The sequence below is a fragment of the Maribacter flavus genome, from assembly GCF_008386635.1.
GTDB lineage: Bacteria > Bacteroidota > Bacteroidia > Flavobacteriales > Flavobacteriaceae > Maribacter > Maribacter flavus.
This window is the reverse complement of record NZ_VUOE01000002.1, coordinates 881,848-939,518: the sequence shown is the minus strand read 5'-3', so window position 1 is coordinate 939,518 and position 57,671 is coordinate 881,848. Positions and strand designations below refer to the sequence as shown.

Sequence of the window (57,671 nt, the reverse complement as noted above, 5' to 3'; positions counted from 1 at the left end):
TGGGAATAAAAAAAGGCACTTAATAAGTGCCTTTTCATATGATAATCTTGCAATTATTTAGTTAACTGCATCGCTTAGGTCAGAACCTGCCTTAAACTTAACAACGTTTTTAGCTGCGATTTGGATAGTTTTACCAGTAGATGGATTTCTACCTTCTCTTGCATTTCTTTTAGATACGGACCAAGACCCGAAACCAACTAGAGAAACTCTATTGCCCTTTTTTAGAGCACCTTCAACATTTCCTAAGAAAGACTCCAATGACTTTTTAGCCGCTGCTTTAGTGATGCCCGCGTCTGCTGCCATTGCATCGATCAATTCTGTTTTGTTCATAATCTGATTAAATTAATTGTTGTTAAATAATTTTAAACCTATAACAAATTTATATGGATTTACGACCAACACAAGTAAAATGGGGGCAAATCCCTTGTTTTGTTGATAACTCAAGAGGTTTGTTGATAAAGTAAGGCTTTTTTTACCTCTTCGGCTATCCCAATAATGACGGGGCTTCAGCCAATTTTGGCATTTTTTGATAGATTAAGGCCGTTCAACAGATCTGCTACCGTCATTTTTCGTTTCCCCTGTAGTTGTACTTCCCATAATTTCAGGAACCCATTTTTAACCGCAACCTTTAGCTCTTTTTTGTCGAACAGTAAACTCCCAAAATCCAAGGAATGGTCTGTTTTCTCCTTGGTGGCCTTGTAGATTTTAATATCCAGTTGTTCCCCATCATTTGTTAGGGTGCTCCAAGCGGCGGGGTAGGGGCTCAATCCCCGAATCTTATTATAAATTTCATCCATGGGACGGCTCCAGTCGATTTTGCATGTATCCCTTTGAATTTTATGGGCCACTTTCAATTCGGCCGGATTTTCCTGTACAATAGCATCCATATTTCCTTGTGAAATCCTTTCCAAAGTTTCCATAACGGCATCGGCGCCCAATACCATCAAACGGTCATGTAAGGAACCAGCGTCCTCGTCCTTGTGAATTTCGGTTTCCTTTTGGAGGATGATAGCCCCTGTGTCTATTTTATCATCGATAAAAAACGTGGTGACCCCCGTTTTTGTTTCGCCATTGATAATGGCCCAGTTGATGGGGGCCGCGCCCCTATATTGGGGCAGCAGGGAGGCATGGAGGTTAAAAGTGCCAAATTCCGGCATTTGCCAAACAGCCTTTGGCAACATTCTAAAGGCGACGACCACTTGAAGGTTCGCGTTCAATGCCTTTAATTCTCCCAAAAAATCCTCGCTCTTGAGATTGGTCGGTTGTAAAATGGGCAGGCCCTTGTCCTGGGCGTATTTTTTTACTGCGGACTCGTTTAGTTTTCTTCCCCTTCCAGCAGGTCTGTCAGGGGCCGTAACCACACCTACTACTTTGTAACCGCCTTGAAAGATGGCATCCAAAATCCCCACGGCAAAATCTGGGGTTCCCATAAATACTATTCGTAATGCTTGCATTAGATGATTTTATATTCGTTTTTGGAGGTAAGCTCCACAATCCCGTCTTCCAAAAGTTCTTGTAATACCAGTAGGAGCAATTCTTGTTGGCAATGAAGCAAAGTTAGCAATGTTCTTGAGGAGGCATCCTGATTTTTCAGTAATCCTATCGCTCTGTTCTTGAGTTCCAGAAGTTGAGTACCCTTAGAAGGAGCTCCTAGACATACGTCGCAGATTCCACAGGAATCGGGGTTCTTTTCCCCAAAATAGGTTAGCAATTGCTTACTTCGGCATATATGGTCCGTTCCAATATAATTAAGCATGGCCGTAACCTGGGCCTGTTTCAATTGGTTCTGTTCGTTGATAGTTTTCGCAAATCGATTTATGGTCTGCTCATCTTCCCTTGGTACCAAAAAGGTAATTTCAAGGTCACTATGGGAAGCATTGTATTCGATTATTTCATCCCGCGCCAAAATTTCGAGGTATTCCAGCACTTTCTTTTCGGGGTAACTTAATTTTTTGGCCAGGATAAAGGTATTGATGACCGTATGGTTTTCAAAAATTCCTCCATAGGTTCGCAAAATCAATTTTGTAAAGTCGTCCAAAAAAGCGTTTCTACCTAAATAGCCTAAAAGCGATTCTTTGGTGCATATAAAGAGTACACTGGACATACGGTTGAAAGATTCAGATAGTGCGATGACGGAGTTTCTATCCAGAATCTTCAATACATTGTATGTTATCAATGTATTTAACTGATAGGCATCACAGAATTCATTGAAATGTATCCGAAATGTTTCGTTACTCCCTTCCCCAAAGGCGATTTGAAAATAGTTGTTCAGTTTTCTATAGATGTATTTTACCGTGGAGACATCGGGCAATACATCTAAAAATTGTTTTTTGGCAAGTTCCTGGTCGGTTTTATTTGTGATGAGGATTGCAGCGGCCTTATCCCCATTACGTCCAGCCCTGCCTGCTTCCTGAAAATAATTTTCGATACAGTCCGGAACTTGATAATGAATGACAAGGGAAACATCGGCCTTATCGATACCCATGCCAAAAGCATTGGTGGCTACCATTACCTTTATCTCGTTCTGGAGCCATTTGTCCAATTTGTCCCTTTTGTCCTTTTCGGGAATTCCCCCGTGATAGAACGTCGACGAAATCCCATTTTGTAAAAGATAGTTACTGATATCCTCGGTAACCCTTCTCGAGCGTGTGTAAATTATTCCGCTACTTTTTAGTCGCTTGCAATAATACAAAAGTTGAAACCGCTTGTCTTCTTGGGTATCTACCCTAAAGGAAATATTATCCCGTACGAACGATTGCTTTTGAATCAGTGGATTCAACAATTCCAATTGCTTAACAATATCCGCTTCTACCCTTTGTGTGGCCGTAGCGGTCAAGGCCATCATAGGGACTTCTGGATGAAGCTCCCTTAGGATTTTACATTGTAGGTACGCCGGACGAAAATCGTGGCCCCATTGCGAAATACAGTGGGCCTCATCGACCACCAAAAAATTGACGTTCATCTGACGGATGCGGTCCTGTACCATTTCCTGCTCCAAACGCTCAGGAGACATGTATAGAAATTTGTAGTCTCCATAGACACAATTGTCCAGAAGATCATTGATCTCCTCAAAACGCATCTTGCCGGTCATGCCAATGGCTTTTATACCCATGCTTTTTAATTGCAAAACCTGGTTTTGAATTAAGGAGATTAAAGGTGAAATTACGATACAGATACCCTCGGTGGCCATGCTGGGAACTTGAAAGCAAACCGACTTCCCGCCACCTGTGGGCAATAATGCCATAACATCCCTACCATTGAGGGCCGCTTTAATAATTTCTTCCTGAGAGCCCTTAAAATTTGGGTAGCCCCAATATTCTTTGAGTACTTTATGTGGATCTAAGCTCACTTATATGATTATCCTTTTCACTATAAAATCCAAACGCTCCGCTACAGTTCCAAATGGTACTTCCTCGATGTCGTAACCTAAAGACCGGTAGGTCTCTTCCAGATGAATATGGAGGTCTACGGCCTGGGAATAGCTTTCCAATCGCTCATTGTCCTGTACATAGATTTCTTCCCAAGGAGGGAGAATGAACACTTGGTCATATCTATATTGCTTACAAATCTCCTTGAACTCCACATCGTATGCTTGTCCAAAATAGTCCATATAGGCCAAAACATCGGGGGTACCCCGGTCGTAAAAAAGTACATCATTTTTTAGGTTTCCGGCCTCTTGGAACTGTGCCAATCTACCTTTTAAAAGTGTATGGTTAAATGCCAAAGAATCGTCCACAAAGTCAATAGGGTTGCTCAAAACCGAATCTGACCTTTGCGATTTTTTGGCCTCCAGGGTCATGGTACGAATGATTTCATGAAAGCAGTAATATCCTCTATCTTCCAAAGATTTAATTACCGAAGTCTTTCCGGTGCCGGGGGCACCGGTTATCACAATCCTCTTAAAGTCCAAATACTGTAGATTTACCCTGTAAATTTACGCAAACGCTAGGTTTTAAAAAACTAATCATTTACCCGTATCTTTGTAAAAAATAATGTAATGGCAGAAAATAATTCTGATGCGTTTTATAGTAAATTAAGGGAACAGTTATCGGCGACTAGCACATGGCCCTCAAATTACTTGTACAAATTCATTGTTTTATCTGATCAGGAAAAAATCAATAGCATACACAAGATTTTTGACAATATGGGTGCCGTCATCGAATCAAAAAAATCCAAAAACGGAAAGTACACCAGTATTTCGATTACCGTCAACCTCAAGAATCCGGACCAGGTCATTGAGAAATATAGGGAAGTAGGGGCTATAGAGGGAGTGATTTCCCTCTAAAATCAATGGTTCCAAATTCCTAGGGGTATTTAAGGAGATACAAGTGTGAGGGATTATTCTTTGAATTTCGGGCAAACTTCAATAAGTTAAATTCCGATTATGTGGTAAAATAGTATTTCCGCCATAATTTTATTACTTTGCAGACGTTAAAAAGAAGACTTCTTCGAAACATTTTTTAAGATAAATTTTCCAATTTGGATTTAGTAAACAACCTCGAATACAATACAGAGCGTCCCCAATTGATCATCCCTGAATACGGTAGGCATTTTCAAAAAATGGTGGACTATGCCGTTTCTATAAAAGATGATGCAGAACGTAACCGTGTGGCAAAGTCCATTATCAGCGTTATGGGCAACTTGCAGCCACACTTGCGCGACGTGCCTGATTTTCAGCACAAATTGTGGGATCAGCTATTTATCATGTCCGACTTTAAACTCGACGTGGAATCACCTTTCCCAATAACTTCTAAGGAGATGTTACAAAAGCGTCCAGAACCTTTGGAATATCCCCAGAACTATCCTAAATACAGATTTTACGGGAACAACATCAAGCGAATGATCGATGTTGCCGTACAATGGGAAAAAGGTGACAAGCGCTCCGGCCTGGAGTATGCCATTGCCAATCATATGAAGAAATGCTATCTTAACTGGAACAAGGAAGTTGTGGACGATACCGCAATTTTCAACCATTTGTACGAGCTGAGCAATGGTGAAATAGATTTGGCCGCCAAAGGCGAAAATCTTACCGATAGCGGACAATTCCTTAAAAACAAGGTTGCCAAAACCCCAAGGCCAAGTTCCGGTAAAAAGAATAGAAACAATAATCGCGGTAAAAAACGCTACTAAACTTCCATTTCCTAGATGGGAACATTTAAGATTGAAGGCGGACATTCACTTTCCGGTGAAATAACGCCACAAGGTGCAAAGAACGAGGCATTGCAAATTCTGTGTGCCGTACTTTTGACATCGGAAAAAGTTACAATAAACAACATCCCGGACATCGTTGATGTGAACAAACTGATATCCCTTTTGGAAGATCTTGGTGTAAAGATTCAGAAAAGAGGAAAGGGTTCCTACACGTTCAAGGCCGATGATATCAATTTAGATTATCTACAATCCGATCAGTTCAAACAGGACGGGCGAGGACTTAGGGGTTCCATTATGTTGGTTGGACCATTATTGGCCCGGTTCGGAAAAGGATATATTCCAAAACCTGGAGGGGATAAAATAGGTCGTAGGCGTTTGGATACCCATTTTGAAGGCTTCATAAAGCTCGGTGCCAAGTTTAGATATAACAAGGAGGAATATTTCTATGGGGTTGAGGCAAAAGAGTTGAAAGGTACCTATATGTTGCTTGATGAAGCTTCGGTTACCGGCACCGCCAACATCCTAATGGCAGCGGTATTGGCGAAAGGTCAAACCACCATATACAATGCGGCATGCGAGCCTTATTTACAACAGTTGTGTAAAATGCTCATTCGGATGGGTGCCAAGATTTCGGGAGTCGGGTCCAACTTGTTGGTCATTGATGGTGTGGAATCCTTGGGGGGAACGGAACATACCATGTTGCCCGATATGATCGAGATCGGAAGCTGGATCGGCTTGGCAGCCATGACTCGAAGTGAATTGACCATAAAAAATGTAAGTTGGGACGATTTGGGACAAATACCCACGGTTTTCAGAAAACTGGGGATACAATTGGAACGGAGAGGAGATGATATCTTTATTCCGAAACATACCAACGGATATGAAATTCAAAATTACATTGATGGGTCGATATTGACCATTGCCGATGCGCCTTGGCCCGGGTTGACTCCAGACCTTCTTAGTATTATTTTGGTAGTAGCCACTCAGGCGAAAGGGGAAGTCATCATTCACCAAAAAATGTTCGAAAGCCGACTGTTCTTTGTGGACAAACTATTGGATATGGGTGCCAAGATAATTCTTTGCGACCCGCATCGTGCTGCCGTCATGGGCCATAATTTCAAGTCGACCCTAAAAGCGACCACGATGACCTCACCAGATATACGTGCTGGTGTATCCTTACTGATCGCTGCCTTATCCGCAAAGGGTACCTCTATTATCCACAATATTGAACAGATCGATAGGGGCTATGAGAATATCGATGTACGATTGAAAGCTATCGGGGCAAAAATAGACAGGATTTAATTGGAGATAACTATTTTTCAATTACAGTTCCATCCGGATATTTCGCGAACCTACCTTTTTCGGCATCATGAACATTATCGGGATAGGGCCATGGCCATCCACCAAATTGGGTCAATCTAAACTGTGAGAAAGCTTTTTGAAGTTCTTCCTGTGTGGTCATTACAAAGGGACCTTGTTGAGCAACGGGCTCGTTGATAGGGGCCCCCTGCAGCACCAATAGCTTGGCAACTTTTGAACCTGCTTTTAGGTTGATATCCGCTTCAGGATTCACATCCATACCAAAGTTTTTGGGGATTGTTTCGGTCTCGATGCTAATTTCGTCCCCTTCATAAAAATAAATACTTCGGTTAATGCCTTTCTCTGCCTTTGGAAGACGGATTTCTCCGTTGGCTTCAATAACGATACTCCAAATAGCTACTTTATTTTCAGGCTCCGATGCCCAAGAATCCGGCGGTGGTGCAAGTGCCGTGATATCATTAAAGTTCCCGGCAATTACGGTAACCGTAGCTTTTTCCGTTATTATTATAGGGATATCCTCATGCCAGAGCATCTTAAAATAGGGATCGGCAAACTTGGACTTTTTTGGTAGGTTCAACCAAATTTGAAATAGTTCCAAGGTGTTTTCCTTATCGGTATGTAATAGCGGAAACATTTCGCAATGTTGCACACCGCTTCCTGCGGTCATCCATTGAGTGTCGCCCAAGCCAAATCTTCCTGCTGCACCTAAGGAGTCGGAATGATCGCAAAAACCTTGGTTAACAACTGTTACCGTCTCGAATCCAACATGTGGATGTGCGGGGAATCCGGGAATGGTTTGACCATGATACATACGCCAGTCCTGGTGGGGATCAAAATCCCCGCCCAAAGGTCTTCCTTTCAGTAATTCTGGATTCGGACCTAAATCTGGGGTACCTTCAGGAAAATGATCTAAGTGGTGTACACAGAACAAAAATGGGTCCTGGGTCTGCCATTGAAAACCGAGAGGAAACTTTCGTATTATTGTATTGCTCATTAAAAGGATTTTTAGTTCAAGATAGCTACGTAAAATTACGCTACCAGATTATCTTCACAAAATTCGCTCCATCACTAGGTAGGATACTCCTTCCTTTGAAAAGCTATTTTTTGTTTTTATCAGTCCAAAATTTTCATAGAAGTCGGTTTTGTCCAGTCGGGCATTGCACCAAATTTTTTGTACCTTTTTTAGAAGACAAATGGCGATTATATGGTCGATAAGCGCCGAAGCATATCCTTTTTTTTGGTATCCATGTAATGTTGCAAGCTTTCTAAATTGGGCCGAATCATCCGCTATAAAAAGGGAAATACAGCTCACCAATTTATCTTCAACGAAAATTCCGTAATGCGCTCCGGAGGTATCTTTCTCCAGCTTTACGAATTCGATTGGATGCTTGGGCCACATAACCTGATGCCTGATCGTCCAAGTGTGTTCGGGCGATATCCTTTTTATTTCCAATCCAAAACAGTTTTGGTCATTAAAAAGATGAGCATGACTTTTTAATGAACGGCCGTATTGATTTCCACCCAATTATTTTCAGGATCTTGCACATAAATTTGTCGGACTCCATCGGCCCTCAGGGTAACGGCGTTTGGTTTACCTGGCCAGTCCGAGTATGGAACGTTCTTTTCTTCCAAATGGGCAATAAATTCATCCAGTTTCTGTGTGGCCAAACAAAGATGGACACTTTTGTTGTGCTTCATAGGTACGCTGTCCTTTCCGATCAAATGCAATTGCGAGTTCCCATGGATTACGAACCAACGAAATCCGGAGGTGGCTGAAGGATGGGGAATTTCCTTAAGTTTTAGAATGTTCTTATAGAATTTCCCCGTTTTTTCCAAGTCCTTCACAATGAGCGAATAATGGTCGTACTTAAAATCGAAGTTCGTTTCTGATTCTTCCTGGGCTTTTAGCGAATATTGAAGAAAAAAGAAACAAAGAACCATCAATGTTGGTCTTTTAACTTCATTCCAAGGCATCCAGTTTTTTCTGGATTTCGTCCGCTTTTGCATATTTTTCATCACTTGCTTTTCTGTTAATGGTCGATAGTTCAAAAGCCTCTTTCATGAGCTTTTGATATTCTGCAGTCAATTTTTCCTTTTCTGTTTTTCTTTTAAATAATCCGAACATAGCAATCTTATTTTTTTCTTAATTTTTTCCAATAGGTGGTGGCCCATCGATCATGGGCTCGTACACCTCATTTCCTTTTCTGGTCTTGAACTCTTCCTTCACGGCCTCCACCATTTTTGGGTTTTCAAAAAGGTCCAACATGGTCATACCCATCGCTTTGGCCGCATGCACCATTCCTTTATGGCCAATGGACATACCGCCGCACGCCACAACGGCCCAAGAATGCCAGGGCGTATCTTTTGGCGCTACGGTAACTCCCAAATTAATGTTGGGTACATTCCAACTTACGTCGCCCACATCTGTGGAACCGCCACCGGGATTCTCTTCCGTTTCCTTAAGCGGGTACACCTTACTGTCCATTCCAACTTCGGGTTTTCCCGTCGCTTTTTGGATGGCCCTTCCAAAAGCTTCCTCTTCTTCCGTATAGGTGATAGGGCCCAATAGCTCCAGATTGGACTGCATGATTTCTCCACCCGTCCTGTTGACCAAGGTTTCATAAATACCTGAGACCAATGAAATTTTATAATCTACATCCGCCATGATGGCAGCACCTTCCGCCATGGCCTTTACGCGTTCATAGGTAGGCAACATTTTGGACCTCTTTGGGTCGCGAACCCTTACCCAAAGCTTCGCATAATCCGGAACCACATTTACCACCTGTCCGCCATCCTGTATGTGATAGTGAATACGTGAAGTGGGCAAAATATGCTCCCTGTAGTAGTTGATACCGGTGGTATACAGCTCTAGGGCATCGGAGGCACTTTTACCGTTCCAGGGATCTGCGGATGCATGCGCAGTCTGTCCATAGAACTCAACGATGAAATCGATTAGGGAAAGTCCTGTTTGAACATCGGCCTCAATACCTGCGGAAGGATGCCAGCTTACATTAACGTCCACATCGTCCCAAAGTCCGGCCTCAACCATCCACACTTTGGCAAAATACTTTTCTTCTGCTGGTGTGCCCAAAAACTTGACGGTCCCCTGTATTTTTCCAGCTTCCATTAATTCCTTTATGGCAATGGCGGCCCCTAAACTTGCCGTGCCGAACATATTGTGGCCGCAACCGTGGCCCGCCGCTCCTTCTTTTAAAGGCGATTTTTCCGGGCTCGCCTTTTGCGAGATTCCGGGTAGGGCATCAAATTCACCCAAAATACTAATAACCGGTTTGCCGGAACCGTATGTGGCCGTAAAGGCAGTGGGGATATTGGCAACGCCCCGGGTTACAGTCAGTCCATTTTTTTCGGCATAGTCAGCAAGGATTCGGGAAGATTCCGTCTCCTCAAAGGCTGTTTCTGCCAACGCCCAAATGGAGTCGCTGATTTTGATAAGTTGCTCCTTATGATTTTCAACGGAAGCAATGACCGCTTTTTTGTCCTTGCTCATTTTTTGGCCCTGAACAACGTTAATCAGACCGAAGCAGCATGCTAGTACTAGGAATTTTTTCATTTTTATCGGTTTACTTGGTATGGATTATTTAGTGTTTCTAAATATAAATTGAAAGAATGATTTCATTGTAGCGTAAATATAAGGTTTTAAAAGGTCTGAAGGAAGCGCCTACACCATAGGCTTGTTCAAATTTTTATGTTCTTAGAACAGATAATCCAAGACTTCTAAGTTCTTGGCGTTTTTTACATACTTCCTGAAATACTTAACAGTAAAGTTTTTCGTTATAAATCAACCAATTATATCCTTAAATCCGATAGCATGAAGAACATTTTAAACATATTCCTAATTGCCGGAATCATTCTAATGAACGTTTCCTGTAGTTCTACCAATAGATTGACCATGGGAGTGACGCAGGCTCCAAGGATTGCCATTCCGGCCCATGTGACCAAGATTGGTATCCTCAACAGGAGTATTCCATCGGAAGAAAACAATAAACTGGATAAACTGGATAAGGTCTTGTCCCTTGAAGGAAAGGATTTGGACAAAGAAGGCGCAGAATATGCCATTCAGGGGCTACTGGATGCATTGAAGAGGGACAGCAGATTTGAAGTGGTCAGGATAATCGAAGATGTTGATGGATCGCGCAAAGGTTTGGGTGTTTTTCCAGCTGCCTTGCCTACGGATTTTGTAGCGCAAATTTGTCAGGAGAACGAGGTGGACATTTTATTTTCCTTGGAGTTTTATGATACGGATACAACGCCCAGTTATGAACTAACCAACGTAAGTGTACCTAACAACGTAGGTATTAACATAGGGATTCCAGGTCATAGGTTAACCTTAAATACATTAATTGAAAATGGCTGGAGGGTTTACGATCCCGTTACAAAAACAATTTTGGACGAATATATTTTTAATGACTTCCTTACATCGGTGGGAGAGGGCGTCAATCCGGCAAAGGCGTTTGAAGCCATAGCGGGAAGAAAGGAAGGCGTTTTGCAAATAAGTAACACCATTGGCATGGATTACGCGCTCTTGACAAGGCCTATTAACGTGCGAGTAGCACGGGATTATTTTGTACGCGGCACCAACAATTTTAAAATCGCGATGCGAAGGGCCAGAACTGGCAATTGGGATGGAGCGGCCGATTTATGGGCTACGGAACTTGATAACAGAAAATCCAAAATTGCCGGAAGGGCCCATTACAATATGGCCATCATCAATGAAATCAATGGTGATTTGGAAAGGGCCTTGGAGTTTGCATCCGCTGCGTATTCCGATTATGATACTAGACTGGCCCTGCAATATGTCAATATCCTGAGAAGAAGATTGGCGGAACAACAGGAGTTGGAAGCCACATTTGAGCAGCTTTCAAGATAATCAATTGTTAAGTGCCTCTTTATAGGTTTCCAAGCAGCGCTCCCTGGCCATTTTATGATCTACCATTTTATCTGGATAATTCAGTTCCTGTAATTCCGGTACCCATTTGTTGATATACTCTTTTTGCTTGTCGAATTTATCCACTTGGGTCATTGGATTGAATATCCTAAAATACGGGGCCGCGTCAACACCGCTACCGGCCGCCCACTGCCAGTTGCCTACGTTGGCACTCATGTCATAATCCAAGAGCTTTTCGGCAAAATAGGCCTCTCCCCAGCGCCAATCGATCAATAAATGTTTGCACAGGAAACTAGCGACGAGCATTCGCACCCGATTATGCATATAGCCGGTCGAATTTAGTTCACGCATTCCGGCATCTACAAGGGCATAACCCGTTTGTCCCTTTTTCCATTTCTCGAATTCTTCCTCCTTGTTGCGCCATTCGATTCGGTCATATTTTGGTTTAAAGGCCTTGTCTTTGGTATGAGGAAAATGCCAAAGGATTTGCATAAAAAATTCGCGCCAAATCAATTCGCTCCAAAAAACCTCATTATCCTCGTTGATGGCCTTTTTCATCATTTTCCGTATTGATGCCGTTCCAAACCTTAAATGCGGTCCTAATCTAGAAGTACCATTTTCTTTTGCCGGATAGTTTCGGGTATCCTCGTAATTATTGATTAGGGTAGGGGTGACAGTAAAATCCGGCACCTCTATGTCCGATTTTTTAAACCCTAAATCGCTCAACGTAAGGTTGGGAAGCCTCGTGTTTTCGATTAGATTATCCAAATAACTATTCGTATAATGGATTTGCAGATGTTTATCCTTGTCAAAGGTTTCCTTCCATTTGTTCTTATAGGGCGTATACACCACGTAAGGATCGCCATCGTCCTTCATAACTTCGGAGGTCTCAAAAATAACTTGGTCCTTAAAGGTCTTGAAGGCTATATCCTGGCTCGCCAAAAGCTCCTCGATTTCCCCATCACGGTCCCTCGCATACGGCTCATAGTCCCTATTCGTGTACACGCTTCCAATATTGTACATCTCTATCAATTCCTCGAAAATCGATTTTGGCGTTCCGGAATATATGGCCAATGAGCTGTTCCAGTCATCTTGTAGTTCTTTCCTCATTTTCTGCAAGGTTTCAAAAATGAAGGTTACCCTAGCATCGTCTTCGGGCAGTTTGGAAAGAATATGGGTATCGAAAATGAAAATGGGCAGTACTTTGTGGTCCGACTTCAATGCAGCCAAAAAGCCTACATTATCATCCAGCCGTAAATCCCTTCGGAACCAAAAAATAGTGACGTTCTTTTTGGACATTTAACTAAGGTTTAGGGTAGAGATTCCTCCATCAACTCCAATGACCTGTCCCGTCATCCAAGAGCTTTTATCGCTTAGGAGAAAGGAAACTATATTCCCTATGTCTTCTGGTTTTCCAACTCTTTTCAATGGATGTCTTTCCCCCATGGATTCCCTTTTTTTGTCGTTGTTGAGCAGTCTGCTGGCCAGAGGAGTATCTATCAATGAAGGTGCCACGACGTTCACCCTTACTTTTGGCGCATATTCAGCGGCCAAGGATTTGGCAAAGCCTTCTATGGCACCTTTTGCCGCCGCAACGCTGGTGTGGAAAGGCATTCCATTGGAGACAGCTACCGTACTGAAAAATACCATGCTTGAATCATCCTTCATCTTGGGTATAATGTCCTTTACAACCCGAATCAAACCAAAGAAATTGATTTCCATATCGTTTTCAAAGGTTTCCAAACTTATCATCTTAAAAGGTTTCAGGTTGATACTTCCAGGGCAATACACAAAACCATCCAAATTGGGAATATCGTCCATATTTAATACATCTTCCGTGGCATCGAACTGAATATGGTTAATATTTTTATGGGATTCCGGGAGTTCCGTTCTAGATGCTACCAAAAGATTATGAGTTTCCTTTAATTGGTCTACTACATCCAAACCAATTCCATGAGATCCACCTATCAATAATATTGTTTTCATCTGTTTATTTTTATTGTTTTTCGTAGGTCAGGTGTAATTTGCCAATAACCATCTCGTTATGTATCAAGACTTGTTATGGCTCATTTCATATGTTTAAAATTAGGTCAATAACTTGATTCTTAAACATTTCCTTTTCTAGAGTTATGTAATTCACTATAACAAATCCCTTGATATGGGTTTCATTTATATAGATTTAAATTCAACGGTGTTTTGTTTATCTAGCATACTACCAAAAAGTGAGGTCAATTTTTGCTCTCGATGCATAAATATTTGCTTTAATTGCTTTTTTACCAGAAATGGGTGCGACATCCGGCCCAAAATCCCAAAGGGCAATTTATAATCAATGATATCTTCCATTAAAACACCACCGGGTATTTCGCTGATGAAGTGTTTGTGATGCCACAATTTGTAGGGTCCAAAACGTTGCTCGTCCACAAAATAGCTTCCGGCCTGCACATGGGTTATCTCCGTTACCCACTTGGTGGAGTACCCTGGAAAAGGTTTCACGATATACTGGATAATTTGGCCGGGAAACATTTTCCTATCAGCACCATCCAGAATATCAAAACCCATATGTTCTGGTGTAATTACCTTTAGGTTCGCAGGATTCGATAGAAACTGCCAAGCCTCTGATTGACTTATGGGCAAATATTGTTTTGACTTAAGCTGATAAAGTTTCATACAATCCTTTTAACAAATATACCTAATTTTTGTTTAACAAATATTGATTTAAGTTAAACAAAATATAAAGTCTTAGCATTTATCTATGCAAGAGGATATGAATTTTCACCGATGAATCTGAATCTTTGATAGTTTAAATACGAGGACGCAAGCTGCTTACCAAAAGGATTTTGTATTTTCCCTTTGCAATGTGAGTTTTCCCATGAAATATTTTACAGTTTTGTTGGTATTATTTACGTCCGTGCTTACGGCGCAACAAACGATTTCTGAAGTTGGCGGTTTGAATGCCGAAATCAACGAATCATCCGGACTACTTTTTTTAAATGACCGATTGATAACCCATAACGATTCTGGGAACGAGCCAATTCTGTATGAGATGGATACCACTTCCTTGGCCATAACCAGACGCATAACAATTACCAATGCCCAAAATACGGACTGGGAGGCTTTGACACAGGATGCCAATTATATTTATATCGGGGATTTTGGGAACAATGTTGGAACGAGAACGGATTTGGTGATTTACCGAATTGCGAAGTCGGACTATCTAGTGTCCGACCAGGTACAGGCCGAAAGAATCGAATTCACCTATGAGGACCAAACGGATTTTACCAATAACGGAAGTTCCGATTGGGATGCGGAAGCTTTCATCGCTTTGGATGATGCGTTGGTTGTCTTTACGAAGCAATGGCAAAGTCTGGGATCTGTCGCATATTCCATTCCAAAGACCATCGGTAGCCATGTCGCTACGAACATCGGTTCATTAAACGAGGTGGGCTTGGTAACGGACGCCGTTTATGATAGTGCAAGAACCGAATTGTATTTACTGGGATATTCAACCATTCTAATGCCGTTTTTAATCAAATTCGAGAATTCCATCGGTACGAACATCTTCAATGGAAGTTTTAGCAGCTACGATTTAGGACTGTCCTTTGTACAAACCGAAGGTATCGCCCAAATAAGTGCCAACCAATTCCTCTTTACTTCTGAATTTTTTTCACGACAAACACCTTCCATCACCAGTGCCGCAAGACTGTTTAAAATTACATTTGTCGATTCCGAAGTTCCCGAAGAACCGGAAACCCCTGAGGAACCGGAAACCCCCGAAGAACCTGAAACCCCCGAAGAACCCATAGAAAGTGACGAGGACGAAACGATACTTATATATAAGGATCTAAATATGGGTTCGTTCGTTTATGAAATTCAAACCTCCAATACGGTTTTTGGAAGTGCCATTTTTGATGCAGGCGGGAGGCTCGTTTGGAACTCGGGGAATGAAGTAGATACATCGGGTTCAATATCCAACACAATTAACGGACCCGGGATTTTCTATTTTGCAGCCTATCTAAATACGGGTACCCTTTCCGTACCTTTTGCCATTTACTAGCACTTCTATCCCCCTTATTTAATACTTTCTTAACAAATGGGATTTTGGTTTATACCTAGTTTTGTTAAAACTAAATAAATCAATTAACTATGAACAAAGTAATACTCTTTTTATTGGCCATTGTGGCATCATTATCCCTTGAGGCCCAAATCAATACTCCGGCCCCAAGTCCCGCTTCCAAATTGGTTCAAATGGTTGGATTGACGGAGGTAGTGGTGGATTATTCCAGGCCTTCCATGCGTGGAAGAAAAGTTTTTGGCGATTTGGTACCTTATGGCAAATTGTGGAGAACGGGTGCCAATGCCTACACAACAATTTCGTTTGATACGGACGTAACCATTGCAGGTAGCGAGGTAAAAGCGGGAACCTATTCCATCTTTACAAAGCCAGGTCAAAAGGAGTGGGAAGTGTTTTTCTACACGGATACCAATGGAGGTGGCGTACCCAGTAATTGGGAAGAGAGCAAAATTGTTGCCACGGCGACCGTACCTGTGTATCCTATTGAAATGCCCATTGAAACTTTTACCATCACCATAGATGACCTTACTACAACAGGTGCCAATTTGGGTATTATGTGGGAGCAGGTCTATGTAGGCGTTCCTATAGAGGTTCCAACCGATGCTACCGTAATGAAAAATATTGATAGAATCATGTCCGGACCAGGAGCTGGGGATTACTATGCTGCTGCGGTTTATTATTTAAGTGAGGGCAAGGACATAAATAAGGCCAAGGAATGGATGGATACCGCCATGAACATGACGGAGAATCCTGCATATTGGCAATTAAGACAGCAATCCTTGATCTTGGCGAAGGCCGGGGATAAAAAAGGAGCCATAGAAGCTGCAAAAAAATCATTGGCAAAAGCGAAAGAGGCCGGTAATGCCGATTATGTAAAAATGAACGAGGATTCCTTAAAGGAATGGGGAGCCTAAGAATATTTTTGTCTTTGTAAAAGGCCCGTAATTCATGTAGCTTGCGGGCTTTTTTATTGGTAACGAAAGAGACTTTATTCCAATAGATTCGCTTAATTTGAAAATTCCATCCGTATGGACATCCAGTGGGCTTACTTCTTGGCAGCTTAATCTAGCACATGGACCCCATCCCCAATTTCCAACGGATAGGTTTCACATTCAATGTTGGTTTCTTTACGATAGGCACTTTTTATTTCGGACAGACAGGATTCAACTTTGTCCGTTTTAAGTAGGTTTATGGTGCACCCGCCAAATCCACCTCCCATCATTCTGGAACCCACTACGCCGTCCAGTTTCTCACCTGTTCTTACTAGAAAATCAAGTTCGGGAGTCGTTATTTCAAATTCCTGAGACATGGCCCAATGGCCTTGTAAAAGTAGACTACCTACTTCTTGGGTGTCACCGGCTTTTAGGGCAGCTATCATATTTAAAACCCTTTCGTTTTCCTCTAGAATATATTTTGCCCTTTTGTAATCCGTAGGGCTTACCTCCATTTTTATTTTTTCCAAATGTTCTAGGGTAACATCCCTTAAAGAAGCTGCGGGATGAATATTTTCATTGACCTTGGAAACGACCGTTTCACAAGAAATTCTCCGTTTGTTGTATTCGGAGTCTACAGCAAGGTTGTGTTTTATATTCGAATTGATAAGTACCCAGCTGTAACCGCTTAAATTAATCGGTACAAACTCATGGGTCAAATCCCTGCAATCCAAAAACAGCGCATTGTTCCTTTTTCCAAAAAGAACAGCATATTGGTCCATCAATCCGCAGTTAAGTCCAATCCTATGTTCCGCGGCCTGTGCTATGAGGGCATTCTCTTCCCTGTTAATGGAAAGGCCTAAAATTTCCGAAACGCCAAAAATGAAACCACAACAAAGGGCGGCGGAGGAAGATAGTCCGGCTCCTATTGGAATATCTCCTCCAAATACACAATCGAAACCTTTTAATGAATATCCTTTAGATACCATGATTTCCAAAATGGCCTTGAAGTAATTTCCCCAAAAGGCCTGGTAAGGTTTAGGGTTTCCCTTTAGGTCGAATTCGACTTTTTCGGCATCCGTCAGAAAAGTTTCTATGTGAATGGACGAACTTCCATTTTTTTGAATGGCAAAATAAATTCCTTTTTCAATGGAAGCGGGTAGTACAACCCCCATATTATAATCTGTATGTTCCCCAATCAAATTGATTCTTCCAGGAGCCTTTACCAGGATCGGTTCCCTTTGATATTTTGAAATAAACGAACGCTTGATATCGTGGGCAATCATGGAAATTAGGATAGTTGATTGGTTTTATGCTTCTGTTGGAGGCTTGCTCAACATTCTGTCAAAGGCTTCGAAAATAATGGCTGTAATTATGACCAGGGCAGCCCCAATAAAGTTTAACCATAGGTACCCTAGCTTTTCTTCTCCAGAAGGATAAATATGGATTAGGTTGTAATATATGATGCAGATAATTATCTGGGTAATGATGGCGGCAAAAAACACCGCATTTCCCTTTACGAACTTGAAGAAAAAAGCCAAGAGAAATATGCCAAGTACATTTCCGTAAAAAATACTACCTATAATGTTCACTAGTTGAATTAGATTATCAAAAAGATTGGCAATACAGGCAATCAAAATGGCGATGACACCCCAGGCAAGAGTAAAACCTTTGGAAGCAAGTACGTAGTGTTTTTCCGTAAAGCTTCCTTTTTTATTCCGTTTATACAAATCTAGAGCCGTAATGGTTCCCAAGGCGTTCAGTTCCGATGCCGTAGAGGACATGGCGGCCGAGAGAATTACCGCCAATAAAAGACCGATCAATCCCTTTGGCAGGTTGTTCAGAATAAAGTGAATGAAGACATAATCCTTATCATTGGTTTCGATGGAATCATCTGCTTGTGAAATCAGGGCTTTTGCGGCAATCCTGTTTGTGCTATCTTTTTGATTGATCCGAATGATTTGTTGTTTCGCTTCCTGAACTGCCGTGTATTCCTTAATATCGAGGGCGGTCGAAAACTGATTTTGGGCGATACGTTTTTCAGCTTCCAAGGCAACCTGTCCTTCCTGAAGGATTTTATAATCCTCGGCATAGTCAGACTCCATCACGGCCGTTGTCGCCGCCGGATTAAAATTCAAGGGCGAAGGATTGTATTGATAAAAGACAAAGACCATCACCCCGACCAATAGAATGAAAAATTGCATGGGGATTTTAAATATGGCATTGAAGACCAATCCCAGTTGACTCTCCCTGATGGATTTTCCGGATAAATAGCGTTGTACCTGGCTCTGATCTGTACCAAAATAGGCGAGGGCCAAAAAGAGACCGCCCGTAATTCCGCTCCAAAAGGTATACCTACTCTTAGTATTCAGACTAAAATCAAGGATATCCAATTTATTGCTCGCGCCGGCTATTTTTAGGGCCTTGGAAAAAGTAATGTCCGAAGGAAGAAATCCTAATATAAAGAAAAAAGCCACGAACATACCCGTCATGATGATGAACATTTGCTGCTTTTGGGTAACACTGACCGCTTTGGTCCCACCCGAAACCGTGTAAATGATTACCAGGGTACCTATGATAATATTGAGGGTACCCAAGTCCCAGCCCAAAACGGCCGAAAGGATAATCGAAGGTGCAAAAATGGTGATTCCCGCGGCAAGGCCCCGCTGAATCAAAAATAGGATGGCCGCCAAGGAACGGGTTTTTAAATCGAACCGTCCTTCCAAAAATTCATAGGCAGTATATACCTTCATGCGATGATAAATGGGAACGAACACCAAACAGATAATGATCATGGCCAATGGAAGGCCAAAATAAAACTGTACGAAACCCATACCATCGTGAAAGGCCTGACCGGGCGTGGACAGAAACGTTATGGCACTTGCCTGTGTGGCCATAACCGAGAGTCCAATGGTCCACCATTGCGCCTCGTTTCCACCTTTTACATAATCGTCAACGTTCGCACTTCCCTTGGTTTTCCAGACCCCATAGGTTACAATGAATAATAGGGTACCAGCAAGAATCGTCCAGTCCAGTGCGCCCATTTTAATTGTATGAAGTCATTATAAGATAAAAAACGAGAATGTAAACAAGATTAAGAATCAGAACCAGGGAATACTCACGTTTCCAACTTTTATGTTCCTCTTTTTCCTGACTCATCCTTTGATCTGTTCCTTTTTTGACAGGTTATCCTTACCCACGGATAGCATGTTCGAAAATAATTTGTATGCTCCTGGAACACCCGCGGGAAGTTCCCTGAAAAAGCTTAATCCTGTGTAAATATAGTGACCTTCTCCGTAAGGTGCTATCAATAAACTTCCTTTTGTGGCTTTTTCCCCTTCATCCTTCATTTCAAGGATGGGTGTAAATTCCTTGCTCCAGCTATCCGGAAAATAAAGACCGCGTTCCTGAACCCATCCATTAAAATCATTGGAGGAGATTTTATTGGGATAATTTACCAATTGATGGTCTTGGGCGATTATTTTAACCTCGGAATTTTCATTGGTCACCCGGTCCCTTGAAATCTGAAGATCATACGGGGCGATGTTTTCAAACTGGTCCGCCCATCTGCCCGCCGTGTTGTACTGGACGATTACGGTACCGCCATTCTTTGCGTATTCCAGAATATATCGTTGCTTAAAGCTCAATTCATCGACTACATTATAGGCCCTGATGCCCAGAACTACGGCGTCGTATTTATCCAAGGAGTTCTCGTCTATGTCCGTAGGATTTATAATATGCACTGTATACCCAATTTGTTCCAAACTGGTGGGGACATCATCCCCGGCGCCCATGATATAACCAATATGCTGACCAGCTTTTTGAATATCCAGTCTAACGACTTTTGCCTCGGAGGGCATCAACACGGTCTGAGTGGGTATATGATCGTAGGCGATGGTTACCAGTTCCTTTGAAATGTTTTCTCCATCTATGGATACTATGGAAGTTAAATACGATTCATTTTCGGTAGCGGGAGGCGTTAGTGTGAATACCAGCGTCTGCTCGTCGCCCTTCTTCTCAATGGAAAATGGTTGGGTAGCCGAATCGAGAATCCAGCCGTCGCCAATTTCCAAACGTACTTTACCCGATACATGGTCCTTATGGGCCTTTACGGTAACCGGAATCTGTTTTGGCGTTCCGTCCGAAAATATAAGAACTTTGTCCTTCAACATGGACGTTGCCTTTGGCACGATTTCAAAAGGCTGATATATTTCCCCTTTGTCCGGTCTTCCGTATTTATAGGATACATTTTTTGTTATCGGGATATTGACACCGTCAAAAAGTAGATTAAAAGTCGCTTTGAAGGCCCTAGGGGTTTCAGGTTTTCCTATTAATTCCGAATCGGTCACTGTATAGGTTCCCAATGTTCCCTTTACCATAAGCCAATAGGGACTTGTATAGTTCGTAGTGTTGGGAATGGTGATCTTCAGTTGTTTTTTGAACAACTCGTTGTACTTCAAATCCGTCGATTCAATTAAAAGTTTTTCTCCATTTACCGATACCGATTCCAGAACGATGTCGGCATTACTTCTGTTAACCGCCTCCAAATTGAGTTCTATGGATTCCCCCGGGTTGGAAAAGGCCTGGGTGGTAAATGCTTCCAAATGAAGGCCCGCCACATCCTCGATGATTGCCTTAAGTTCTTTTGATTTTAGTTCCCTCCAATGGTCATCGTTTATTTTTTGAAGCAGCTGATAGGCTTTTACCAAATCCGATAAATGAACGGAAGGATCCTTAAAATTAAATTGGGACTCAACCTTGTCCAAAATGGCTCCTATTTCCGTGCCACCGGCCATCCGGGTCCACGTGGTATTGATACCTTCAAACAAATCCGACTTATTCTGAGGTAAGTCGCCTTTTAGGAGTTCAAGATATTCTTCTTCGGTGCCACGGGAGCTCAATCTTCCAAAACCTTGGCAAAGGTGTTGGCTACTGGCCAAGGAAGCAATTTCATTATTGGACATGCCCAATATAGGATAATAGGTTCCTATATCCACATTCAATAGTTTGGTTTTGTCCGCCTGTTCAAACTTTTCTTGGCTACCATAAAACCACCAAGACGTGTTAAAAAACAAACGTTTGGGTTGCCAGGTATCGGTGTTTTCCAATTGGTCCGAAAATGCCTTGGGGTCATTGGCCAAATCAAAGGCTTCCATACTTAGCATGGCAGATGATGTATGGTGCCCATGTGTGGTTCCTGGACTTCTATGGTCAAACCGGTTAACGATGACATCGGGTTTAAATTTGCGAATGGCCGTAACCACGTCGCCGAGAATCAGTTCCTTGTCCCAGATTTCCAATGTTTCCTTCGGATTTTTTGAATATCCAAAATCAACGGCCCTTGTAAACAACTGTTCGCCTCCATCCACTCTTCTAGCGGCCAAAAGTTCCTGTGTCCGTAGTACGCCCAGCAATTCCCTCAGTTCCGGACCGATCAAATTCTGGCCACCATCGCCCCTTGTTAAGGAAAGGTAGCCTGTCCTGGCGTGGACATGGTTGGAAAGGTAGGAGATAAGCCTTGTGTTTTCATCGTCTGGGTGCGCCGCAATGTATAATGCCGTACCTAAAAAATTCAGTTTTTGAATCTCATGGAAAATATCGGCTGGGGAATGGTTTTTTGGTGTCTGGGCGAAGGATGGGCCAATAAAAAGGATGCCCATGAGTAAAAATATGGTGATACGGCGCATTAAATTGGTTTTTGGTCTAATCTCAAAGATAAAAAGATTGCATGCCCAAGACTCGATTTTACGACTTCTTTAACAGACTGGTAACTTATTTATCCGCAGCAATTTCCTCGCTTTTGTATGTCGATATCAATACCACCCCTTTTTGAAGGACCAAGTTATTGGGATAGGTAATAATTTCCCCGTTTGCCCTTCTCAAGTGAAGATGAAAGGGCTTAATATCCTCAATGACAAAAACCTCCCTCTCGGGATTGTCGGTATCCAGAATTTCCTTGTCCAGTATTCGAATGGTATTGCCAATTTTAAACGGAAAGGAAAAGAAGATGATGACCCCCGCAGTAATATTGCTCAAAATAGACCATTGCGCAAATAAGGCTACGCCGATTACCGCAAAAACGGAGGAAAGCAGAACGCCCAGATCCCGGTAGTTTACGCCCCAAATAAAGGTGAGGGCAATTATGGACAAGGTAATCAATACGATATTGATGTACTTGATAATCAAATTGATCCGTACGGGATTAAAATCGCTCAATTTACCCACTTTCCTTACGATGGAGGTAAATATGATTTTAAAAATGAGGATAATTACAAAAAGTACAAGACTGAACAGGAGACTGCTTTTGTGATCTTCAATAAAACCTTCCATAAATTATAGACCTAAACTGTCCCGCAAATATAAATCCTTATTATGATTCTGTTGCCAATAGGGTGCATTAATGGTCTTGATTTTAGTAGCTTTTGAAGTAAGAGTTTGGGCCTCTGGGCCAAACCCACTTTTTGAGGTTTCTGACCAGCTTTCAATGGGATACGGAAAAGCATTTCCAAAGGTTATGGAAAGGCTTCTTTCCAATTCCGGATACGAAATTTCATAGGTGTAAAAACCATCAGAATTTGTAAGGGTGGCTTCTGCATCATAGGCTTTTAATTCCTTGTGGCTAAGCCTAACATATTCAAGGGAAGGAATGATTTGATGGGTGCCTTGCGGCAGATTTTCTGGATCGATTTTTAGTTTGTTCCAAAGTTCATTTTCCAAAACTGTTTTTTTCAGGTTGAAATCTTGGTCACCCTCCGATTCAAAATAGGAACGGGACATGACCTGAAACGCTTCCTTATTGTTAATTTGGGCATATACATGACCACACCACTCCTGCGCTGAAAAGGACACTTTAAGCGCATGCTGGTTGTCATAAACAGGATAGAAGCTACTGGCCATAATGGAGTAGGGGTAAATACCGGTCAGGTATTTCTTGGTGGCGTTCAATTTTAGGACCGGGACATTATCGGTAGATGCATTGTCCGCTTTGACCTGTTTGTCTTTCAAAAAAGGTTCCGTTACATAGATCATCACCGCCTTGCCTGTTCGTATTTCTCCATAGCGTGCTTGCTCCAGTTCATAGGATGTAATTTCCGCTGTGCCGGAATACCAATAGTCCTTAAATTCTTGGGATAATTTTTTTCGAGGGAATTCCGGTTCTTTTTTGGGCGTTACACTTTCTTCCTTTGTATCGTTCGCTACTTTGGAATTGCAGGACTGAAACGTCGTAAAGACGGCAGCCAAAAGGACCACCGACATTTCCAAGGTCAACCATTTCTTAAACATAAAACGTTCTTTTCTTTAAAATTAAGGAAAATCTATCTGGAAACCATATCCAAAAGCGTTTCGTATACCAGGTTTGTAGGTAGACCCACCACGTTGGTGTAGGAACCTTGAATTTCAGAAATGCCAATAAGGCCTATCCATTCCTGGATGCCATAAGCACCGGCCTTGTCATAGGGCGCAAAATGGGTGATGTAATAATCGATTTCGGCATCGGACAGGTTCTTGAACTTTACTTTGGTGATGCTGTTTTTTATAATCTGCTGTCCGATAGTGGTAAAACATACCGAGGTAATGACCTCGTGCCAATCGCCGGATAATTTGGAAATCATTTCATGGGCCTCTTTGGCATCCGCTGCCTTGGCCAAGGAGGTGTTTTTATGCCATACCACGGTATCGGACGTCATTAAAATTTCTTTTGGACCCAATGTCCCTTCAAAAGCCGATGCCTTTAGTTTCGAAAGAAAGTCAGATATTTCCGAACCTTGAAGTACTTCGGGGTAGATTTCCTCCACAGGCTTCAACCTAATTTCAAAGTCCAGCCCCATCTCCTCCAAGAACTGTTTTCTCCTGGGCGAGCCAGAAGCCAATATCAATTTGTAATCGCCAAGCTTTTCCTGTAACATCCCTAAGCGTTTGCGGCATCAAAATTATCCATCCAGTCCCCCCGTACTTTAAGTACCTGTTCAATGACGTCCCGTGCGCATCCAGAGCCACCGTTGATATGCGAGATGTAGTCACAGATGGCCCTAACTTCCGGTACGGCATTTTGCGGGCAGGAGGCCACGCCCACCTTTTTCATCGCAGGGATATCCGGTATGTCATCGCCCATATAAAGTACATTTTTCGGGTCGATGTTATAAATGTCCAAGTATTCTTCCAAAGCATCGATTTTGTGATGGGAGCCCATGTAAAAATCCGTGATACCCAAACCTTGTAAGCGTTTTTTTACGCCCTCGTTGGTACCGCCCGTGATGATACATATATTATACCCTTTATCGATGGCGACCTTTAGTGCGTATCCGTCCTTGACGCTCATTTTTCGGAGCATTTCCCCCGTGGTGGTCACCAGGACGCTACCATCGGTCAAAACGCCATCGACATCAAAAATAAATGTGGTAATATCCTTTAAGTACTCTTTATAGCTTTTCTTCATTTTCGTTTTGGTTGGATGCCTTTATCGCATTGCTTATTAGTTTATATAGAGTCCTATGCTTTTCGTCGGTTAACAAAGTAAGGTGTCCATGCAAGGTCTTTAAATCGCTCCGAATGGCCGGGCCTGTTTGTGCAGCTTCTGGGGACAAGGTTTCTATTTTGGCAGCGGTTTCCTTTATCAAAGGATACAGTATTGAAAAATCCAAGTCATTTTCATTGCAAATTTGCTTTCCGATGGTATACATGTAGTTGGTAAAATTATTCACAAAAACTGCGGCCACGTGCAACACTTTTCGCTGGGCGGAATCAATGTGCTGAACGTTATCGCTAATTTTTCTCCCCAATGTTTCTAATATCTCCATGTCCTTTTCATTGAAAACTTCCAGACACATGGGAACAGTTTTAAAATCAATAATCTTTCCAGCGGTAAAGGTCTGTAGGGGGTAGAAAACACCCCTTCGTTGATGCTTTGACAAAGTGTCCAAACCAACGCTTCCGGAAGTATGTACCACCAATCCTTCTACATTGAGAGCATCGGATACTTCCTGTATGGCATCGTCCTTCACGGCGATAATATAAATATCGGCCTTGGGAATATTTGACCAATCCGTACTCACAACATTTTTTTCCTCAAAATAGGATAAGGAGGCCTCTGACCTGCCAAGGATACCTGCCAAATGCATTCCGTGAATACCATACAATGCCGATGCCAAATTTTGGGCCACGTTCCCAGTTCCAATGATGACTACGGAAATCATTCGGCGAAAATACAAAGAATTGCTTGGAGATTTTATGGGTAAACTGTTGCAGTTTCTTCGTTCCCTGGGAAGCTTCCTGAAAGTGTTTCCAGACTAGGAAACATTTTTTTGAAAAACATTTATATTCTTTGTGATAGCCAAACTAGAGGATATATGGATGTGATTCTCACTTTTACAGACTATTGTAGTCCCTAGAAAATTAACATTTTGTTACACTATTCTCCATGGATATCGTTTAAAAAAAAGTGTAAAAGGACGTATTTTTGCAACCTGAAAACCATTGTCTTCTTAAATGACAGATCTGTTAAAGAAAATTTTCTTCTCCACCCGTTTAATGTCCGTTTTGTTTATTGTATTTGCCGTGGCCATGGCATTTGGGACTTTTATTGAAAGTTGGTATAGTACGGAAACTGCCCGAATCTGGATATACAATACCACCTGGTTCGAGGTTATTATGGTCTTTTTTGTAATCAACTTCATTGGGAACATTGCGCGTTATCGCTTGTTGAGAAAGGAAAAATGGCCCGTTCTAGTCCTGCATTTGTCTTGGATATTGATCATTGTTGGTGCATTTGTAACCCGATATATCAGCTACGAGGGCATGATGCCGATCAGAGAAGGGGAAACTGAAAATGTGTTCTTTTCGGATAAGACCTATTTGACGGCCTACATTGAGGGTGATATCAATGGAGAGCCCAGAAGGAAAACTATGGAGGATGATTTGATCGTAACCCCAGAAGCCATAAAATCCAATCTGCCATGGACCGGGGACTTTAACGGTCAAGAATTTACCATTTCCTACGTTGACTTTATTGAGGGTGCCAAGGAAGGCCTCATTCCGGGAACGACAGGGAATACATATCTAAAAATCGTGGAAGCGGGCGATGGTCAGCGACACGAACATTTTTTGGAGAATGGCAAGGTCATGAGCATTCACGGCGTGCTGTTTTCATTGAACAATGAGACTGATGGGGCCATAAATATTTTCACCGATGGCCCCGAATATCGAATATCTTCTCCGTTTCAAGGAAGTTTTATGCGCATGGCCGACCAATTTCAGGGACAATTGGTCCAGGATAGTGTACAAAAATTACAATTGCGTTCTTTGTACAATACGGCCAATATGCAGTTTGTCATCCCCGATTCCTTGGTACAGGGAACCTACGGCATTGTGGAAATACCCGAAGCCGAAAAAATGGAATTCGATTTGGATGCGCTTGTACTTTCTGTATCCAGTAATGGCGAGACCAAGGAAGTAAAGGTGTTGGGAAGTAAGGGGCAGACCCAGTTTAGCGATAAATTCAACGTTGGGGGCTTGGATTTTGCCCTGCGATATGGTTCCAAGATTTACGAGCTTCCTTTTGCCATACAACTCAACGATTTCATTGCGGAAAAATATCCTGGAACGGAGAACGCCTATGCCTCCTTTATGAGCAAGGTGACCATAAAGGATGAAAGGCCCTTTGATTATGATATTTACATGAACCACATTTTGGATCATAAGGGATACCGATTTTTCCAGGCAAGTTTTGACCCTGACGAAAAAGGCACCCGACTTTCAGTAAACCACGATTTTTGGGGGACTTGGATTACCTATGTAGGGTATTTTCTGCTGTATATTGGTTTGATGGGAATCATGTTCTTTGGGAAAACCCGCTTCAAGGATTTGGCGGAGTCCTTGGATAAATTGAAGAAAAAAAAGAAAAAGATACTTACGGCCATTATACTGTTAATTGGGTTATCTAGTTCCTTACAAGCGCAGGAGCATACAGCGGACGATGGCCATGACCATACCCAAGCACCCACCCAACAACAAATAGATTCCCTCATAAAATCCTCCATGGTGGCCAAGGAACATGCGGATAAATTCGGGAAATTGGTGATTCAGGATGAAGGCGGAAGGATGAAGCCCGTCAATACCTTTTCTTCGGAATTACTGAGGAAGTTGAGCCTTAAGGACACCTATTTGGGGTATAGTTCAGACCAAATTTTTCTTTCCATGATCATGAACCCCGCAGTTTGGTACAATGCGGAGTTTATTGCCTTGGACAAAAAGGCACAAAATGATAGCATAAGAAAAATTATAGGAATTCCGCAAGGGCAGAAATACGTAAAGGCGACCGATTTTTTTAATCCGGACGGGACGTACAAGCTGGAGCCCTTCTTAAGGGAGGCAACTGCTACCAATAACCCAAACAAGTTTGAACAGGATTTCAAGGATGCCAACATCCGTTTGAGTCTATTGAATCAGGCCTTGGGTCAGGATATTGTTAAAATTTTCCCACTGTTGAACGATGAGAACAACAAATGGATATCGGCGGTAGAATATCGTGGGGGACAGATCCAGATTCAGGATTCCCTATATGCCAATTTTGTCAAGAATGCCATGCCGTACTATTTGATGACATTAAGTAAGGCACAGCAGACAGGGGACTATGGCGAAGCAGACCGACTTCTGGCCGCTTTCAAGCAAAATCAGGTAAACAATGGTAGTGAAGTTCTACCATCGGAACGAAGAATCAACACCGAAGTTATTTACAACAAGCTGAATATCTTTAATCGGCTATATCAGTATTATGCCTTGGTTGGCGTACTTTTCTTTTTGATTCTCATTTTTCAAATTTTTAAAGATCGTTCCATCTGGAGAATTGGGGTCTATTTTTTCAAAGGGGTCATTTATTTATTCTTTTTGTGGCATACCGCCGGATTGATTTTGAGATGGTATATCTCTGGCCACGCGCCATGGAGCGATGCCTATGAAAGTATCCTGTATGTTTCCTGGGCAACGATGGGCATGGGCTTATTGTTTGGTAGAAAAAGTAATATGACCGTTGCCGCATCGGCCTTTGTAACCTCCATGCTCTTATGGATAGCCCACCAGAGTTGGGTGGACCCTTCCATTGCCAATTTGGTTCCCGTATTGGACAGTTATTGGTTGATGATACATGTGGCGGTCATTGTTGGCAGCTATGGTCCTTTGACAGTGGGGATGATCTTAGGGGTGGTTTCTTTGATTTTGATTCTGTTGACCAATAAGAAAAATCGCGAACGCATGGATATCAATTTGAAGGAACTCACCATCATCAACGAGCTTTCGTTGACGATAGGTTTGGTCATGCTGACGATTGGGAACTTCTTAGGGGGTCAATGGGCCAATGAAAGCTGGGGCCGTTATTGGGGCTGGGACCCCAAGGAAACTTGGGCCTTGATATCCATTATGGTCTATGCATTTGTCATCCATACGCGATTGGTTCCCGGGCTAAGGGGAAGGTGGACCTTTAATTTTTTGAGCGTCGTTGCCTTTGGTAGTATCATGATGACCTATTTTGGTGTGAACTTTTATTTGGTGGGACTTCATAGCTATGCGAGTGGGGCACAGGTGATTACACCAACCTTTGTGTGGTATACGGTTGCTGGCGTTTTGGCCTTGGGAGCATTGAGTTACTGGAGGTATCAGGTGAATTACGCCAAAAAGTAGTTGCTATCATGAAGTTGTTGATACTCGGTGCGACTGGAAGAATATTCAAAATGGATAGTTTGACCGACCTTGGAGGAGGTATATAGTCAAAACCATGCAATATTGAACAAAGGATAGAAGAGAAAATCTCAAATTCCAAATCACAAAATACTGCTTCTCGTTTTTAAGCTAAAGTTGGTTTGGTTTAAAAAGATGCTATTTTTAGCTAACAGCTAACAGCTAACAGCTAACAGCTAACAGCTAACAGCTAACAGCTAACAGCCAACAACTATTCCTTCTCCAACAACAACCGCATTATCTCCTCAGCGGCGACCTTTCCTTTCTCCTTTAGAAAATCCCGGGGCGTGTTATCGCCCAGTTCAAAAACGATGGCCGGCATGCCATGGTGTACATAAAAGTAATTTCTGGAAACCATGGTCGGTTTGATTTTATCAGAGGTAGCAATATTCGTTCTTTTTTGAGGGAGTCGGGTTGAAATGCTTTCGATCCAATCGTAAACGATTTTTCCTTTTTGTCCGATGACCGTGCTGTCAATTGGATAATAGATATCGTCCCAAGTAGAGTGAAAATCGGCACCAAAAACAAATTCATAGCCTTCTTCATTTTTTTTGTTCAGAAAATCGCGCACGCTTCTTGTTTCCGGCTGATTGAAATTTTCCCAATCGCGATTCAGGTCAATACCGCCCATGTTATGACGCCAATGTCCGTTGTCCACGCCATCGGGATTCATAAGCGGTACGGCGAAAATGTCAAACTTTTCCCTGAAAGTCTTTGCCTGTTCCGTATCACTGGATATGGTTTCCATAAAGGATTTCATCACAAGGAATCCAGTAACTTCCGGCGGGTGTTGTCTGGAGATGATCATCAATGCTTTCTTGGTACTTGGATATTCCTTGATCTCCATGAGCTGGATAGCACGGTTTTCGTGGGATTTCCCAATTTCATAATTGGTAATGAAGGGTTTAACGGAGAGTGAATCTACCCATTCCTGCACTCTTTTGGAAGTATAAAGTTCTTGGGCCGATATCCAAACGGGTTCATTACCAATGGTTAAGGTAATTTCAGCAAACTCGGGTGCCGCTTTGATGCCAAACTCCCCTTCGCCTGGATTTATTACCTTGTAGTTGGTACTGTCCAAAACCTTAAAATGGATACCATCTGAACTGATTTTGGGATAATACCTACTTCTTGAATCCTGATAGGAAAGTTTAATGGTGATTTCCCTGGGCTTACCGGTCCAAACTTTGAAGGAATACCAAGGACTCACGTTTATGGGCGTATTCTCTGCAGTTATCCAAATGGTGTAATGGTCGTTACCGTCTTCGGCCACACCGTTCAACCGGGCACCATCAAAATCGTTCGAAAAGTAGGTTTGATTATCCATGGACCAGATGCCTTTCCATTGCTTTTGTACCGGTCTGTTTACGGTAGGTACAATAGGGCTTGCACCCTGTCCTTGATAACCTGAAGTTGATTTTTGGGGAACTACCGTCGCGGTATTTTTACAGGAAATGATTAACGAAAAAAGGAGGAGAATTGCAAGTAATTGGGTCCTCATAAAGTAAAGCTGATGGATCATTGTAGAAAATTAGCGGATTTTATCTTTGGTTGAAAGGTATTTAAAAAGATCGAACCAAATTTTGTCGGCCAATGTTTGCTTGAAGTATAGCAGGGAGTAGTTTTGATCTTGAGTAAGAGCGTAAATTGCATCGAGTAAGATTCACCTTCATTTCGTAACTTTAGCAATTCATTAAACTTGGAACAATGGACAATAAAGGTAAAGGCTTGAATACAATTTGTACACACGTGGGAGAATTGGAGGATACCAAATATAAAGGCGCGGTTTCCCCCTTGTATATGAGTACTTCGTATGCGTTTGATGATGTAGATGTTAAGCGATACCCAAGGTATTTCAATACCCCCAACCAAGAAGGTCTTTGTAAAAAAATCGCCGCATTGGAACATGCGGAGTCGGCCTTGATATTTGGAAGCGGAATGGCCGCGGTAAGTACGGCCCTCTTGGCATTCCTTAGGGCAGGGGACCACATTGTTTTACAACAGACCTTATATGGGGGCACTTATAATTTGGTGACCGAAGAGTTCGATAAATATGGTATTTCCTATTCCTTTACAAAAGGATGGGAGCCTAAGGATTTTGAGAACGAAATTAGGGAAAACACCAAGGTGCTTTATATAGAAACACCCTCGAATCCCTTGTTGACAATAACCGATATGGAAGGTGTGGCCGCCATAGCGAAAAAACATGGCATCGTTTCCATGATCGATAATACATTTGCCAGTCCGGTGAACCAAAATCCGATAGATTTTGGCATCGACGTGGTCATTCATAGTGCCACCAAATACATGGGCGGTCATTCGGATATCTGTGCGGGTGCCGTAGCCTCTACCAAGGAACATATGCATCGCATATTCCATTTGGCCAAAAACTTTGGAGGTAGCCTTAGTGATTACACGGTTTGGTTGTTGGAAAGAAGTATAAAGACGATGGGGCTCAGGGTCCGAGCCCAAAACGAAAATGCTTTGGCAATGGCCCAGTATCTAGAAGCCCATGTTGATATTGATGCAGTGTATTATCCCGGGTTGACCATCCATAAGGACCATGAACTTGCCAAGCGGCAAATGAAAGGCTTTGGGGGAATGCTTTCTTTTGAATTGAAGCCCTATTTGGATGCCTCGCTTTTTCAGAAATCCCTAAAAATGATCAAATCCTCCATGAGTTTGGCAGGTGTGGAAAGTACGGTACTTTCACCAACCCAGACGAGCCATGCCCTGATGAGTGCCGAAGTAAGGGCAGAACAAGGCATCAAGGATGGGTTGATTCGATTTTCAGTAGGAATCGAGGAGCCGGAAGATCTAATTGCGGATATTGAATATGCCATTAAAAAAGTCAAGAAAGAGACTAAAACGACCGTTTGATATTTTTAAAAATCCAAAAAGGCACTTATAAATGAAATTAGATATTTTGGTATTTGGGGCGCATCCAGACGATGCCGAACTTGGTGCGGCCGGGACCATAGCCAAGGAAGTCTCCAAAGGCAAAAAGGTAGGCATTGTGGATTTGACCCGAGGTGAGTTGGGAACTCGGGGTACCGCGGAAATTAGAGACAAGGAAGCGGAAGATGCAAAAAACATTCTGGGTGTTTCAGTCCGGGAGAACCTTGGTTTTAGGGACGGTTTCTTTATAAATGACGAGGCACATCAATTGGAGGTCATTAAAATGATCAGGAAGTACAGGCCTGAAATAGTCCTATGCAATGCCGTAAATGACAGACATATTGACCATGCTAAGGGAAGCGAATTGGTGAGCCATGCCTGCTTTTTAAGCGGGCTTTTAAAAATCGAGACCCTTCTTAATGGTAAGGCCCAGGAAAAGTGGCGACCAAAATTGGTATATCATTATATCCAATGGAAAAACCTAACCCCTGATTTTGCGGTGGATATAAGCCAGTTCATGGAAAAGAAAACAGAAGCCATTTTGGCGTATTCCTCCCAGTTCCATGACCCAAAGAGCAAAGAGCCGGAGACGCCCATCAGTAGTAAAACTTTTATTGAAAGTGTTAAATATAGGGCTCAGGATTTGGGGAGATTGATAGGGGTGGATTATGCCGAAGGTTTTACGGTAGAGCGTATGATGGCCGTAGACTCCCTTGATTCCTTGATTTAGGCCGTTTTCTTGTACTCTTTTTTTGCTTTTGGTATGGAGAAGTAAAAGCTGGATCCTTTGTGGATGGAACTATCCACCCAAATGTTGCCATGATTTTTTTCAACCATTTCCTTGCAAAGTGACAATCCGAGTCCGGTACCTTTTTCATCATTGGTGCCGTAAGTGGAATGTGAGTTGGACTGGTCAAATATTTTTCCAATGGTTTCCTTGCTCATACCTACACCATTATCGCGTACAACAATTTCCCAGTGTCTGGCTTTTTCGGCTGCGCTTATGGTTACCATACCGTCCTTAGGAGTGAATTTCAAGGCATTGCTTATCAAGTTTCGGATCACAATATCAATTTGGTCACTATCGCACCAAGTCAGTGTGTTGGACTCTATTCTGTTGATAAGCCTTATGGATTTATTGTTTGCTACTTCTGAAAGCAAGGCTATATTTTCGTTAACTATACTTTCTATGGCCGTGATTCCAGGTTTCGTCTGGGCCCCATTCATTTGGGTTTGTCCCCAAGAAAGTAAATTATTGAGCGTAAAGGCGATATTATCTATATCCGATTTCAATTTGGGTACAAAGCCTAAAAACTCTTCCTTGGACATGTCACCTTCCTTAAACAATTTGATCAGCCCTTGGAAAGCTCCAATGGGGCCTCTGAGGTCATGACCAATGATTGAAAAAAGCTTGTTCTTGGTCTGGTCGACCTCGTACAAATACTTTTCTTTTCTTTCTAAATCTTCTTGTTTTAAAATAAGTTCCTTATTCAACTCCTTCTGAATTTTAGCATTACGTTTAATTAGGGCTGTTATGAACAAGAATATTATTAAAACAATTAAGGTGGCATATACATATTTTTTCTGTTTGGCCAACGCCTCCTTATTTTCAAGGATTAACTGCTCCTTCTGCCTCTCATACGCTATTTTGGTTTTTAACATCGTAAGTCCCTTTTTACTTTCCTTTCTGGAAATTTTTCCGGACACCTCATTGAAAATTTCATGGTACTCTAGGGCCATTTTATAGTCACCTTTATTCTTGTATATTTCATACAATAATTCAGCACCTTCCTCTATTCCTGATAAAACATCCAGATTTAAGGAATGGTCGTAAGCCTGCTGTGCATATATTGTTGATATACTATCATTTCCCAATTTCAGATGCGCTTTTGCCATTCCCGTCAAAAGCTGTATTTCCTCCCTTAAATCGTCTAACCTATCGTGAAGGATTTCACTTTGAGCATACCAATATAAGGCCCATTTATTCTTCTGCTGTTTTAAGTACACTTTACCTTTTACCTGGTATGCATAGGCGAGCCAATCCCTGATTCTGTTATCCTCAAAGGTTTTTATGGCACTATTTATATTGAACATGGCAAGTTCCAATTTTCCCATATCGGCATAGGCCGAGGCCATATTGCTCATGGTTTCAGCCATGATGATTGCATCTCCTATTTTTTCGTTGATTTTTTTGACCTTTTCATAATAGAACATACCTTCTTCAAAATCCTTTTGGGAAATATAGAGGTTGGCAATATTTTCGTTGATTATGGATAACATCTTTTGATTTTCAAGATATTCTGCCAGTTCAATACATTCAAGGTATTTGCTTAGGGCAAGGTCATAATCACCCCTATAGTCAAATTGTTCGCCTATGGTATTGAGAATTGTTAAGCGTAAGGTATCGTCCTTTTCAACAAAACTGATATCCAAGGCCTTTTGCAAATTGCCCAAGGACTCATCATATTTGCCCTTGTCTGAATAAAATGTTCCTAAACCTAGGTAAGCATTTGCCTTACCGATTTCATAGCCTATTTTCTCACTTATTTTAAGCCCTTCCTCCGATAGTGATTTAAGGCTGTCCAGATTGAAATACCGCTGCTCTAGACCTAATTCCAATAACAATTCTACATACTCAGTATTTTCTTTGGAGGAGTTTTGATACTTTGAAATTTCAATCAATAGGGAATCCTTGTAAGACATTTGGGCAGGCGCACCATAAGTAAAGAAAATAAATAGTAGAAGCACTCCTCTTACATAAAAGGCTTTGCTGTCGTAGTTCTTAAAGGTTTTAAATTTAGAAATCACCTGAATTTGCTCATACAAAATGTGAATTTACAATGCCTTTAGCACATGTCTCATTTTTTGTTGTGAACTATCAATTTTTGTGTGTTTTATCTTGAATTTATGTAATTCGTCGATAGTTTGAAATTTCTACAACCAAATATTATTTATATTACTAATAAAGTAAAGCCTTTAAAGATAAAACGAAAATGCATCCTAAAGTTGGATATTTTAGGTGATTAAGTACAGGGCCGCAAACTTACTTTGAAAGTTGTGCCCTTATTTATTACACTTTCCACCCAAATATCACCGTTATTTTTTTCGACCATTTCTTTGCAAAGCATCAGGCCAAGACCAGTACCTTTTTCGTCGTTCGTACCAAAGGTTGATAAATGTTCCTTGTAGTCCCATATCTTTTTAATATCGTCTTCGCTAATGCCAACACCGTTATCCTTAACTTTAATCAACACCTTGTCTTTTGATATTTCTCCATCAATTAAAATTTTTCCGCCTTCATGTGAAAATTTAATTGCATTGCTTATTAAATTTCTAAAGACAATTTCAAAATGGTTCAAATCCATTTTGGCACATAAATTATCTGGTATAGAGTTGATAAGTTTAATTCTTTTGTTTTTTAGATTTTCATTAAAAATCTTGGAGATATCTTCGACTTCATTTCGTGCTAGAAGATTTCTTGGTACCATACTTGATCCCTTCATTTGTGTTTGACCCCAATTCAAAAGGTTGTCCAAAGTAAAATGAATATGTTCAAGGTCCTTCTGTAATTTAGGTCCAAATCTCCTGAACTGACTTTCACCATTTTCTTCATTTAGGGAGACATCCAACAAACCCTTCAACGATATGATAGGGCCTCTAAGATCATGACCCACAATGGAAAACAATTTATCTTTTGTTTGATTTGTTAGGTGTAATTCTCGCTCGTTGTCGGCAAGAATGGTATTTAGTTTTTTTCTTTTTTTACTGGATTTCTGAATAAAAAAAATAACGACTATTGCCAATATTAGTGATACCAATGACCAACCTATGTATTTTTTTTGAGTATTTATAGTGGCCAGATTGGTTTCTTCAAGTCTTGTCCTTTCCTCCTCAAAGGCCAACTTTGCCTTTAGCATGGAGAGATTGGTCTTATTTTGTTCTTTGGAAATGGAGTCAGAGTAGGCTTCGGCACTTTCCAAATATTTAAGGGAGTCTTCAAAATCACTTTCATACTTTGCCAACTTATAGAGTATGCGAGAACACTTTTCCAGGCCAGATCTTAATTTAAAGGATTTGTATAAGTCTAGGCTTTTAAGGGCAAATTCCTTCGAAAGGGTATAATTACCTAGTTCGTAATGAACTGATGCAAATCCAAAATATAAATCCGAAATACCTTTTTTATCCCCACTTTTCTGATATTCCTTTTCGGCTTTTTCATAAAATTCCAATGCTTTGTCATATTCCTTATTTAAACTAAATACTTCACCGGTAGTCAGATAATTGAACGCAATGATTGTTGAAAAGTTGGTTTTTTTTGCAAGTTCAAGACCTTGCTTTAAATAATCCTTTGCTTTATCCAAATTATTTTTCCGCATATTCAGATAGCCAAGATTTGATAGAATAATACCATGGATGTGAACTGGCGTCTCTTGATCGATAACTTTTCTTGCAGCGTCATAATAAAGCATTGATTCGTTATAATCTCCCAATAAAAGGAACATTGTTCCCAAATTGTTGTTAATACGAACCAATTCGTTTAAATTTTTGGTTTTTTCAGCCAAATAATTGGCCATGAGGAAGTTTTGAAAGGCCTTTGGATGATCTGATTGTATGAAGTGGGCTTGGGCAATATCATTATATATTTTTATGCCCAAATCTGGGTATTTGGACAAGCTTGGATGGTTTGAAATTCTTAAATTTATTTCCAAGGATTTCTTGCTGTTTCCTTGATACAACTCGTAGCTGGCCAGATTGTATGTGGAATACAATACACCTCTTTCATAGTTGATTTCCTTGCTTAGCTCCAAAGCCTGTAAGGCGATTATTTGAATGGAATCAGATTTTCTATAGCGCAGTTCTTCCGCTCGTTTGTTGAGCTCCAAAATATAAATCGTGTCCTTAAGTATGGAAGGTATCTTTTGTGAGTATACGGCTATGGAAATAAATAGGAACAGAAATGTAGTTTTAAGCATTTTTGAACTTTTCATCCTGTTTAATAGTTAAATGGTTTTTGATACGTGTGTGAACGAAAAATACTAAAATTTTACTTTTATTTTATTCTTGAACGTATATAGAGTTTGTAATAGATTGGCTTTTGATTACTGTCACTATGTAAAAATCAGTTAGAAAGTAAATTCACCATCGTATTTATTTGTCAATTTCTCCTACACTAGTGCACAAGTTATTGATGGTTGAATTAAAACTTGATAGTATTAGTATAACTTAATCTTTTTGTACGATCAACAATATTTTAAAGTAGTTTTTCTTTTGATAAGTAGAAGAAAAAAAATTACCTTTGCCACCGCTTATAAATGGTGGTTGTAGCTCAGCTGGTTAGAGCGCTGGATTGTGGTTCCAGAGGTCGCCGGTTCGAACCCGGTCTTCCACCCAAAAAGCATTTTAAACTCGCCCTGTACATGATATGTCCGGGGCTTTTTTGTATCCTGAATGTAGGGTGAGAAGCCTGTGCCGAGCAAGGAATCCATTGATTCCGGCTGAGGTGAACCCGGTCTTCCACCCAAAAAGCATTTTAAACTCGCCCTGTACATGATATGTCCGGGGCTTTTTGTATCCTGAATGTAGGGTGAGAAGCCTGTGCCGAGCAAGGAATCCATTGATTCCGGCCGAGGTGAACCCGGTCTTCCACCCAAAAAGCATTTTAAACTCGCCCTGTACATGATACGTCCGGGGCTTTTTTGTATCCTGAATGTAGGGTAAGAAGCCTGTGTAGAGCAAGGAATGCCCAGATTCCAGTCTTTACTTTTTAAAAGAAAAAGGCCGATAATAACTATCGGCCTTTAACTTAAATCTTAAACTTCCTTAATCTGAAGCCTTATCGACAACAACGGGATTGGCCCTGTTTGCCAATTCCCATGCCGTATAGAAAATCAGTCGGGTTCTGTTCTCCAATAAATCATAGTTTATTTTGTCCGGAGTGTCACTAGGCCTGTGATAATCGTCATGTGTTCCGTTAAAATAGAAAATTATGGGAATGTTGTTTTTGGCAAAATTGTAGTGATCGCTTCGGTAATAAAATCGATTGGGGTCGTTTTCATCGTTATAGGTATAATCCAATTCCAATTGGGTGTATTTGGAATTCACTTCCTCGGAAAGCTCATGTAGTTCCGTACTCAATTTATCGGAACCAATGAGGTAGATATAATTTCTATCCCCATCCCGCTTAGGGTCTATTCTTCCCACCATGTCAATGTTCAAATTCGCAACTGTCTGGCCTAGGGGAAAAATGGGCTCTACATCGGTGTAATATTCAGAACCCAAAAGGCCCTTTTCTTCTCCGGTCACGTGCAAGAAGACCACAGACCTACTCGGTCCATTTCCGTCTTCCTGAGCTTTTTTAAAGGCTTCCGCAATTTCCAAAAGCGCCACGGTTCCAGACCCGTCATCGTCCGCGCCATTGTTGATCTCGCCCTCATCGGTAATTCCTATATGGTCCAAATGCGATGAAATGATAATATATTCATTGGGTTTCTTGCTTCCCTGTATAAATGCCACTACGTTCTCCGAATCTACCTCCTCGTTGGAACTTTCAAATGCCAATGTTGCTTTTGAGTCCAATTCCTTGGGCTTATGGTCTGTTTCTATAGATGGTAAAATCGCTTTTGCCAACGTACCATCAATAAACAGACTTGAAAAGTCATTTTCCTGTAGGTCCTTAAGGCTCATTCTGCCACTATTACTGTTTCGCATATAGTCGAACCGACTTTTAAATCTTGGGTAATTATCGGCATCGTAGTAAAGTACGCCAATAGCTCCCTTGTCTTCGGCCAATTCGAAGCGTTTTCCAAGTGATTCCGACATATTGCTCCAAATCGATTTTTCAGAGGTACCGGAAATCGTGTACGTACCGTCCGAGTTCATGGGCTCCCCGGTTTTCATCAATACCAACTTGCCGGCGATGTCCATTCCCTGGAAATCTGAATAATTTTCTTCCTCGATACCGTATCCTACATATACAATTTCATTGTCCCCGGATTGGGCTTTTGAAAAGGTAAGTACGTGCTCGCCCAAAAGATAATCGGAAGTGTCGATGCTTAACTTGCCAACGGGGATTTGGCTGATTTCAATGGGTACTTTCTGAAAGTAATCGCCATTGGACTGGGCGGGAGGAATCTCCAAATTTTCATATTCCGCCTTTAGATATTCAATGGCCTTTTTTTGTCCGGGTTGTCCGGTTTCCCGGCCTTCAAATTCATCGGAAGCGTAAATGTACAAATGCTCCTTCAATTCAATTTCTGTAATGGTTTCCGCATAGACTTTAGGGTCGACGGGTCCTTTTGAAATGGTTTCCGTGCTTACTGTCTTCTGTGAGGAATTACATGCGGCCAAAAGGCCCGCCACCAACCAAACTAATTTTCTCATACGTTTAAATTAAATGCGACATATTGATTCTTAATTGCCTCCTTTGGAAGAGGAATTTAGTTAATCACTCAAATCCCTCGATGAGGGTTTCATAGGTATTTTGTGAAATTTGTCAAAAATAAGGAAAAGTGGGATATGGAATATGATCAGCAAGATGAATCGGCCACTATCTTCCAATCCCCATTAATTCTTTTGAAAATAATGAGAAAGGTCCCTTTGGCATCCCCAACTTCCCGGGTCAAATGATATTCTCCCATCACCCAATAGGCATCTTTGTTTATTTTGGAAATATCCGCAATTTTGAATTGGAGTTTGCCCGTATGTGCTTTTGAAGGATAGCGCAGGTTATAATTCTCCAAGGTTGTCTCCCAGCCCTTGGAAAGTTTGGCACCACTGTAAAACTTAAGGGAGTCGCTCTCCCAGTATCCGGCCATAAAACCCTCAATATCACCGTTGGACCAGCTAGTTTGTTGGTCATGTAAGATTTTTTTGATTTGGTCGATGTCCTCCGCATCGTTGCTAGTTTCAGTGCAGGAAACGAAAATACCTAGAGTGATGGCAAGTAAAAAGTACTTCATAATAGTTGGATTTATAAGTCAATATAGAAAATAGAATTCAGTATCTTTAAGGGTAACCTTTTTTATTTTTGACCGATGCAAATTAAGGATTTGGCAGAGCGACATTCGCTCATCTCAGAACTTTTTAAATTCCCCAAAACAGCGGATGAATGGGAGGCTTATAAACTATCCGAAGCCCAATTGACCCATTACGAGGAATATGGATATGTATCCGGCATCAAACTGTTGGACGAAGGGCAAATTTTACACTTGCAAAAGGAATTAGACGAGCTTATGGATCCCAAACATCCTGCACACTCGCTTTTTTACGAATTTCACAGTAACGAATCCAAGGACCAGGATTCCGTATTGTTTCATTCCCTTGGGCATTGGAGGATTACGGAAGGCTTTCATGATGTTCTATGGAATCCGGCGTTTGTAATGGCGGCATATCAATTGTTGGGTAATAGGGCAGTTCGTTTTTGGCACGACCAGCTTTTTTACAAACCTGCAAAGCACGGTGGGGTAGTGGCCTGGCACCAAGACTATTCGTATTGGACACGCACCGTGGCCATGCAACATTTAACCTGTTGGACAGGTCTGGACGATGCCACCGAAGAAAACGGGTGCTTGTATTATGTGCCAAAAAGCCACAATTGGGGATTGCTGGATGCCCCTGAACTTGCCGGAAACATGGAGGGGCTTTTGGACTATTTGACCGAAGATCAGCGCAGGGAATTTAACCCTGTTCCCATTCCCATGAAGAAGGGCTATGCCACTTTTCACCATCCCTTAATGGTTCATGGTTCCTATGAAAACAAATCGAATAGGCCTCGAAGGGCCTTTGTCCTCAACGTTTTTGCAGATGGCACGGTAAGCAATACCAATGATGAACTCTTAAAGGGTGTCCCGCCTATTTCAAAGGGGCAGAAAATGGAGGGTAAGTTTTTTCCGCTGCTTTTTGGTTAGGTGAAGCTTTTTGATTTTTCCTTCGTCCTTTTTTGTCGTAGCCTGATTTTCTTTTGTATCTCCTCCGGGTAGTTATTGGAAGTGTCTTCGGCCTCCAAAATGAGCAATTCCTGCCCTTCCTGGGGTTCTTTTAGTTCATCGGCATGGCATCCTAGAATAACCGCTGCCGTATTTACCCCAGAATGGCTTGCCCCGGCCACACCGTGCGATAAAATACTGGCACCGCATAGATATAGGTTTTCTATCTCACTTTTGGATTTGTATGCAAAAGGTCCAATATGCTTTAAGCTTTTTTCCGTTCCGTAGACATTTCCTCTTGTTGTATTGATGTAATATTGGTTGGTAATTGGGGTGCCCAATTCTTGGTGCACGATGTGCTTGCTGATATTCGGGACCACTTTTTCCAAACCTAAAATCATTTTTTTGGTGAGTTCCTCCTTAAACCGTAGATATTTTTCCGACCGTTCGGCGCTTTCCTCCGCAAAAGGCTCAAATGTCCTGTAGTCTATAAAGGTGATTACTTCCAGGCAATGGTGCTTTCCATCAAAACTTGTAGGGTCTTTCAAGGTGGTACAACTCACGAAAAGCGCCTCGAAAAATTCGACCTTTTGAAGGTCCGATTTCATTATGCCGTCATAGTAATCATCCATATCCCTATCCGGTAAAACCCAAATATTTCCGGAGTCCAAACCGGCCTTTCGCACATCCATATCCACCGATAGAAACAACATGAGCGAAGTGCATGAATAGACCGTTTTTTCCAGTTTTTTTCGAAGCTTTGGGCTTAGGTGCTGCTTCCCGATGAGTTGGTTGTACGTGATGCCGACATCCGCATTGGAAACAATATGCTTCCCGAAAATTTGCCTTCCATCGGCAAGTTCCACTCCGGTAGCTTTCTTGTTCGTTTCGCCTTCGATCAGTATTTTTTTAACGGAGGTGGAAGTTTTAAGGACACCTCCATATTCCTTGAATTTGTTGGTCATTGATTTTACCAAGGCACCTCCGCCACCCATGGGATAGTATCCTCCATTAAAATAGTGGTACATCAAAGCTGCATGAAGAATAAACGCAGCTTTCTTTGGCTGAACCCCGTGGTCGCCACATTGAATATTTAGGACATTTTTTAAAAGTGGGTCTTTGATATGCCAATTTATGACCCTTTTGAGACTGAACAAACCGTATTTGCCAAAATGCCGGGTTCTGTACGGAATGGTCAATTTTTTCCAAAAACCCTTTATGTAAGGTAACGAGTAGAGTTCCTCGCTTACCAGTCGGATTAGCTTTAGGTATTTTTTGATTCCTTTTTTTTCCTTCGGAAATCTGTCAATCAATCGGTTTTCAAGTTCTTCGGGATTATCGGGAAAATCAAATCGGTGGTTTCCAATATGCACATGTTCATAAGCATCGGGATTCATCCTAAAAAACACCAAATCATTGGCAATGCCCAAACCTTTGTACAAATTACTGGTAGATTCACCTTCACCTACCAACCCAATGTAATGTACACCCGGAGTAAATCGGTGTCCCTCCAGATAAAAGCTATGGCACCATCCTCCGGGTACGTCGTGTTGTTCCAACAATAGGACTTTCTGTCCGGCCCTGGCAAGGCATAAAGCGGTGGTCAGCCCCCCAGCACCAGAACCTATGATGATGCTGTCCCAGTTTTGGGTCGATATATCCTCTTGTAAATCCTTTTTTTTCAAGGGCTATTTTTTCAAGGCTTTCTGAATGGCTTCCTCCACTAAAGGCTCCATGACCTTATATCCTTCAACGGTGGGATGGACTTCATCATCTGCATATTTTTTTGGCAATCCGTTCCTTTCATCCGCCATTTGAGAGAAATAATCAAGATAGACATGCCCTTTTTCTTCGGCATAGGCCTTTATCATTTTGTTAAGTTCCACAATTTTTCCGGCGGGTTCCAACCCTGGTTTCCAAGGATAATCATACGCCGGCAAGGTAGATGACAATACCACTTTAATATCATTGGCGTGTGCAATTTCGGCCATGCCCTTGATGTTGTCCATGATCATTCCCAATGTGGACGGTCCCGTGTTCCCGGCAATATCATTGGTTCCGGCAAGGATGATCACCACCTTTGGATGAAGGTCCACCACATCCTGCCGAAAGCGAATCAGCATCTGGGGCGTCGTCTGTCCACTAATGCCCCTGTTTACATACGGTTTTCCCTCAAAGAATTCCGGTCTGGAATTCAGCCAACCAATGGTGATGGAATTGCCCATGAAAACGACCCTATCTTCATTTTCTTTGGGGGCTTCCAAAGATCCATTGGCCTCTTGGAACATTTTTAAGTTGGCCCAATCCTGAGCTAAAACCGTGTGCTGGGATAAAAAAGTGGCAAGGATTCCCATAAGCAAAAACTTGAAATTTTTCATTTGTAAGTTATTGATTGTGATTGTGTTGAAGTTTTCTTTTTTCGTCCGATGTCAAAGGAAGCGTATCCAAGAGCTTTTGAAGGTTTGGCCGTTGAACGGCCAAGTACAGGACCAAACAAACGGCTACGACCAAAGGCAAGGCATTACCGGATGTATTATACGCGACTATGGCCAAAAAAGCGGGGCCTTCCAATAAGGCATATTTAACGATCCATGCGGACTGATATCTTTTTAATTTTTCCTCCAAAGGCATCGTTTTATCTATGGCAGAAATCTGATTTCTAAAAATAAACTGACTCCCAAAATAACCTGCGACGGCCACAATGGGAACGAGGTATAAAAATGGATTTGATTCATCCATTTGGGCATTAAATTCCCCTGAGCCTAAATAGGATAGAAGTAGAAAAACCGAAACACCGGCCACCAAGGCCAGGTGAATTATTTTATTTGTCCTTAAATAGCTTTTGATCTCCAAGACGTTGAATAAAGCCCTAAGATACTATTTTAAACTAAAGTTTTAATGTAAAGTGATTCGGGATAGCTTTTGGTACACTAGTAAGGTCAAAGGTGATTTGTGAAGCCCTGGGGAAGTATGTACTTTTTGATTATCGGATAAAAAACCGTAACAAACCAATGCTTTCTATATATTTGCGGGGTATGAGAACATTTATACTTTTTTTCTGTGTCCTCTTTTTTGTATTAAAAGGTTATTCCCAAATTGGAGAGGATAAGGTACTTCACTTTGTGGGCGGCAATCTTTTTGGAATGGTAGGGGCAGGGGTTGCCAATCAAATATCAGATGGCAATAGGGCTTGGACTTTTGCCGGATCTATAGGCGGAAGCTTACTCATAGGCTTGGCAAAAGAGGGCATTGATCAAAACCAATATGGTGGTTGGGACAATTCCGATTTATTGGCGACCGTCCTTGGTGGTGTTAGTGTAGGTGTCACCATCGATGTTTTCAAACAAAAGAAAAAAAGAAAGCGAGCGCAACTTTATAGAGAGGCCATTGGATTTAAAATTGAACATGATCATTTTCCAATGGATTCTATTTCCCCAGCTACCTCGCTTTCCGTTTTGGCAATTTCGCCAAGTGTTCTCAGCGGCGAATACTAGTATTTTGCACTTTTGCCGTTTGCTTGCGTGTTTTTGATGAATTCACGAATGTCATCATTGGCCTTTTGCAAATCCTCCTTACGAAGGTACATCATATGACCGGAACGATACCCCTTAAAACTGAATCGGTCTTTCATTCTACCACTGGGGTCCACTTGCCACATCAGATATTTTGCATTGAAATACGTAGTGGCGCCATCGTAATATCCGGATTGTACCATGACATTCAAATACGGATTTTGCGCCATGGCCTGTCTTAGGTTCTCACGGGTATTCTCATCTGAGTTGTCCCATGGATGCACCGGACCGAACATATTGTATTTGATGTCGGTCTTAAATTTTAATTCCTCCTGCAGATAGTAATTTATGGCGGGGGTAAAGCTGTGGAGCCAAGAGGTAAGTTCAGAATTATAATCGGGTCGCATGCCCATCAACTGTTTGTCCATTCCCAAATACCTGGAATCCAATCGCCCAACGGTATATCCTCCCTTTTCCTTCAACAGATTTTTCCAAAAGAATGAAGTAGGAACGGACAGATTCTGGTCCAAAATATCTTTCGCTTCCAATCCGGAGTAATAGGCCATTTTTTCGGCAACCGCAGACCTTTCCGCATTCGGTATAAACCCACCTTTCGCCAACGCGGGAATCAAGGTGTTGATGGTATATTCTTCTGATTCGGGTAAAATTTCAAGTAAATCCTTGTTTTGCAATGTCGGGGGTAATGCCTTATGATGCCATGCAGCTGCCGTATAGTAAGGCAGGTTCATCGCTTCGGCAACGGGTCCGGAATTTCTGATGATTTTATAATCGGCGGGCGAGACCAGGATTACCCCGTTCAAATACATCCATTGTGCGTTTTGCAATTCCAGGGAAAGCCCCATTACACGGGGACCACCATAACTTTCCCCAATAAGGTACTTTGGGGAACGCCATCTGTTGTTTCGCGTAACAAAGGTGTTGAGCCATTCTGCGAGGTATTTGATATCGGCATTGATGCCAAAGAACTTTTTACGGTCCACCTTATCGCCTGTTTCCGGAATCGTTCTGGAATACCCAGTGTTCGCGGGATTTACGTAGACCACATCGGTTACATCCAAAACGGAATATGGGTTTTCCTTAACCCCATAAGGTTGCACGGGATATCCCTCGTCATCAATGTTCAATATTCGGGGGCCTGTATAGGCCAAATGCATCCATACGGAACCGGAACCAGGCCCGCCGTTAAATGAAATCAATAAAGGTCTGGCCGCACGGTCCTTGACATTGTTACGGGTATAATAGGTATAATGCAAGGAGGCAATGGGATCGCCATTTTCGTCCCAAACGGGCTGAGTTCCCGTTTTTGCGGTATAATCAATGGAAGTCCCGTTTATGACAACGCTATGTTGGGTGGTAACTACTGTATCCACTGGAAGTTCCCTTCCTTGGGCCTTGGATTGAAAGTGAAATAATAAAATTAGGATGGTGGGTAAAAATAATCGTTTCATAGGTTCTTTGAATTAGTCTTCTAAAAATAACCATTATATGTATATATCTCTTTCTACACGATCCAAAATTCAACTTTATTCTTAGTATATTTAAAAGTGTATCAAATTGATTAATCATTAAAGGAAGGAAATGAAACCATCATCGAGGGCTTTGTTACAATAAGTTAAAGACCTATGTAAAAGGAAATTTTTAAGAATCGAACTATTGACCAAATTTTAAACGCATGAAAACATTCACTCGTCGCGACTTTGGATGGACCCTTGGAAAAGGAATAACGGCCACGGCATTATTGGGCAGTACCAGTCTGGCCTGTGGCCAAAGCGCAAAAAATGAAAATAAAAAATTGGGCGTGGCCCTAGTGGGCCTCGGCAGCTACAGTACGTATCAATTGGCTCCGTCGTTGCAAGATACGGAGCACTGTTATCTGGCGGGCATCGTTACCGGGACCAAGGAAAAGGAACAAGTTTGGCAAGATAAGTACGGGATACCAAAGGAGAACACCTATAATTATGACAATTTTGATACGATTGCCAACAACGAGGATATTGATATCGTATATGTGGTGCTACCAAACAGCATGCATGCAGATTTTAGCATTCGTGCAGCAAAGGCAGGGAAACATGTTATCTGAGAAAAACCCATGGCCATTAGTGTGGCCGAATGTGATGCCATCATTGATGCCTGTAAAAAGGCCGGTGTGAAACTTTCAGTTGGCTATCGAATGCAGTCCGACCCGTATACCAAGGAGGTGAAAAAGTATGTGGCCGAAAAAACGTTTGGCGATGTTCATTTTGTTTCCTCCCATGCTGGATATATTTCCCGGGGCAATCCGGACCAATGGCGATTGAACAAGAATCTATCGGGTGGAGGGGCCTTGATGAACATGGGGGTATATTCCATTCAGACCAGTATTTACGGATGTGGGGCAAACCCTTCTTCGGTTTCGGCACAGGAATTTAGTACCAGACCCGATTATTTTAAGGATACGGATGAGACCATCACCGCCCAATTCGAATTTCCCAATGACGCTGTCGCCCATATGATGACATCGCACAATGCCAATGGAAATTGGCTAAAATCACATTGCAGCAATGGTTGGTTTGAATTGGATCCTGCCCATAGCTATGGGCCTATCAGCGGTAGAACATCCAACGAAAACGTCATCAGTTTTCCCCACCAAAGGCAGCAGGCCCTTCAAATGGACGATTTCGCCAAACACATACTCATGGGAACACCAAATGTGGCCCCTGGGGAAATGGGGAAGAGGGACATGATTATTGTGGAGGCTATCTACAGGTCTATTGCTGAAGGCGGAAAAAAACAAATGCTGGATTTGGGCAACATGGGCATTGTTGGTTAAGCCATTATCTCGTTAATTTATAACCGGTCTATTTAGCAACGGTCATTTTACATTAAATTAAAGTCCTAACATTAAGGAAAACTAATCGTAATACATTCCTAATTTTAAGGACACCTTATAACAAGGTACTCGTTATAGTTTTGGACTATTCATAACCTGAAAACTGTAACGAAAATGAAAAAATCAAAAAATGTATTGTTTAAAATCTGTGTACTTTCCCTGCTTGGGATTGCGGCCGTTAGTTGTAATCCAGAGGACGGAATCGATGGTATGGACGGTCGTGACGGCATCGACGGTGTTGACGGAAGGGATGGGGTGGATGGTCAGGATGGCGAGGACGGCCAGGACCTTACCATTGCGGAAATGGTACCTTTGACCAGTTCTGTAGTGCCTGATGATGTTTTTGAATTGAAAGGTTCTTTTGCAAGTTCCGCCAATCTAAAAATGATTCTTTCTTCCGCTGATATCTTGGCATCGGATTCCACCTTTGTTTACGGTTCCTATATGGACGGTGCCGCTTTGTATCCCTATGGAGATGGTACGTACGCATTTATTAACAATCTGGAGGCCGATTATTCCATTGCCCGAATCCGGATGAACTCGAATTTAGAGCCCATGGAAGGGGATTACATCGTCAATTCAACGGCCACTGCCTTTACCGCTATGTGTTCCGGTTCTTCGGTAACCGTTGAGGAACATGGATTTGGGCCCTTGTACCTTTCCGGCGGTGAATGGGGAGGAAACGCCAAAGGCGTCTACAAAGTAAATCCTTTTAGAGCCGCTGAAAATAGGGTAGAGGCCGAAAGACTTCCTGCTATGGGCGAGTGGTCCACGGAAAATGCCGTGGTAATCGGTAAGGATGCCTATCCGTCCCAAACCGTTGTGTTTATGGGAGATGATGATAGTAATAATACCTATCCACAAGCACATTTTGGAATGTACGTAGGTTCCAGAGGAGATTTGTATGGTGGGAAATTATATGTATTGAGAGGGAAAAACCCTGTGGAATCCGCTCCCGGGGCTGGAGGACAATTGTTTGAAATGGGAATGGCCGAAGACATCGAGTATGATGTAGAATGGGTGGAAGTTACGGAAAGAACTTTGGCCGAATTGAACCAAGAGGCCATCGATTCATCTGCGATAGGCTTTCAGCGAATTGAGGATATCGACTGGAGAAAGGGTTCTGCCCAGGCCAATAGGGAAGTTTATTTCAATGCCACCGGAAGGATTCGGGGCGATAACCCGGACCTTAACTTGAGAGGGACCGGATTTGGTAGGGTATATAAATTGGAACTCAATCCAGATAATCCTACCGGTGACGCCAAATTGACCGTTATGGTGGATGGTGATTTGGAAGGCGGAAAGGGTGATGGAATGCATTCTCCGGATAATATTTTGGTAACCGAAAACTATGCCTATATCCAAGAAGACCCCAACGGTTATGCCTCTTTAAATTCCGATATTTCCGGATTTGCAAAATTATGGCAATTGGATTTGAATACCGGTGCCTTTGTAGAGGTCATGGAGTGTAACCAGACAGTTGCGGCAGGATTCGGTTTGGGAACTACTACCGACATGTGGGAAATAACTGGTCTAATCGATGTGACCGATGTAATTGGTGCTTCCGAGCCAACATTTATGGGCGGTGCTCAGGTACATGGATGGAATTTTAGTACGACTCCAGAAACTGCCGTTCGGGCTGACGGATTGAAGTTTGTGGATCCAACGGCCATCGATGAATCCAGTGCTACCTTGGAAGGTTCCTTCCTTTTTAAAGTAACAGGCTTACCTAGATAATCGGATTTAGAATTTTATTCAAAGGGGTTTCTTTTGAAAGGAACCCTTTTTGTCTATTTAAAAATTGAATTAAAATGGGAATAAAAGATATAGGATTGATTATGGTTTCCACATTTGTGTTGATGATTTCATGCAAAGGGGATATGGAACCTAAATTGTTGGCTTCAAATGACATGGAATCCGCATTTAATGAATCCATACGAGCGCATTACTTCACTAGTTTGGATAGCACGGCGCAGTTTATTTCACAAATGGATACCTTAAACTCGGTAGAGGCCAATCGGGAATTATTTGTAAAGTCTAGAGAATGGTATAAGAGGGTAGAGCCCATGCTCATCGCTTACGATTATGAAAATTACCTTTCCATGAACGCTCCAAACCTAGTAAAGGTTGAAATAGACGATTACCAGGATGTCAAGGTTTTGCAGCCAAAGAGTTTTCAAGTATTGGAGGAACTTTTGTTCGCCGAAGAGGGTTTTTCCAACAAGGAATTGAATTCGGTATTGGAATATTTAAAGGTGCGCATACCTTTTGTTAGAAAGAATCATATCCTGATCAACCAAAGAGATCGACATCACCTTAAGATGATTCGTGATGCTGTTGTTAACATTGCGACCAAGGGCATTACAGGCTTTGATTCCCCCATGTTGTCCAATTCCTTGAACGAGGCGGCATACAATTACGAAACCCTTGCCAAGGTTATCGATATTTATGAAAATGCATTCAACGACAAATCCCTCTATAATCAATGGAAGACCGAAATCGCCTTAGCAACAAAGGATTTAAATGCTTCCGATTTTGACAGTTTTGACCGATACGCCTTTATAAAAGATCACACCAACAAACAATTGGAATTGATAAATCTAACGGCCAAAGATTGGGGGATTACCATGAACACGTCCCGCACTTTAAATCCTTCAATTGCCAATCTTTTCGATAAAGACTTTTTTAATATGAAAATGTTTTCGGAACAACGGAATCCACAAATGACCCAAGATCGCATTGAATTGGGAAGAAAACTCTTCAACGACCCTTCTTTATCAAGTACTGGAACCATAAGCTGTGCCTCGTGTCATATAAAGGAGAAAGCCTTTACGGACGGACGGAAAATAGCAATCGGCATTAACAATAAAGAGCTTCAAAGAAACACACCTACGTTAAGTTACTCCGCCTATCAAACTTCGTTCTTTTACGATGGTCGTTCGGATGGTCTGGAGGATCAAATCGTAAACGTGGTGAACAATGAGGACGAGTTTCATATCGATTTAAAACTTTTGGAGCAAAAAGTTCTAGCGAATGCGGATTATAAGATTCAGTTCGATTCCTTGTACATCGGGACCATTTCCGACCTGAATGTACGAAACGCCATTGCGACGTACATACGAAGCTTGGCTCCTTTCGATTCCAAATTTGACCGAAATATGCAGGATTTGGAAGCATCACTTACGGACGAGGAAATAGAAGGTTTCAATCTTTTTATGGGCAAGGCTGCATGCGCCACATGTCATTTTCCCCCTGTTTTCAATGGTACGGTTCCTCCCAAATACATGGAAACCGAATTTGAAAATTTGGGCGTACCCAAAACAGATGACTTTGACCATCCTGAATTAGATGAGGATATGGGACAATATTTTCCATACAAGGTAGCTGAAAAACGTAATTTTTTTAAAACTTCTACCGTTCGAAATAGTGAATTGACAGCGCCCTACATGCATAATGGCGTGTATGACAACTTGGAAGAAGTCATCACCTTTTACAATGTAGGTGGTGGACAGGGAATGGGACTTGATGTTCCCAACCAGACCCTTCCTGCGGATTCCCTGGGGTTGACGGACAACGAATCAAAGGCCATTATCGCATTCTTAAAAACCCTGACCGATAGGGAATTTGAAACCGTGAACTAGAATTTTTCAAAAACACCCAAACCAAAAAGGGCAAAATCATATTTTACGGGGTCAACGGGATCAAGTTTTCTTAAGTTCCTGTCCAGTTCGGCCAATGCTTTGGCATCGTTCTGTTTGCGTTTGAGCAGTTTTAGTTTGCGGGCCACGTTTCCGGAGTGTACATCCAAGGGACAGGACAATTTGGAAGCTGGTATGTGCTGCCATAATCCAAAATCCACTTGGGTATTGGCATTACGCACCATCCAACGTAAATACATATTGATTCGTTTTGCCGCGGAACCTTTCAAGGGGTCGGAGACATGTTTTGCAGTGCGCCTCTCGAACGGAAGTTCAAAGAAGCGTTCTTTAAAAAGGGAAATGGTGGGTTGCAAAGAGGTTTTACCCTGGTTTTGGGTAAAAATACCTTCAAGTCCCCCGTGATTTTCATAAATGTTCTTGAGGCTTCGAATGAAATAAACCAAGTCATTTCCATTGAAGGTCCTATGAACGAAACTTTCCAAAGCATCCAAATCTGCCAGCGTATGATTCAGTACAAAGTCATAGGGGCTATTGCCTATTAAATCCATCATCCTTTGGGCATTGTTGATGATGCTTTTTCGATTACCCCATGCAATGGTCGCCGTTAGGAAACCACTGATTTCTATATCCTCTTTTTGGTTGAACCGATGCGGAATTTGAATGGGATCTGATTCCAAGAATTTGGGATTGTTGTATTCGATTACCTTTTGGTCCAAAAATTCCTTTAGTTCCTTTTTGTTCATTCGATGGGGATATCTAATAGTTGGAACACTAAAATGGGCCCGGCCAATACGAAATTGTAAAGGGCGTGAAGTAGTATGGAATAAAGTAGGCCGAATCTGACCCGGGCAAACCCGAGTAATAGTCCCGCAGCCAACTGTGGTGCGACTAGAATAGGGGACAACGCCAGGTTTTGAAGGGTCATTTCATAGTTGGAAATGTGCATAAACCCGAAGCCTAGTGTCAATACATAAAAAATGAACGGGAAAAACTTGGAATGCTTGAACCATATCATGGGCCCTCGAAATAGCAATTCCTCAAGGACGGGAGCGCCTACGACCGCGAAAAACAATAGGTAGACCAGCGGGTAATTTTCTAGAAAATCGTCCATAGCATGTTTTCCCAAATCCAAATTGAAGAGGGTTCCCAATAAACCAAGGAGGAAGCTCAAGAGGATACTTAGTGCAATGGCCAATACCACCAATTTTAGTACATATCTGAGTTTTTCTGAGGTGTTTAGGGAATTCATTTCCTCGTAAACGGGTTTTTTAAGAAAGAATAGGATTTCCTCGAACATGGAATTAGGAAAGTATGACTTCTTTGTCCACAATTTTACCGTCCACCATGGTCAACTTTCTGTCGGCCATTTCCGCGAGTTCCTGGTTATGGGTAACGATTACGAAGGTTTGTCCGAATTTCTCACGAAGCTCAAAAAAAAGATTGTGGAGGTTGTCCGCACTTTCAGAATCCAAGTTACCACTGGGTTCATCGGCAAAAATGATGGATGGATTGTTAATCAATGCACGTGCCACGGCCACTCTCTGTTGCTCGCCACCGGAAAGTTCGGAGGGTTTATGGTCATAGCGATGCGATAGTCCAAGAAAATCCAACAGCTCCTTGGCTCTTTTTTCCGCCTCTGATTTGGGCGTTTTTTTTATAAACGCCGGCAGGCATACATTTTCTAAGGCCGTAAACTCAGGTAAAAGTTGATGGAATTGAAAAATAAAACCGATGTGTTCGTTCCTGAATTTGGCCAGTTCCTTGTCGGACAATTGGGTGGTCTCCGTTCCGTTGACAATCAGGGTGCCATCGTTGGTGTTGGTAAGAACGTCCAAGGTGCCTAAAATCTGTAATAGTGTTGTTTTTCCGGCACCTGAGGCACCCACTATAGAAACGATTTCGCCCTGTTTTATATGGAGGTCAACACCTTTTAACACTTCCAATTCCCCATAATATTTATGGATGTTCGTGGCTGTAATCATATCATGGATTATTGAAGTGGTGAAAATAAAGAATGGGGGTCAGATAAAAAAATCCATCGGACATTTGAGAAAGTATTTGCAGTAGGGAAACGCACACTATAGAAATATTTGATTTCGGTATTCGAATTTTAACGATATATTGGCTTGAATTGATGTATCAATGAATATTTTTGTTCAACGAATATTTTAATTTATTAAACATAATAAATGGCGCCATATAGAAATTTAGAGGAATACAACATGGAAATCACCGATGGAATCAAGGAAAAATTTGCATCGGTAATCGATGAAATAGGGGAGGACAAAAGTAGGGAAGGACTCTTAAAAACACCGGAAAGGGCCGCTAAAGCCATGTTGTTTCTTACGCAAGGCTACAAACAGGATGCCGAGGAAATTTTGAAAGGGGCTATGTTCAAGGAGGATTATGACGATATGGTCATTATAAAGGATATTGAACTTTATTCTTTGTGCGAGCATCATATGTTGCCATTTTTTGGTAAGGCACACATCGCCTATATTCCAAATGGACACATTGTTGGACTTAGTAAAATTCCACGGATAGTGGATGTTTTTGCCCGACGATTGCAGGTACAGGAACGACTTACCCATGATATTCTGGAATGCATCAACAATACGTTGAAGCCCAAAGGTGTGGCCGTGGTTATCGAGGCATCCCACATGTGTATGATGATGCGGGGTGTCCAAAAGCAAAATTCCGTTACTACTACATCTGGTTTTAGGGGGCAATTTGAAAAAATTGAAACCAGAAATGAATTCCTAAAATTGATCAGCTCAGACCTTTCGTAGTTTCAAATTTTGGCATTGTTATTGTTATTTTCCGTAGGTTTTTTAAATTTATGTCATGTCAAAATCTACGGATAAAAAATACAAACAATTATTCCTAGGGCTTCTGTTCGATGCTATTGGAATGCTATCCTTTGCAATTCCATTTGTGGGCGAGTTTTCTGATGTCATTTGGGCCCCTTTATCGGGTTGGCTTATGACACGTATGTACAAAGGAAAAATTGGTCAGGCTGCCGGGATCATTACCTTCATTGAAGAGATTATTCCTGGTTTGGATATCATTCCAACGTTTACCATTATGTGGTTTTATACGTATGTGTTCAAGTCGGCCAAAAATAGAAAAACCATAGAGGTATAATTTCTTCCGAAATTTTAAAAAGATGTAACTTTAGGAGCAAATCCACGCATCTTGAAAAGAAGAAATTTTGTTAAAAAAGCCAGTTTTGGAGGCTTCTCTGCCATCGTTTTAAGTGATATCGTTTTTAAGGATTTACTTCCGAAAGACTATGTTCCATTGGCTTTCCAAAATCCTGACCCTTTTAAAATGTTCCATAAGGACCCTGAAATGGTCCTACTTAACGATAAGCCTTGGAATATGGAAGCTAGGGCCCACTTGCTCAACGATGCCATCACACCAAACAAATACATGTTCATACGGAACAACGGCATTGTTCCAGAATCAATTGACGCGTCAAATTGGACCTTAACGATTGACGGTGAGTCGGTCAAACAGGAAAAAACATATACGCTCGACGCGTTGAAATCAAAATTTAAAAGCCATACCTATCAATTAACTTTGGAATGTGGGGGCAATGGGCGAAGTGAATTCGATCCTCCTGCCAAAGGAAATCAGTGGACCGTAGGGGCGGTATCCTGTGCCAAATGGACGGGGGTACGGTTGCGGGATGTATTGGAGGATGTCGGTATAAAATCCGATGCGGTGTACATAGGATATCATGGCGCCGATCTGCATCTCAGTAGGAACCCCAATCTGGAGCCGATTTCCAGGGGGGTTCCCATGACCAAGGCCCTGCAGGATGAAACGCTAATTGCCTATGCCATGAACGGTGAGGATATTCCTTTAGTACATGGCTACCCATTGCGATTGGTGGCCGGTGGCTGGCCGGCATCCGTATCGGGTAAATGGATCAATAGAATCAGCGTGAGAAATAAAATCCATGATGGTGAAAAGATGGAGGGAAGTTCGTATAGGGTTCCTTGTGAAACCGTTGCTCCAGGAGATAAAGTGGCGGATGAGAACATGTGCATCATAGAATCCATGCCCGTAAAATCCTTGATTACCTCTCCCAAATCAGGTGCGATTATCGAGTTAGGCTCCAATTTCCGATTATCGGGCCATGCCTGGGCCGGTGAGCTTGCCGTTTCACAAATGGAGTTCTCCATAGATTTTGGATCATCATGGCAACCATGTTCCTTAAAGCGACCTGTAAACCGATTGGCATGGCAGCGCTTCGAGGCCGCTGTGAATTTTCCCAAAAAGGGATATTATGAGGTATGGGCCCGAGCTACGGATAGTGAAGGAAAAAAGCAACCGATGGTCCTCCCAGGATGGAACCCAAAGGGATATTTAAACAATGCCTGTCACAGGATTGCCGTTAAAGTGGTATAGGACAATGAACATCTTTTAATGAAGAAAAAACCGATAATTCGTTATGTCACCATTGCCGCTTTTTTGATGCTGCCTTTGGGTGCAGTTTATTTGTATAAAAAGCAATCTGAAAAGACCCAAAATGAGGATTCCTACGAGGTAGGAGATGAAAATCTTGATGAAATTGTGGACGGTATTCACGTGAGAACCGGATTGGTTGCTGCCGACGGACTACAGGAGGTGATTACCAATTGTACGACATGCCATTCTTCCAAATTGATCGTACAAAATAGAATGGGAAAGGAACAATGGAACGCAACCATCCGTTGGATGCAGGAAACCCAAGGTCTCTGGGATTTGGGAGATAATCAAAAAATAATCGTAGACTATTTGACTACAAATTACCCTGTTTTCAAGAAGGGTAGGAGAGCCGCATTAAGGGATATAGAATGGTATACCTTAGATTCGGATTAATTCCTAAATCCAATCTAAAAAGATGTAAATGAAAAAAGTCTTTCCGTTACACCGGAAAGACTTTTTTACAACATGAACAATTTTTAGTGCTTGTGGTATTTAAAATGCTGATGGAACCAAAAGTGTGTTTTATTCCACTGTTAGGGTAAAGGTTTGGGCAATATCGGTTTCCCCACCGGCATCGGCCAAGGTACCATCGTTTGGTTTTTTAGGCTCATGACGTAACGTAATTTGTAACGTGCCATTTCCTGCATCACCTGTGGTCAATGAAAAATTTATTCCTACAGGATTGCCATCGCCATCCAAATCTTCATATTCTACACCTGTAATTGCACCAGAAGTAGTAAAAAAGAACTGATGCTCCTCATCTTCTTCTTCAACCTCTTCGGTTATATCCTCCGCTGGAGTTTCCGTTTCGTTCAGAAGCTCTATGCTACCATTATAAGTGGCATTGGGCGCCAAGCTACCAGAAACGGTAATCTCCGGCGCGTTGGGTCCATCACCATCCAAATCCTGGGATTGTAATGTAATGGTTCCGCCGGCTCCCATTAAGGTTACGTTCATAGTGGTAATAGTTTCCTCTTCATTAACCGGCTCGGGATTATCATCGTCATTGTCACAGGACACAAAGCCAAATGCAACGAAGCATAGTAAGAGAATTGATTTGATAGCGCTGTTGTTGTTTTTCATTTTAGATTTAATTGAATTCATAGTCATTTGTTTTAATTAATAATTATAGATTATTCTTAGATTAATGTTCCTCCCCATATCATCCGCAAAATACCGTAGCCTGTTCAAATAATCCCTGTACGAGGTATTTAACAGGTTGGTCGCACCCAGCCCTACTGTTAAATCGTTTTCGTTTTTTAGCGAAAAGGATTTTTCCGCGTTGAGGGCAATTAAATGATATGCCGGTGGTGGGGTATTTATGTCCAAAAGCAGATTTTGTTGTTGTTGTGGTGAGAAGACGGTGATGTTTGGGGGAAATCTTTTTTGCTCGAATACGAACTGACTTTCCATGCCAAACGTAAAATTGTTCCACGAAGGAATTTTAAATTCAATACTATTGTTCAAGTTTGCCGCCGGAATATTGATCAATGGGATATCGGTACTGATATCGGTGCCTCGAACCCAAGCGAATGTATGTTCCGAACGTATATTAGTGTTCCAGTTATTATATATGGAGACGTCCAATCCATACAATAAAGCATCCGTTTGCCTGTAGGACCAAACGGGAAAGGCTCCTCTAATGGTGAATTCTGCGCCCGTTGGTTCCAGTAGTATAAAATCCTTGATGCTATTGAAAAATGGTGCAATCGTATATCCCCAATTCTGGGCATTTCGCTCCAAGGATATGGAAACTTTGGAGGACTTTTCACTGTTGATGCGCAAATCGCCCAATTCAATCCTTGCCGCCGAATGGTGAAGGCCTTCGCTGAACAGTTCAGATGGATTTGGCGCCCTTTGCGAATAGGCATAGTTTACCCTCAACAAGTTTTCGCCGTCCATTTCAAAATTAAGGCCGGTACTTGCGGAAACATTATGAAAATTGAAAATTGGATTTGTGAGGATTTGTGTCCCCAAATCCTCCAATACGATATCACTGAAATCCTGATCATACCCGCTTTCTTCCCATCGACTGGTACGATAGAATTTTTTGGCGTTTATCCTGTTGAAATCATACCGCAAACCTGCATCTACTGTCCAAGACTCATTCAAGCTATATTCGGCCACGCTATAGGCACCTAAATCATACTTGTCGTAATCAGGAATAAGTCTTCTAACGCCCGTGTCTGGATTGGCAAAGTT

53 protein-coding genes and 1 tRNA gene are annotated in these 57,671 nt (G+C 41.9%); 20 read left to right on the top strand and 34 right to left on the bottom strand.

Going from position 1 to position 57,671, the window contains the following annotated elements; all coding sequences use genetic code 11:
- Positions 1-57 precede the first annotated feature (57 nt).
- The 4 genes from F0361_RS14485 to F0361_RS14470 all read right to left on the bottom strand — a co-directional run bounded on the left by F0361_RS14485 (position 58) and on the right by F0361_RS14470 (position 3,910).
- On the bottom strand, positions 58-330 hold the full coding sequence (locus tag F0361_RS14485; RefSeq protein ID WP_138258053.1) for an HU family DNA-binding protein: 273 nt from the start codon (positions 328-330) through the stop codon (positions 58-60).
- A gap of 176 nt (positions 331-506) precedes the next feature.
- Complete coding sequence (fmt, locus tag F0361_RS14480) at positions 507-1,454, bottom strand: methionyl-tRNA formyltransferase (RefSeq protein ID WP_154919599.1); 948 nt, start codon at positions 1,452-1,454, stop codon at positions 507-509.
- The gene (locus F0361_RS14475; RefSeq protein ID WP_154919597.1) at positions 1,454-3,349 is read right to left on the bottom strand and encodes a RecQ family ATP-dependent DNA helicase; all 1,896 of its coding nucleotides are present in this window, start codon (positions 3,347-3,349) and stop codon (positions 1,454-1,456) included. The genes fmt and F0361_RS14475 overlap by 1 nt, the downstream gene beginning before the upstream one ends.
- Positions 3,350-3,910, bottom strand: a complete 561-nt coding sequence (locus tag F0361_RS14470; protein WP_154919595.1) for an RNase adapter RapZ — start codon at positions 3,908-3,910, stop codon at positions 3,350-3,352.
- Positions 3,911-3,997: 87 nt separating this feature from the next.
- On the opposite strand from F0361_RS14470, the gene F0361_RS14465 reads away from it, so the two are divergent.
- From F0361_RS14465 to murA, 3 genes are all read left to right on the top strand, one after another.
- On the top strand, positions 3,998-4,285 hold the full coding sequence (locus tag F0361_RS14465; RefSeq protein ID WP_154919593.1) for a DUF493 family protein: 288 nt from the start codon (positions 3,998-4,000) through the stop codon (positions 4,283-4,285).
- A 194-nt stretch (positions 4,286-4,479) separates the two neighbouring features.
- On the top strand, positions 4,480-5,130 hold the full coding sequence (locus F0361_RS14460; protein WP_138258058.1) for a DUF4290 domain-containing protein: 651 nt from the start codon (positions 4,480-4,482) through the stop codon (positions 5,128-5,130).
- A 15-nt stretch (positions 5,131-5,145) separates the two neighbouring features.
- The gene (murA, locus tag F0361_RS14455; protein ID WP_138258059.1) at positions 5,146-6,453 is read left to right on the top strand and encodes a UDP-N-acetylglucosamine 1-carboxyvinyltransferase; all 1,308 of its coding nucleotides are present in this window, start codon (positions 5,146-5,148) and stop codon (positions 6,451-6,453) included.
- Between the two features lie 10 nt (positions 6,454-6,463).
- Here murA and F0361_RS14450 read toward each other — a convergent pair whose 3' ends face one another.
- The 5 genes from F0361_RS14450 to F0361_RS14430 are packed head-to-tail and all read right to left on the bottom strand — an operon-like array spanning position 6,464 to position 10,042.
- Positions 6,464-7,465 carry a pirin family protein gene (locus F0361_RS14450; RefSeq protein WP_154919591.1) on the bottom strand — a complete coding sequence of 334 codons (1,002 nt, stop codon included), beginning with the start codon at positions 7,463-7,465 and terminating at the stop codon, positions 6,464-6,466.
- Positions 7,466-7,519: 54 nt separating this feature from the next.
- On the bottom strand, positions 7,520-7,924 hold the full coding sequence (locus tag F0361_RS14445) for a GNAT family N-acetyltransferase (RefSeq protein WP_154919588.1): 405 nt from the start codon (positions 7,922-7,924) through the stop codon (positions 7,520-7,522).
- A gap of 41 nt (positions 7,925-7,965) precedes the next feature.
- On the bottom strand, positions 7,966-8,412 hold the full coding sequence (locus tag F0361_RS14440) for a VOC family protein (protein WP_154920294.1): 447 nt from the start codon (positions 8,410-8,412) through the stop codon (positions 7,966-7,968).
- A 19-nt stretch (positions 8,413-8,431) separates the two neighbouring features.
- The gene (locus tag F0361_RS14435) at positions 8,432-8,596 is read right to left on the bottom strand and encodes a Lacal_2735 family protein (RefSeq protein ID WP_154919586.1); all 165 of its coding nucleotides are present in this window, start codon (positions 8,594-8,596) and stop codon (positions 8,432-8,434) included.
- A gap of 18 nt (positions 8,597-8,614) precedes the next feature.
- Positions 8,615-10,042: an amidohydrolase gene (locus tag F0361_RS14430; protein WP_154919584.1), complete on the bottom strand. Its 1,428-nt coding sequence runs from the start codon at positions 10,040-10,042 to the stop codon at positions 8,615-8,617.
- Between the two features lie 258 nt (positions 10,043-10,300).
- Here F0361_RS14430 and F0361_RS14425 point away from each other — a divergent pair, with 258 nt between their 5' ends.
- The gene (locus F0361_RS14425) at positions 10,301-11,359 is read left to right on the top strand and encodes a DUF6340 family protein (protein WP_154919582.1); all 1,059 of its coding nucleotides are present in this window, start codon (positions 10,301-10,303) and stop codon (positions 11,357-11,359) included.
- On the opposite strand, the gene F0361_RS14420 is transcribed toward F0361_RS14425, so the two are convergent.
- The 3 genes from F0361_RS14420 to F0361_RS14410 form a co-directional block, all read right to left on the bottom strand.
- On the bottom strand, positions 11,360-12,676 hold the full coding sequence (locus F0361_RS14420) for a cryptochrome/photolyase family protein (RefSeq protein WP_138258066.1): 1,317 nt from the start codon (positions 12,674-12,676) through the stop codon (positions 11,360-11,362). It abuts the gene before it with no gap.
- Positions 12,677-13,363: an SDR family NAD(P)-dependent oxidoreductase gene (locus F0361_RS14415; RefSeq protein ID WP_154919580.1), complete on the bottom strand. Its 687-nt coding sequence runs from the start codon at positions 13,361-13,363 to the stop codon at positions 12,677-12,679.
- Between the two features lie 183 nt (positions 13,364-13,546).
- Positions 13,547-14,044, bottom strand: a complete 498-nt coding sequence (locus F0361_RS14410) for an SRPBCC family protein (RefSeq protein WP_154919578.1) — start codon at positions 14,042-14,044, stop codon at positions 13,547-13,549.
- Between the two features lie 202 nt (positions 14,045-14,246).
- Here F0361_RS14410 and F0361_RS14405 point away from each other — a divergent pair, with 202 nt between their 5' ends.
- Positions 14,247-15,431 (top strand): T9SS C-terminal target domain-containing protein, encoded by a 1,185-nt coding sequence (locus F0361_RS14405; RefSeq protein WP_154919576.1) that lies wholly within the window; start codon positions 14,247-14,249, stop codon positions 15,429-15,431.
- Positions 15,432-15,520: 89 nt separating this feature from the next.
- Positions 15,521-16,363 carry a DUF2911 domain-containing protein gene (locus F0361_RS14400; RefSeq protein WP_154919574.1) on the top strand — a complete coding sequence of 281 codons (843 nt, stop codon included), beginning with the start codon at positions 15,521-15,523 and terminating at the stop codon, positions 16,361-16,363.
- A gap of 146 nt (positions 16,364-16,509) precedes the next feature.
- Here the strand turns inward: F0361_RS14400 and galK are convergent, their stop codons facing one another.
- From galK to F0361_RS14360, 8 genes are all read right to left on the bottom strand, one after another.
- The gene (gene galK / locus F0361_RS14395; protein WP_154919572.1) at positions 16,510-17,667 is read right to left on the bottom strand and encodes a galactokinase; all 1,158 of its coding nucleotides are present in this window, start codon (positions 17,665-17,667) and stop codon (positions 16,510-16,512) included.
- 24 nt (positions 17,668-17,691) lie between these two features.
- Positions 17,692-19,425, bottom strand: coding sequence for a sodium:solute symporter (locus F0361_RS14390; RefSeq protein ID WP_154919570.1), 1,734 nt, complete (start codon positions 19,423-19,425; stop codon positions 17,692-17,694).
- A gap of 111 nt (positions 19,426-19,536) precedes the next feature.
- Positions 19,537-22,068 carry a PIG-L family deacetylase gene (locus F0361_RS14385; RefSeq protein ID WP_154919568.1) on the bottom strand — a complete coding sequence of 844 codons (2,532 nt, stop codon included), beginning with the start codon at positions 22,066-22,068 and terminating at the stop codon, positions 19,537-19,539.
- 85 nt (positions 22,069-22,153) lie between these two features.
- On the bottom strand, positions 22,154-22,711 hold the full coding sequence (locus F0361_RS14380) for a mechanosensitive ion channel domain-containing protein (protein WP_154919565.1): 558 nt from the start codon (positions 22,709-22,711) through the stop codon (positions 22,154-22,156).
- A gap of 3 nt (positions 22,712-22,714) precedes the next feature.
- A complete protein-coding gene (locus tag F0361_RS14375; RefSeq protein ID WP_154919563.1) occupies positions 22,715-23,665 on the bottom strand; it encodes a septum formation inhibitor Maf in 951 nt (316 codons plus the stop codon).
- Positions 23,666-23,697: 32 nt separating this feature from the next.
- On the bottom strand, positions 23,698-24,288 hold the full coding sequence (locus F0361_RS14370; RefSeq protein WP_154919561.1) for a Maf family nucleotide pyrophosphatase: 591 nt from the start codon (positions 24,286-24,288) through the stop codon (positions 23,698-23,700).
- A 2-nt stretch (positions 24,289-24,290) separates the two neighbouring features.
- Positions 24,291-24,818: a KdsC family phosphatase gene (locus F0361_RS14365; protein WP_154919559.1), complete on the bottom strand. Its 528-nt coding sequence runs from the start codon at positions 24,816-24,818 to the stop codon at positions 24,291-24,293.
- Entirely contained in the window at positions 24,802-25,575 is a 774-nt protein-coding gene (locus tag F0361_RS14360; protein ID WP_154919557.1) for a Rossmann-like and DUF2520 domain-containing protein, read from the bottom strand. The genes F0361_RS14365 and F0361_RS14360 overlap by 17 nt, the downstream gene beginning before the upstream one ends.
- A gap of 292 nt (positions 25,576-25,867) precedes the next feature.
- Between F0361_RS14360 and ccsA the strand changes: the two genes are divergently transcribed.
- A complete protein-coding gene (ccsA, locus tag F0361_RS14355) occupies positions 25,868-29,053 on the top strand; it encodes a cytochrome c biogenesis protein CcsA (RefSeq protein WP_154919554.1) in 3,186 nt (1,061 codons plus the stop codon).
- Between the two features lie 268 nt (positions 29,054-29,321).
- Here the strand turns inward: ccsA and F0361_RS14350 are convergent, their stop codons facing one another.
- The gene (locus F0361_RS14350) at positions 29,322-30,632 is read right to left on the bottom strand and encodes a M14 family metallopeptidase (protein ID WP_246160903.1); all 1,311 of its coding nucleotides are present in this window, start codon (positions 30,630-30,632) and stop codon (positions 29,322-29,324) included.
- Between the two features lie 185 nt (positions 30,633-30,817).
- Between F0361_RS14350 and F0361_RS14345 the strand changes: the two genes are divergently transcribed.
- Together F0361_RS14345 and bshB1 are read left to right on the top strand one after the other, a co-directional pair.
- Positions 30,818-31,990 carry a trans-sulfuration enzyme family protein gene (locus tag F0361_RS14345; RefSeq protein WP_154919552.1) on the top strand — a complete coding sequence of 391 codons (1,173 nt, stop codon included), beginning with the start codon at positions 30,818-30,820 and terminating at the stop codon, positions 31,988-31,990.
- A 31-nt stretch (positions 31,991-32,021) separates the two neighbouring features.
- The gene (bshB1, locus tag F0361_RS14340; RefSeq protein ID WP_154919550.1) at positions 32,022-32,738 is read left to right on the top strand and encodes a bacillithiol biosynthesis deacetylase BshB1; all 717 of its coding nucleotides are present in this window, start codon (positions 32,022-32,024) and stop codon (positions 32,736-32,738) included.
- On the opposite strand, the gene F0361_RS14335 is transcribed toward bshB1, so the two are convergent.
- Positions 32,735-34,816, bottom strand: a complete 2,082-nt coding sequence (locus tag F0361_RS14335; RefSeq protein WP_246160902.1) for a tetratricopeptide repeat-containing sensor histidine kinase — start codon at positions 34,814-34,816, stop codon at positions 32,735-32,737. The two genes, bshB1 and F0361_RS14335, sit on opposite strands and share 4 nt — an antisense overlap.
- Positions 34,817-35,031: 215 nt before the next feature.
- The gene (locus F0361_RS14330) at positions 35,032-36,981 is read right to left on the bottom strand and encodes a tetratricopeptide repeat-containing sensor histidine kinase (protein WP_161598243.1); all 1,950 of its coding nucleotides are present in this window, start codon (positions 36,979-36,981) and stop codon (positions 35,032-35,034) included.
- Between the two features lie 341 nt (positions 36,982-37,322).
- Here F0361_RS14330 and F0361_RS14325 point away from each other — a divergent pair.
- Positions 37,323-37,398 (top strand) — tRNA-His (locus tag F0361_RS14325).
- Between the two features lie 430 nt (positions 37,399-37,828).
- Here F0361_RS14325 and F0361_RS14320 read toward each other — a convergent pair.
- Together F0361_RS14320 and F0361_RS14315 are read right to left on the bottom strand one after the other, a co-directional pair.
- A complete protein-coding gene (locus F0361_RS14320) occupies positions 37,829-39,388 on the bottom strand; it encodes a M28 family peptidase (RefSeq protein WP_154919545.1) in 1,560 nt (519 codons plus the stop codon).
- Positions 39,389-39,534: 146 nt separating this feature from the next.
- Positions 39,535-39,966 carry a YybH family protein gene (locus tag F0361_RS14315; protein WP_154919543.1) on the bottom strand — a complete coding sequence of 144 codons (432 nt, stop codon included), beginning with the start codon at positions 39,964-39,966 and terminating at the stop codon, positions 39,535-39,537.
- A 75-nt stretch (positions 39,967-40,041) separates the two neighbouring features.
- Between F0361_RS14315 and F0361_RS14310 the strand changes: the two genes are divergently transcribed.
- Positions 40,042-40,914 (top strand): phytanoyl-CoA dioxygenase family protein, encoded by an 873-nt coding sequence (locus F0361_RS14310; RefSeq protein WP_154919541.1) that lies wholly within the window; start codon positions 40,042-40,044, stop codon positions 40,912-40,914.
- On the opposite strand, the gene F0361_RS14305 is transcribed toward F0361_RS14310, so the two are convergent.
- Genes F0361_RS14305 through F0361_RS14295 form a run of 3 tightly spaced genes read right to left on the bottom strand, consistent with a single transcriptional unit; the run spans position 40,911 to position 43,785 of the window.
- On the bottom strand, positions 40,911-42,617 hold the full coding sequence (locus tag F0361_RS14305) for a phytoene desaturase family protein (RefSeq protein WP_154919538.1): 1,707 nt from the start codon (positions 42,615-42,617) through the stop codon (positions 40,911-40,913). The two genes, F0361_RS14310 and F0361_RS14305, sit on opposite strands and share 4 nt — an antisense overlap.
- 3 nt (positions 42,618-42,620) lie before the next feature.
- Positions 42,621-43,310 (bottom strand): SGNH/GDSL hydrolase family protein, encoded by a 690-nt coding sequence (locus F0361_RS14300; RefSeq protein ID WP_154919536.1) that lies wholly within the window; start codon positions 43,308-43,310, stop codon positions 42,621-42,623.
- Positions 43,311-43,317: 7 nt separating this feature from the next.
- A complete protein-coding gene (locus tag F0361_RS14295; RefSeq protein ID WP_154919534.1) occupies positions 43,318-43,785 on the bottom strand; it encodes a hypothetical protein in 468 nt (155 codons plus the stop codon).
- 182 nt (positions 43,786-43,967) lie between these two features.
- Here F0361_RS14295 and F0361_RS14290 point away from each other — a divergent pair, with 182 nt between their 5' ends.
- Positions 43,968-44,426 carry a hypothetical protein gene (locus tag F0361_RS14290; protein ID WP_211361176.1) on the top strand — a complete coding sequence of 153 codons (459 nt, stop codon included), beginning with the start codon at positions 43,968-43,970 and terminating at the stop codon, positions 44,424-44,426.
- Here the strand turns inward: F0361_RS14290 and F0361_RS14285 are convergent.
- Positions 44,423-45,913 carry a S10 family peptidase gene (locus F0361_RS14285; RefSeq protein ID WP_154919532.1) on the bottom strand — a complete coding sequence of 497 codons (1,491 nt, stop codon included), beginning with the start codon at positions 45,911-45,913 and terminating at the stop codon, positions 44,423-44,425. The two genes, F0361_RS14290 and F0361_RS14285, sit on opposite strands and share 4 nt — an antisense overlap.
- Before the next feature lie 224 nt (positions 45,914-46,137).
- On the opposite strand from F0361_RS14285, the gene F0361_RS18910 reads away from it, so the two are divergent.
- The 4 genes from F0361_RS18910 to F0361_RS14270 all read left to right on the top strand — a co-directional run bounded on the left by F0361_RS18910 (position 46,138) and on the right by F0361_RS14270 (position 50,975).
- Positions 46,138-46,545 carry a Gfo/Idh/MocA family protein gene (locus F0361_RS18910; RefSeq protein WP_246160901.1) on the top strand — a complete coding sequence of 136 codons (408 nt, stop codon included), beginning with the start codon at positions 46,138-46,140 and terminating at the stop codon, positions 46,543-46,545.
- Between the two features lie 9 nt (positions 46,546-46,554).
- Positions 46,555-47,274: a Gfo/Idh/MocA family protein gene (locus F0361_RS18905; RefSeq protein ID WP_246160900.1), complete on the top strand. Its 720-nt coding sequence runs from the start codon at positions 46,555-46,557 to the stop codon at positions 47,272-47,274.
- Between the two features lie 174 nt (positions 47,275-47,448).
- Positions 47,449-49,071 (top strand): alkaline phosphatase PhoX, encoded by a 1,623-nt coding sequence (locus tag F0361_RS14275; RefSeq protein WP_161598242.1) that lies wholly within the window; start codon positions 47,449-47,451, stop codon positions 49,069-49,071.
- 74 nt (positions 49,072-49,145) lie between these two features.
- Positions 49,146-50,975, top strand: a complete 1,830-nt coding sequence (locus F0361_RS14270) for a cytochrome c peroxidase (protein ID WP_154919528.1) — start codon at positions 49,146-49,148, stop codon at positions 50,973-50,975.
- On the opposite strand, the gene F0361_RS14265 is transcribed toward F0361_RS14270, so the two are convergent.
- The 3 genes from F0361_RS14265 to F0361_RS14255 are packed head-to-tail and all read right to left on the bottom strand — an operon-like array spanning position 50,972 to position 52,975.
- Positions 50,972-51,736: a TIGR02757 family protein gene (locus F0361_RS14265; RefSeq protein WP_154919526.1), complete on the bottom strand. Its 765-nt coding sequence runs from the start codon at positions 51,734-51,736 to the stop codon at positions 50,972-50,974. The genes F0361_RS14270 and F0361_RS14265 overlap by 4 nt on opposite strands.
- On the bottom strand, positions 51,733-52,290 hold the full coding sequence (locus tag F0361_RS14260) for a CPBP family intramembrane glutamic endopeptidase (protein ID WP_154919524.1): 558 nt from the start codon (positions 52,288-52,290) through the stop codon (positions 51,733-51,735). Before F0361_RS14260 ends, F0361_RS14265 begins: the two co-directional genes overlap by 4 nt.
- Before the next feature lie 4 nt (positions 52,291-52,294).
- Positions 52,295-52,975 (bottom strand): ABC transporter ATP-binding protein, encoded by a 681-nt coding sequence (locus F0361_RS14255; protein ID WP_154919522.1) that lies wholly within the window; start codon positions 52,973-52,975, stop codon positions 52,295-52,297.
- 207 nt (positions 52,976-53,182) lie between these two features.
- On the opposite strand from F0361_RS14255, the gene folE reads away from it, so the two are divergent.
- The 4 genes from folE to F0361_RS14235 are packed head-to-tail and all read left to right on the top strand — an operon-like array spanning position 53,183 to position 55,862.
- The gene (gene folE, locus F0361_RS14250; RefSeq protein ID WP_138258097.1) at positions 53,183-53,782 is read left to right on the top strand and encodes a GTP cyclohydrolase I FolE; all 600 of its coding nucleotides are present in this window, start codon (positions 53,183-53,185) and stop codon (positions 53,780-53,782) included.
- 55 nt (positions 53,783-53,837) lie between these two features.
- Positions 53,838-54,137 (top strand): hypothetical protein, encoded by a 300-nt coding sequence (locus F0361_RS14245; protein ID WP_138258098.1) that lies wholly within the window; start codon positions 53,838-53,840, stop codon positions 54,135-54,137.
- Positions 54,138-54,188: 51 nt separating this feature from the next.
- Positions 54,189-55,409, top strand: a complete 1,221-nt coding sequence (locus F0361_RS14240; protein WP_154919520.1) for a sulfite oxidase — start codon at positions 54,189-54,191, stop codon at positions 55,407-55,409.
- An 18-nt stretch (positions 55,410-55,427) separates the two neighbouring features.
- Positions 55,428-55,862, top strand: a complete 435-nt coding sequence (locus tag F0361_RS14235; protein ID WP_154919518.1) for a monoheme cytochrome C — start codon at positions 55,428-55,430, stop codon at positions 55,860-55,862.
- Between the two features lie 129 nt (positions 55,863-55,991).
- Here the strand turns inward: F0361_RS14235 and F0361_RS14230 are convergent, their stop codons facing one another.
- Both F0361_RS14230 and F0361_RS14225 read right to left on the bottom strand, forming a co-directional pair.
- Positions 55,992-56,573, bottom strand: coding sequence for a type 1 periplasmic binding fold superfamily protein (locus tag F0361_RS14230; RefSeq protein WP_246160899.1), 582 nt, complete (start codon positions 56,571-56,573; stop codon positions 55,992-55,994).
- A 15-nt stretch (positions 56,574-56,588) separates the two neighbouring features.
- On the bottom strand, positions 56,589-57,671 hold a 1,083-nt coding region (locus F0361_RS14225), incomplete at its 5' end, for a TonB-dependent receptor (RefSeq protein WP_154920286.1).

Coding starts and splice junctions, on each gene's coding strand:
- F0361_RS14320 (WP_154919545.1), bottom strand. CDS start 39,388: ATGAGAAAATTAGTTTGGTTGGTGGCGGGCCTTTTGGCCGCATGTAAT.
- F0361_RS14365 (WP_154919559.1), bottom strand. CDS start 24,818: ATGAAGAAAAGCTATAAAGAGTACTTAAAGGATATTACCACATTTATT.
- murA (WP_138258059.1), top strand. CDS start 5,146: ATGGGAACATTTAAGATTGAAGGCGGACATTCACTTTCCGGTGAAATA.
- fmt (WP_154919599.1), bottom strand. CDS start 1,454: ATGCAAGCATTACGAATAGTATTTATGGGAACCCCAGATTTTGCCGTG.
- F0361_RS14465 (WP_154919593.1), top strand. CDS start 3,998: ATGGCAGAAAATAATTCTGATGCGTTTTATAGTAAATTAAGGGAACAG.
- F0361_RS14390 (WP_154919570.1), bottom strand. CDS start 19,425: ATGGGCGCACTGGACTGGACGATTCTTGCTGGTACCCTATTATTCATT.
- F0361_RS18905 (WP_246160900.1), top strand. CDS start 46,555: ATGGCCATTAGTGTGGCCGAATGTGATGCCATCATTGATGCCTGTAAA.
- F0361_RS14415 (WP_154919580.1), bottom strand. CDS start 13,363: ATGAAAACAATATTATTGATAGGTGGATCTCATGGAATTGGTTTGGAT.
- F0361_RS14370 (WP_154919561.1), bottom strand. CDS start 24,288: ATGTTACAGGAAAAGCTTGGCGATTACAAATTGATATTGGCTTCTGGC.
- F0361_RS14230 (WP_246160899.1), bottom strand. CDS start 56,573: ATGAATTCAATTAAATCTAAAATGAAAAACAACAACAGCGCTATCAAA.
- F0361_RS14235 (WP_154919518.1), top strand. CDS start 55,428: ATGAAGAAAAAACCGATAATTCGTTATGTCACCATTGCCGCTTTTTTG.
- F0361_RS14385 (WP_154919568.1), bottom strand. CDS start 22,068: ATGCGCCGTATCACCATATTTTTACTCATGGGCATCCTTTTTATTGGC.
- F0361_RS14405 (WP_154919576.1), top strand. CDS start 14,247: ATGAAATATTTTACAGTTTTGTTGGTATTATTTACGTCCGTGCTTACG.
- F0361_RS14245 (WP_138258098.1), top strand. CDS start 53,838: ATGTCAAAATCTACGGATAAAAAATACAAACAATTATTCCTAGGGCTT.
- F0361_RS14435 (WP_154919586.1), bottom strand. CDS start 8,596: ATGTTCGGATTATTTAAAAGAAAAACAGAAAAGGAAAAATTGACTGCA.
- F0361_RS14410 (WP_154919578.1), bottom strand. CDS start 14,044: ATGAAACTTTATCAGCTTAAGTCAAAACAATATTTGCCCATAAGTCAA.
- F0361_RS14285 (WP_154919532.1), bottom strand. CDS start 45,913: ATGAAACGATTATTTTTACCCACCATCCTAATTTTATTATTTCACTTT.
- F0361_RS14330 (WP_161598243.1), bottom strand. CDS start 36,981: ATGCTTAAAACTACATTTCTGTTCCTATTTATTTCCATAGCCGTATAC.
- galK (WP_154919572.1), bottom strand. CDS start 17,667: ATGATTGCCCACGATATCAAGCGTTCGTTTATTTCAAAATATCAAAGG.
- F0361_RS14265 (WP_154919526.1), bottom strand. CDS start 51,736: ATGAACAAAAAGGAACTAAAGGAATTTTTGGACCAAAAGGTAATCGAA.
- F0361_RS14290 (WP_211361176.1), top strand. CDS start 43,968: ATGAGAACATTTATACTTTTTTTCTGTGTCCTCTTTTTTGTATTAAAA.
- F0361_RS14315 (WP_154919543.1), bottom strand. CDS start 39,966: ATGAAGTACTTTTTACTTGCCATCACTCTAGGTATTTTCGTTTCCTGC.
- F0361_RS14400 (WP_154919574.1), top strand. CDS start 15,521: ATGAACAAAGTAATACTCTTTTTATTGGCCATTGTGGCATCATTATCC.
- F0361_RS14380 (WP_154919565.1), bottom strand. CDS start 22,711: ATGGAAGGTTTTATTGAAGATCACAAAAGCAGTCTCCTGTTCAGTCTT.
- F0361_RS14440 (WP_154920294.1), bottom strand. CDS start 8,412: ATGGTTCTTTGTTTCTTTTTTCTTCAATATTCGCTAAAAGCCCAGGAA.
- F0361_RS14360 (WP_154919557.1), bottom strand. CDS start 25,575: ATGATTTCCGTAGTCATCATTGGAACTGGGAACGTGGCCCAAAATTTG.
- bshB1 (WP_154919550.1), top strand. CDS start 32,022: ATGAAATTAGATATTTTGGTATTTGGGGCGCATCCAGACGATGCCGAA.
- ccsA (WP_154919554.1), top strand. CDS start 25,868: ATGACAGATCTGTTAAAGAAAATTTTCTTCTCCACCCGTTTAATGTCC.
- F0361_RS14270 (WP_154919528.1), top strand. CDS start 49,146: ATGGGAATAAAAGATATAGGATTGATTATGGTTTCCACATTTGTGTTG.
- F0361_RS14345 (WP_154919552.1), top strand. CDS start 30,818: ATGGACAATAAAGGTAAAGGCTTGAATACAATTTGTACACACGTGGGA.
- F0361_RS14425 (WP_154919582.1), top strand. CDS start 10,301: ATGAAGAACATTTTAAACATATTCCTAATTGCCGGAATCATTCTAATG.
- F0361_RS14420 (WP_138258066.1), bottom strand. CDS start 12,676: ATGTCCAAAAAGAACGTCACTATTTTTTGGTTCCGAAGGGATTTACGG.
- F0361_RS14350 (WP_246160903.1), bottom strand. CDS start 30,632: ATGATCCATCAGCTTTACTTTATGAGGACCCAATTACTTGCAATTCTC.
- F0361_RS14300 (WP_154919536.1), bottom strand. CDS start 43,310: ATGAAAAATTTCAAGTTTTTGCTTATGGGAATCCTTGCCACTTTTTTA.
- F0361_RS14450 (WP_154919591.1), bottom strand. CDS start 7,465: ATGAGCAATACAATAATACGAAAGTTTCCTCTCGGTTTTCAATGGCAG.
- F0361_RS14430 (WP_154919584.1), bottom strand. CDS start 10,042: ATGAAAAAATTCCTAGTACTAGCATGCTGCTTCGGTCTGATTAACGTT.
- F0361_RS14275 (WP_161598242.1), top strand. CDS start 47,449: ATGAAAAAATCAAAAAATGTATTGTTTAAAATCTGTGTACTTTCCCTG.
- F0361_RS14310 (WP_154919541.1), top strand. CDS start 40,042: ATGCAAATTAAGGATTTGGCAGAGCGACATTCGCTCATCTCAGAACTT.
- folE (WP_138258097.1), top strand. CDS start 53,183: ATGGCGCCATATAGAAATTTAGAGGAATACAACATGGAAATCACCGAT.
- F0361_RS14485 (WP_138258053.1), bottom strand. CDS start 330: ATGAACAAAACAGAATTGATCGATGCAATGGCAGCAGACGCGGGCATC.
- F0361_RS14260 (WP_154919524.1), bottom strand. CDS start 52,290: ATGTTCGAGGAAATCCTATTCTTTCTTAAAAAACCCGTTTACGAGGAA.
- F0361_RS14375 (WP_154919563.1), bottom strand. CDS start 23,665: ATGTTTAAGAAATGGTTGACCTTGGAAATGTCGGTGGTCCTTTTGGCT.
- F0361_RS18910 (WP_246160901.1), top strand. CDS start 46,138: ATGAAAACATTCACTCGTCGCGACTTTGGATGGACCCTTGGAAAAGGA.
- F0361_RS14255 (WP_154919522.1), bottom strand. CDS start 52,975: ATGATTACAGCCACGAACATCCATAAATATTATGGGGAATTGGAAGTG.